51 protein-coding genes (1 of these 51 running past the window's edge) are annotated in these 57,671 nt (G+C 66.2%); 31 read left to right on the forward strand and 20 right to left on the reverse strand.

The genetic code is table 11. From position 1 onward, the window contains the following. Both copS and copR read right to left on the reverse strand, forming a co-directional pair. A partial coding sequence (gene copS / locus NUW87_RS05965; protein WP_269027682.1) for a two-component system sensor histidine kinase CopS occupies positions 1-1,127 on the reverse strand: 1,127 nt, incomplete at its 3' end. Then, the gene (gene copR, locus NUW87_RS05970; protein ID WP_269027683.1) at positions 1,124-1,846 is read right to left on the reverse strand and encodes a two-component system response regulator CopR; all 723 of its coding nucleotides are present in this window, start codon (positions 1,844-1,846) and stop codon (positions 1,124-1,126) included. The genes copR and copS, both read right to left, overlap by 4 nt. A gap of 402 nt (positions 1,847-2,248) precedes the next feature. Between copR and NUW87_RS05975 the strand changes: the two genes are divergently transcribed. Both NUW87_RS05975 and NUW87_RS05980 read left to right on the forward strand, forming a co-directional pair. Beyond that, positions 2,249-2,824 carry a CueP family metal-binding protein gene (locus tag NUW87_RS05975; RefSeq protein WP_269027684.1) on the forward strand — a complete coding sequence of 192 codons (576 nt, stop codon included), beginning with the start codon at positions 2,249-2,251 and terminating at the stop codon, positions 2,822-2,824. 71 nt (positions 2,825-2,895) lie between these two features. Further along, complete coding sequence (locus NUW87_RS05980) at positions 2,896-4,368, forward strand: multicopper oxidase domain-containing protein (RefSeq protein ID WP_269027685.1); 1,473 nt, start codon at positions 2,896-2,898, stop codon at positions 4,366-4,368. Between the two features lie 163 nt (positions 4,369-4,531). Here the strand turns inward: NUW87_RS05980 and NUW87_RS05985 are convergent, their stop codons facing one another. Both NUW87_RS05985 and NUW87_RS05990 read right to left on the reverse strand, forming a co-directional pair. Then, positions 4,532-5,848 (reverse strand): LCP family protein, encoded by a 1,317-nt coding sequence (locus NUW87_RS05985; RefSeq protein ID WP_269027686.1) that lies wholly within the window; start codon positions 5,846-5,848, stop codon positions 4,532-4,534. A 31-nt stretch (positions 5,849-5,879) separates the two neighbouring features. Continuing rightward, positions 5,880-6,578, reverse strand: a complete 699-nt coding sequence (locus NUW87_RS05990; protein WP_269027687.1) for a CPBP family intramembrane glutamic endopeptidase — start codon at positions 6,576-6,578, stop codon at positions 5,880-5,882. 17 nt (positions 6,579-6,595) lie between these two features. On the opposite strand from NUW87_RS05990, the gene NUW87_RS05995 reads away from it, so the two are divergent. From NUW87_RS05995 to NUW87_RS06010, 4 genes are read left to right on the forward strand one after another with little or no spacing between them, the layout of a single operon-like run. Continuing rightward, positions 6,596-7,510 (forward strand): DUF2891 family protein, encoded by a 915-nt coding sequence (locus NUW87_RS05995; RefSeq protein ID WP_269027688.1) that lies wholly within the window; start codon positions 6,596-6,598, stop codon positions 7,508-7,510. Positions 7,511-7,531: 21 nt separating this feature from the next. Further along, complete coding sequence (locus NUW87_RS06000; protein WP_269027689.1) at positions 7,532-8,422, forward strand: hypothetical protein; 891 nt, start codon at positions 7,532-7,534, stop codon at positions 8,420-8,422. Beyond that, a complete protein-coding gene (gene pheA / locus NUW87_RS06005) occupies positions 8,419-9,246 on the forward strand; it encodes a prephenate dehydratase (protein ID WP_269027690.1) in 828 nt (275 codons plus the stop codon). The genes NUW87_RS06000 and pheA overlap by 4 nt, the downstream gene beginning before the upstream one ends. Positions 9,247-9,285: 39 nt before the next feature. Continuing rightward, positions 9,286-9,690 (forward strand): hypothetical protein, encoded by a 405-nt coding sequence (locus tag NUW87_RS06010; RefSeq protein ID WP_269027691.1) that lies wholly within the window; start codon positions 9,286-9,288, stop codon positions 9,688-9,690. Here the strand turns inward: NUW87_RS06010 and NUW87_RS06015 are convergent. From NUW87_RS06015 to NUW87_RS06025, 3 genes are read right to left on the reverse strand one after another with little or no spacing between them, the layout of a single operon-like run. Beyond that, positions 9,687-10,034 carry a metallopeptidase family protein gene (locus tag NUW87_RS06015; protein WP_269027692.1) on the reverse strand — a complete coding sequence of 116 codons (348 nt, stop codon included), beginning with the start codon at positions 10,032-10,034 and terminating at the stop codon, positions 9,687-9,689. The two genes, NUW87_RS06010 and NUW87_RS06015, sit on opposite strands and share 4 nt — an antisense overlap. Before the next feature lie 3 nt (positions 10,035-10,037). Continuing rightward, positions 10,038-11,120: a septum formation family protein gene (locus NUW87_RS06020; RefSeq protein ID WP_269027693.1), complete on the reverse strand. Its 1,083-nt coding sequence runs from the start codon at positions 11,118-11,120 to the stop codon at positions 10,038-10,040. A 9-nt stretch (positions 11,121-11,129) separates the two neighbouring features. Further along, positions 11,130-11,858, reverse strand: coding sequence for a GntR family transcriptional regulator (locus tag NUW87_RS06025; RefSeq protein ID WP_269027694.1), 729 nt, complete (start codon positions 11,856-11,858; stop codon positions 11,130-11,132). 80 nt (positions 11,859-11,938) lie between these two features. On the opposite strand from NUW87_RS06025, the gene serS reads away from it, so the two are divergent. Genes serS through NUW87_RS06040 form a run of 3 tightly spaced genes read left to right on the forward strand, consistent with a single transcriptional unit; the run spans position 11,939 to position 14,851 of the window. Further along, positions 11,939-13,192, forward strand: a complete 1,254-nt coding sequence (gene serS / locus NUW87_RS06030) for a serine--tRNA ligase (protein WP_239217506.1) — start codon at positions 11,939-11,941, stop codon at positions 13,190-13,192. Next, positions 13,192-14,022 (forward strand): lysophospholipid acyltransferase family protein, encoded by an 831-nt coding sequence (locus tag NUW87_RS06035; protein ID WP_269027695.1) that lies wholly within the window; start codon positions 13,192-13,194, stop codon positions 14,020-14,022. Before serS ends, NUW87_RS06035 begins: the two co-directional genes overlap by 1 nt. A 4-nt stretch (positions 14,023-14,026) precedes the next feature. Further along, a complete protein-coding gene (locus tag NUW87_RS06040; protein WP_269027696.1) occupies positions 14,027-14,851 on the forward strand; it encodes an HAD family hydrolase in 825 nt (274 codons plus the stop codon). Here the strand turns inward: NUW87_RS06040 and NUW87_RS06045 are convergent. Both NUW87_RS06045 and NUW87_RS06050 read right to left on the reverse strand, forming a co-directional pair. Then, complete coding sequence (locus NUW87_RS06045; RefSeq protein ID WP_269027697.1) at positions 14,848-15,078, reverse strand: hypothetical protein; 231 nt, start codon at positions 15,076-15,078, stop codon at positions 14,848-14,850. The two genes, NUW87_RS06040 and NUW87_RS06045, sit on opposite strands and share 4 nt — an antisense overlap. Positions 15,079-15,105: 27 nt before the next feature. Next, the gene (locus NUW87_RS06050) at positions 15,106-15,693 is read right to left on the reverse strand and encodes a hypothetical protein (protein WP_269027698.1); all 588 of its coding nucleotides are present in this window, start codon (positions 15,691-15,693) and stop codon (positions 15,106-15,108) included. 404 nt (positions 15,694-16,097) lie between these two features. On the opposite strand from NUW87_RS06050, the gene glpK reads away from it, so the two are divergent. Further along, the gene (glpK, locus tag NUW87_RS06055) at positions 16,098-17,558 is read left to right on the forward strand and encodes a glycerol kinase GlpK (protein WP_269027699.1); all 1,461 of its coding nucleotides are present in this window, start codon (positions 16,098-16,100) and stop codon (positions 17,556-17,558) included. 25 nt (positions 17,559-17,583) lie between these two features. On the opposite strand, the gene NUW87_RS06060 is transcribed toward glpK, so the two are convergent. Next, positions 17,584-19,542: an N-acetylmuramoyl-L-alanine amidase gene (locus tag NUW87_RS06060; RefSeq protein ID WP_269027700.1), complete on the reverse strand. Its 1,959-nt coding sequence runs from the start codon at positions 19,540-19,542 to the stop codon at positions 17,584-17,586. A 159-nt stretch (positions 19,543-19,701) separates the two neighbouring features. Here NUW87_RS06060 and glf point away from each other — a divergent pair, with 159 nt between their 5' ends. Both glf and NUW87_RS06070 read left to right on the forward strand, forming a co-directional pair. Beyond that, positions 19,702-20,892 carry a UDP-galactopyranose mutase gene (gene glf, locus NUW87_RS06065; protein WP_269027701.1) on the forward strand — a complete coding sequence of 397 codons (1,191 nt, stop codon included), beginning with the start codon at positions 19,702-19,704 and terminating at the stop codon, positions 20,890-20,892. 8 nt (positions 20,893-20,900) lie between these two features. Next, the gene (locus NUW87_RS06070; RefSeq protein WP_083290083.1) at positions 20,901-21,152 is read left to right on the forward strand and encodes a hypothetical protein; all 252 of its coding nucleotides are present in this window, start codon (positions 20,901-20,903) and stop codon (positions 21,150-21,152) included. A gap of 7 nt (positions 21,153-21,159) precedes the next feature. Here NUW87_RS06070 and NUW87_RS06075 read toward each other — a convergent pair whose 3' ends face one another. Beyond that, positions 21,160-22,344 (reverse strand): DUF8462 domain-containing protein, encoded by a 1,185-nt coding sequence (locus tag NUW87_RS06075; protein WP_269027702.1) that lies wholly within the window; start codon positions 22,342-22,344, stop codon positions 21,160-21,162. Between the two features lie 112 nt (positions 22,345-22,456). Between NUW87_RS06075 and NUW87_RS06080 the strand changes: the two genes are divergently transcribed. The 6 genes from NUW87_RS06080 (at position 22,457) to NUW87_RS06105 (ending at position 29,162) form a co-directional block, all read left to right on the forward strand. Next, positions 22,457-24,046: a cation:proton antiporter gene (locus NUW87_RS06080; protein ID WP_269027703.1), complete on the forward strand. Its 1,590-nt coding sequence runs from the start codon at positions 22,457-22,459 to the stop codon at positions 24,044-24,046. Between the two features lie 154 nt (positions 24,047-24,200). Then, positions 24,201-25,397, forward strand: coding sequence for an ATP-binding protein (locus NUW87_RS06085; protein ID WP_269027704.1), 1,197 nt, complete (start codon positions 24,201-24,203; stop codon positions 25,395-25,397). 74 nt (positions 25,398-25,471) lie between these two features. Beyond that, entirely contained in the window at positions 25,472-26,374 is a 903-nt protein-coding gene (locus tag NUW87_RS11765; RefSeq protein WP_269027705.1) for a siderophore-interacting protein, read from the forward strand. Positions 26,375-26,380: 6 nt separating this feature from the next. Further along, positions 26,381-27,400, forward strand: coding sequence for a FecCD family ABC transporter permease (locus NUW87_RS06095; RefSeq protein ID WP_269027706.1), 1,020 nt, complete (start codon positions 26,381-26,383; stop codon positions 27,398-27,400). Further along, the gene (locus tag NUW87_RS06100) at positions 27,397-28,395 is read left to right on the forward strand and encodes a FecCD family ABC transporter permease (protein WP_269027707.1); all 999 of its coding nucleotides are present in this window, start codon (positions 27,397-27,399) and stop codon (positions 28,393-28,395) included. Before NUW87_RS06095 ends, NUW87_RS06100 begins: the two co-directional genes overlap by 4 nt. Beyond that, complete coding sequence (locus tag NUW87_RS06105; protein ID WP_269027708.1) at positions 28,395-29,162, forward strand: ABC transporter ATP-binding protein; 768 nt, start codon at positions 28,395-28,397, stop codon at positions 29,160-29,162. The genes NUW87_RS06100 and NUW87_RS06105 overlap by 1 nt, the downstream gene beginning before the upstream one ends. A gap of 6 nt (positions 29,163-29,168) precedes the next feature. On the opposite strand, the gene NUW87_RS06110 is transcribed toward NUW87_RS06105, so the two are convergent. The 4 genes from NUW87_RS06110 to NUW87_RS06125 all read right to left on the reverse strand — a co-directional run bounded on the left by NUW87_RS06110 (position 29,169) and on the right by NUW87_RS06125 (position 32,949). Beyond that, positions 29,169-30,116: an ABC transporter substrate-binding protein gene (locus NUW87_RS06110; RefSeq protein ID WP_269027709.1), complete on the reverse strand. Its 948-nt coding sequence runs from the start codon at positions 30,114-30,116 to the stop codon at positions 29,169-29,171. A 113-nt stretch (positions 30,117-30,229) separates the two neighbouring features. Next, positions 30,230-30,568, reverse strand: a complete 339-nt coding sequence (locus NUW87_RS06115) for a hypothetical protein (RefSeq protein WP_239217490.1) — start codon at positions 30,566-30,568, stop codon at positions 30,230-30,232. A gap of 30 nt (positions 30,569-30,598) precedes the next feature. Next, positions 30,599-32,134 (reverse strand): SulP family inorganic anion transporter, encoded by a 1,536-nt coding sequence (locus tag NUW87_RS06120; protein ID WP_269027710.1) that lies wholly within the window; start codon positions 32,132-32,134, stop codon positions 30,599-30,601. Between the two features lie 125 nt (positions 32,135-32,259). Continuing rightward, positions 32,260-32,949 carry a GAP family protein gene (locus NUW87_RS06125; protein WP_269027711.1) on the reverse strand — a complete coding sequence of 230 codons (690 nt, stop codon included), beginning with the start codon at positions 32,947-32,949 and terminating at the stop codon, positions 32,260-32,262. A 73-nt stretch (positions 32,950-33,022) separates the two neighbouring features. On the opposite strand from NUW87_RS06125, the gene NUW87_RS06130 reads away from it, so the two are divergent. The 12 genes from NUW87_RS06130 to NUW87_RS06185 all read left to right on the forward strand — a co-directional run bounded on the left by NUW87_RS06130 (position 33,023) and on the right by NUW87_RS06185 (position 51,853). Further along, complete coding sequence (locus tag NUW87_RS06130) at positions 33,023-33,595, forward strand: TetR/AcrR family transcriptional regulator (protein WP_070844394.1); 573 nt, start codon at positions 33,023-33,025, stop codon at positions 33,593-33,595. A gap of 88 nt (positions 33,596-33,683) precedes the next feature. After that, positions 33,684-35,633, forward strand: a complete 1,950-nt coding sequence (locus tag NUW87_RS06135; protein WP_269027712.1) for a glycosyltransferase — start codon at positions 33,684-33,686, stop codon at positions 35,631-35,633. Further along, positions 35,623-36,123, forward strand: a complete 501-nt coding sequence (locus NUW87_RS06140) for a phosphatase PAP2 family protein (RefSeq protein WP_269027713.1) — start codon at positions 35,623-35,625, stop codon at positions 36,121-36,123. The genes NUW87_RS06135 and NUW87_RS06140 overlap by 11 nt, the downstream gene beginning before the upstream one ends. Continuing rightward, the gene (locus NUW87_RS06145; protein WP_269027714.1) at positions 36,123-37,118 is read left to right on the forward strand and encodes a decaprenyl-phosphate phosphoribosyltransferase; all 996 of its coding nucleotides are present in this window, start codon (positions 36,123-36,125) and stop codon (positions 37,116-37,118) included. Before NUW87_RS06140 ends, NUW87_RS06145 begins: the two co-directional genes overlap by 1 nt. 25 nt (positions 37,119-37,143) lie before the next feature. Beyond that, positions 37,144-38,955, forward strand: coding sequence for an arabinofuranosyltransferase AftB family protein (locus NUW87_RS06150; protein WP_269027715.1), 1,812 nt, complete (start codon positions 37,144-37,146; stop codon positions 38,953-38,955). Between the two features lie 66 nt (positions 38,956-39,021). Further along, positions 39,022-40,035: an alpha/beta hydrolase gene (locus NUW87_RS06155; RefSeq protein ID WP_035000231.1), complete on the forward strand. Its 1,014-nt coding sequence runs from the start codon at positions 39,022-39,024 to the stop codon at positions 40,033-40,035. Positions 40,036-40,306: 271 nt separating this feature from the next. Then, positions 40,307-42,262, forward strand: a complete 1,956-nt coding sequence (locus tag NUW87_RS06160; RefSeq protein WP_269027716.1) for an alpha/beta hydrolase-fold protein — start codon at positions 40,307-40,309, stop codon at positions 42,260-42,262. Next, entirely contained in the window at positions 42,262-42,735 is a 474-nt protein-coding gene (locus NUW87_RS11770; protein ID WP_269027717.1) for a DUF732 domain-containing protein, read from the forward strand. The genes NUW87_RS06160 and NUW87_RS11770 overlap by 1 nt, the downstream gene beginning before the upstream one ends. Before the next feature lie 24 nt (positions 42,736-42,759). Further along, on the forward strand, positions 42,760-43,716 hold the full coding sequence (locus NUW87_RS06170; RefSeq protein WP_126857819.1) for a cutinase family protein: 957 nt from the start codon (positions 42,760-42,762) through the stop codon (positions 43,714-43,716). 36 nt (positions 43,717-43,752) lie between these two features. Next, positions 43,753-45,570, forward strand: a complete 1,818-nt coding sequence (locus NUW87_RS06175) for a FadD32-like long-chain-fatty-acid--AMP ligase (protein WP_269027718.1) — start codon at positions 43,753-43,755, stop codon at positions 45,568-45,570. Between the two features lie 35 nt (positions 45,571-45,605). Continuing rightward, the gene (gene pks13 / locus NUW87_RS06180) at positions 45,606-50,315 is read left to right on the forward strand and encodes a polyketide synthase Pks13 (RefSeq protein WP_269027719.1); all 4,710 of its coding nucleotides are present in this window, start codon (positions 45,606-45,608) and stop codon (positions 50,313-50,315) included. After that, positions 50,312-51,853: an acyl-CoA carboxylase subunit beta gene (locus NUW87_RS06185; RefSeq protein WP_269027720.1), complete on the forward strand. Its 1,542-nt coding sequence runs from the start codon at positions 50,312-50,314 to the stop codon at positions 51,851-51,853. The genes pks13 and NUW87_RS06185 overlap by 4 nt, the downstream gene beginning before the upstream one ends. 121 nt (positions 51,854-51,974) lie before the next feature. Here the strand turns inward: NUW87_RS06185 and NUW87_RS06190 are convergent, their stop codons facing one another. From NUW87_RS06190 to trmB, 5 genes are read right to left on the reverse strand one after another with little or no spacing between them, the layout of a single operon-like run. Then, the gene (locus tag NUW87_RS06190) at positions 51,975-52,325 is read right to left on the reverse strand and encodes a DUF3054 domain-containing protein (protein WP_269027721.1); all 351 of its coding nucleotides are present in this window, start codon (positions 52,323-52,325) and stop codon (positions 51,975-51,977) included. A 48-nt stretch (positions 52,326-52,373) separates the two neighbouring features. Further along, a complete protein-coding gene (locus tag NUW87_RS06195) occupies positions 52,374-53,360 on the reverse strand; it encodes a lysylphosphatidylglycerol synthase transmembrane domain-containing protein (protein WP_269027722.1) in 987 nt (328 codons plus the stop codon). Then, positions 53,350-55,653 (reverse strand): MMPL family transporter, encoded by a 2,304-nt coding sequence (locus tag NUW87_RS06200; protein ID WP_269027723.1) that lies wholly within the window; start codon positions 55,651-55,653, stop codon positions 53,350-53,352. The genes NUW87_RS06195 and NUW87_RS06200 overlap by 11 nt, the downstream gene beginning before the upstream one ends. Positions 55,654-55,663: 10 nt before the next feature. Further along, positions 55,664-56,338 (reverse strand): NYN domain-containing protein, encoded by a 675-nt coding sequence (locus NUW87_RS06205; RefSeq protein WP_269027724.1) that lies wholly within the window; start codon positions 56,336-56,338, stop codon positions 55,664-55,666. Between the two features lie 2 nt (positions 56,339-56,340). After that, entirely contained in the window at positions 56,341-57,111 is a 771-nt protein-coding gene (gene trmB / locus NUW87_RS06210) for a tRNA (guanosine(46)-N7)-methyltransferase TrmB (RefSeq protein WP_269027725.1), read from the reverse strand. A gap of 273 nt (positions 57,112-57,384) precedes the next feature. Here trmB and NUW87_RS06215 point away from each other — a divergent pair, with 273 nt between their 5' ends. Further along, positions 57,385-57,671, forward strand: the beginning of a protein-coding gene (locus NUW87_RS06215) for a phosphoenolpyruvate carboxykinase (GTP) (RefSeq protein ID WP_269027726.1). 1,540 nt of this gene lie beyond the right edge of the window; only the first 287 of its 1,827 coding nucleotides appear in the window; the start codon lies at positions 57,385-57,387; the stop codon falls past the right edge of the window.

Consider the following 57,671-nt stretch of genomic DNA (forward strand, 5'->3'; position numbering starts at 1 on the left):
CACCGAGCAGCCTCCTCGCTGTCGGGAGGGGACAGTGGGAGGCGGAGGGCAAACACCGCTCCGCGACCGGGTCCGGGGGAGGTGGCGGTGAGAGTGCCGCCGTGGGCCTCGATCAATGCCTTGGAGATGGTCAGACCGATACCGGCCCCGCCGTTGTCCCGGCTGCGGGCGGCATCCCCCCGGTAGAAGCGTTCGAAGATGTGTCCGAGCTGGCCAGGTGGGATGCCCTCGCCGTCATCGGCGACGTGGATGAGCGCGGTGGACGCCCCCTGTCGGTGGACGCTGATCCGGACCTGCCCGCCGGCCGGGGTGTGCCGTAGCGCGTTCGACAGGAGATTGCTCATCACCTGGCCGAAGCGTTGCCGGTCCACGAGCACCCGGGCGGTGTCCGTAATGGTCTCGACCTGTAAATCGACGCCTTTGTCAGCATAAGCTTCCCCCGCGGCAGCAGCGGCGGTATGGAGCAGATCCCCGAGACCTTCCTCCGCCAGGTCCAAATCGATCCGGTGTTCCTGGGCCCGGGAGACATCGTCGATGTCTTCCATCAATCGGGTCAGGCGGGTGAGTTGGTCAGCCATGATCGTGTGGGTGGCATTATTCCAGTCCACGGCCCCGTCCTGGAGACTATCGAGGTAGACCGTGAGCACCGATAAGGGGGTGCCCATTTCGTGGGCCAGATCAGAGAGCATCTGGCGGCGGACCTGCTCGGTGTGTTCCAGCCGGTCGGCCATGGTGTTGAAGGCATGCGCCAGGGTGGTGACCTCGGGGCCTGCTTCTCCGGCGGGCACGCGGACACGGTAGTTGCCGGCCGCCAGGCTGGTAGCGGCGCGGGTGAGATCCTGCAGGGGGGTGCGCAGGCGACGCGATAACCACAGGCTGGCCAGCAGGGCGCTGATCAAGGCGGTGGGCAGGGCGACGGCCAGGGTGATCAGGTTGGCGTCCCGGTAGGCCTGCTCGGCATGGAACAGCTCCAGCGAGGGGTACTCCCGGCCGGTCATCAACATATGATCCTGGAACAGGGTCGGGCCCACCATCGTGGCCACGGTCGCGGCCACCAGCAGGCTAATCACCACGACCAACACCTGGGCGGCCAGGAAGCGAAAGGTCAGGCCGGGTCCGTGATTCATGGTTGCCCCACCCGGTAGCCCACGCCACGCACGGTGTCGATAAACCCCCGGCCCCGGGTGTCGGTGCCGAGCTTGCGACGCAAGTTGCCGATGTGGACATCGACGATGCGTTCATCACCGACCCAGGTGGTGTCCCAGACCTCGGCGACCAGGTCGTGGCGGGTCAGCACCTGGCCGGGGCGCAGGGCCAGGGCAACCAGCAGCTCGAACTCCGTGCGGGTGAGCTCCACGGTCGTCTCTCCCACCCGCACCTGATGGGCGACGGGGTCAAGGATGAGGTCACCAACGATCAAGGGGGCGGTCACCTGCGGTGGGGTGGTGCTGGTGCGCGGGCGGCGCAGCACCGCATGCACCCGGGTCACCAGTTCCCGGATGCTAAAAGGTTTGGTGATGTAGTCATCCGCCCCCAGGGTCAAACCGCTGATCTTGTCGTCCTCGCTGCCACGCGCGGTGAGCATGAGGATGTAGCAGTCCGAGAAGGTGCGGATCCGTCGGCATACCTCCAGGCCGTCGAGTTCGGGCAGCCCCAGATCCAGCACCACAACATCGGGGGAAAAGTGACGGGCCTCGTCCACGGCCTGGGTGCCGGTGTGTGCCTGGCGGGTATCGAAGCCGGCCCGGATGAGGTAGGAGGCCACCATCTGAGCCAGGGGTTTTTCATCATCGACGACCAGCACCCGCCCCGGGGGCGTGGCGGTGGTCGGTGTGTGGTCAGCCATAGACCCCAGTATCGCTCCGGGCAGGGGGAATACCACCCTCGCTCAGTGCCCGGCGGGAAATCTTCATCAAATCTTCAAACATCACCCTTCGACCGCCGTCACCCCTGTGCCCCACCCCGGGCCGGCGGCATCGCCTTCCCTCGTCGGTTCAGCAGGCGCCACCAGGGGTTTCACTGTCTGCACCGCATACCCGGGGCGGGTGGAAGGGCATCGCCCACGGCTGTGGGGTGGTGTTCCGGTGGTGACCCAGCCCACCGAATTCACTCCCTTTTCGCCCTGCTGTAAGGCTGTGAGCAGGGTTTTTGAATTCTAGTCCGTCAGGCACCCGTGCTAGATAAAGGTATGGCATCGACCTTGAGGCGGTGTCTTCTCATGGCCCTACCACGATCCAAGGAGATTGACGTGAAACGAGCAGCGATCGCAGCCGCCGCCCTTGCCCTCGCCCTCACGGGGTGTTCGGCCGCCGACCCGGAACCCACCGCCGATGGGACGGTGTCCCAGGACACATTCCTGACTACCCATGGCCTGGCCACCATGGACGCGGTGGAGATCATTGATCACCTCGACCGGCAGAAGGTCACTGAGCGTCCCACGGATCTGATCGCCTCAGTGCGTAACGATGAACTGCTGCTCTCGAGCGATGACCAGGAAGTCGCGCTCGATCTTCCCGACAATCAGACGTATGTCTCGATCGCACCCTATCTCACCTCCACCCACGACTGCTTCTACCACAGCCTCACGACCTGCCAGGGGGAACTCGACAATGAGGATATCCAGGTCACGATCACCGATGAGGCGACCGGTGAGGTGCTGGTGGACGAGGCGACAACCACCTTCGACAACGGGTTTATTGGCTTCTGGCTTCCCGATGATGTCACCGGCCTGATTGAGGTCAGCTACCAGGGGCGTACCGGCACCACGGAGTTTTCCACCACCGACGACGGTGCCACCTGTGTCACAGACCTGCGCCTGACGTGATGGCTCAGCAGGATCCTCACCTGCGCCTGTCTCCCGTGCCACTGAAATCTTGCACCAAGGAAGGTTAAATCATGACGAACGCGTTTTCCCGACGACAGTTTCTGCTCGGCGGGCTCGTCCTCGCCGGCACCGGGGCCGTGGCCGCCTGCACCAGCGACCCTGGACCCGCTGCCCCGGCACCAGGTCCCTCCCTTCGCCCCACTCCCACCCCCACTGCGCTCGGTGAGCCGACGGTGCGCCGGACACTGACCGCCCGGCCCCTCTCCCTGGATATCGGCGGTATCGAAGCCAAGACGTGGGGATACGTCTCTGACACCGGGGATGCGGCCATTGAGGCCACCGCCGGAGACGTCCTCCAGGTCGATATCACCAATGAACTGCCTGAGAGCACCTCCATCCACTGGCATGGCATCGCACTCCACAACGCAGCCGACGGTGTGCCCGGCATGACCCAGGACCCCATTGAACCTGGTGAGTCTTTCTCCTATGTTTTTGAAGTCCCCCACGGTGGCACCTACTTCTACCATTCCCACACCGGCCTGCAGCTTGATCGCGGCCTCCACGCCCCACTGATCATCCGCGATCCGGACGACACTGAGGACCAGGACGTCGAGTGGACCATCGTGCTCGACGACTGGGTCGATGGCATTCAGGGCACTCCCGACGATGAGCTCGACAAGCTCACCGGAATGGGTTCGGGCGACCATAACGGAATGGGAGGTCACGGCCAGATGATGCACGGCACCCCGGACCGGGTACTGGGCGGGGATGCCGGCGATGTGATGTATCCGCACTACCTCATCAACGGACGTATCCCTCGTGCTCACCGGACCTTCGAGGCTCGCCCGGGTGACAAGGCCCGCCTGCGGTTTATCAACGCGGGCGGTGACACCATCTTCAAGGTGGCCCTCGGTGGTCACCGCATGACCGTCACCCACACCGACGGCTTCCCTGTCCAGCCCCGGGAGACCGAATCGATCTACCTGTCGATGGGCGAGCGTGTCGACGTCGAGGTCATCCTCGGCGACGGCATCTTCCCGCTCACGGCTTTGGCGGTGGGTAAGGACGACCGCGCCTTCGCCGTCATCCGCACCGCCGGCGGCCAGGCCCCCAGCCCCGATGTCGACTTCCCCGAGTTGTCGTCCACCGGACTGCTTCTGTCCTCCCTGAAGCCAGCAGACCGTGCACTCCTGCCCGAGGGCACACCAGACCGAGAAGTCAGTATCGACCTGGGCGGGCAGATGATGCCGTATGAATGGAGCATTCTCACCGACGGCCAATCCTCCTCCGCGACCGTGGAGGAGGGCCAGCGCCTGCGGATGGTCATGCGCAACAGGACCATGATGCCCCATCCCATGCACATCCACGGCCACACGTGGGCGCTACCCGGCAGCGACGGGCTACGCAAGGACACTGTCCTTCTCCGCCACGGTGAAACCATGATCGCCGACCTGATCGCCGACAACCCCGGTGAGTGGGCATTTCACTGCCACAACGCTTATCACCAGGAAACCGGGATGATGAGTTCCCTGCGGTACGCCTAACCCCACAGCATGGTCGGTCGCTGGGGTGAGCTGGGTCGCTGCAGACCACCCACCAGGCCGCACGATGACCTTCTCGGTGTTGTGGTCTTCCGGGACAACCAGAACACCGTCTTCTTCCCCACGGCCCCGGAAAACCGAGATTATCTACGCAGAGGACGCGCCCTTACCGCAGGGACGCGAACAGCGCTTCGGCCTCGGTGTCGTCCCAGAGCACCACGTTGCCCACCTCGGTGTCGGTGAACCCGCCGATGGGCACGGTCTCGGTTTCCAGGCCGCCGCGCAGGGCGATGACGATGCGGGCGAGGTTCCAGGCATGGTCGTCGGAGTTGACCGTCAGCAGCGTCGGGGTGACCCACATAAGCCGCGCCATGCGGAACGGGTTGAGGTACACGGACGGGGACAGCACGCGCGTGACCAGGGTGGTCATGAACTCGCGCTGGCGTGCCACGCGGTCCAGGTCGCCCTGGGCGGTGGCGCGGGTGCGCACGTAGCCCAGCGCGGTAGGGCCGTCCATCTCCTGGCAGCCGGGTTGGAGGTTGATGTTGGCCAACGGGTCGTCGATTGGCTCGGCGACGCAAATCTCCACGCCGCCAGCCGCGTCGACCACGCCGGCGAGGCCACCCATGCCGATCTCCGCGTAGCGGTCCACGTGTAGCCCGGTGTTTTGCTCCACGGTTTCCACCAGCAGCTGCGGGCCGCCGATAGAGAACGCGGCGTTGACCTTGTCGTAGCCGTACCCGGGCACGGGCACATACGAGTCGCGCGGGATGGACACCAGCGTCGGTTTCCCGCGCAGCGGCAGGTGCATGAGCATGATCGTGTCGGTGCGCACGGTGCCCAGGTCGCCGCCGGTGCCGAGGCGTTCGACGTCCTTATCGCTTAAGCCCGTGCGCGAGTCGGAGCCCACGAGCAGCCAGTTGGTCCCCGAGGTGCCGGAGATCTGTTGGTCGGGCATGGCGGCAGTGCGGTTGAGGCGCGCGTCCGCGATCAGCACCGAGCCGATCAGCAAGGCGATGACCAGGGCAAGTATTGCCCCGCAGCCGGGGAGCTTTACTTTGCGACGTTCCTTCGGTCCCTTCCGCCTCCGCTTCGACACCTGCAGCGGGACTTCCTCCGGGGCGGGGCGCTGCTGCGCCTGCCGCTGCTGCGCCTGACGCGGCGCCTGCCGTTGCTGCGCTGGCCGGCGGCGCGGGTGCTCCGGCGCGCGGCGCGGCTCGTACGCGGTCGGGGGTTCGTAGACGGTGTGGCCCGGCTCAACCCTCGGCGAAACCCGCTGCGGGCCCGGCGACGGAACCCTGCGCGCGCGGGGTTCTACGCGCGTGAACTCGTCGGGGTGGCGGGCGACGGGATCGCGTCGAGAAGCAGTTGTGCGACGGCGAATGGGCCGGCCGTAGCGGTCCACGAGCGGCTTGCCGTCTTTGCCCAGCACGAACTCGCCCGCGTTATCGCGGGGGTCGTTGGAATGGGGCGTAGTAGACATGCGCTTAGTGTAACCAGTGTGACGGAAGTGCTTAGATTCCGAGCCACGACAGATCCAGCAGCGGATAGGCGATAAACGCCACGGCATCGATGAAAAAGTGCGCCAGGATCAGCGGCCACACCCGGCCAGTTTTATGGAAATACCAGGCGAAGATTACGCCCATGACAATGTTGCCGAAGCCTGCGGAGACCCCCTGGTACAGGTGGTAGGACCCGCGCAGCACCGCCGAGGCCGCGATGAACTGCCACGGTTTCCACCCCAGCTGCTTCAAGCGCGTGACCAGGTACATCACCACCACGATCTCCTCGCCGAAGCCGTTGGCGAAGGACCACAGCAGCGACGTCGGAATCTGCACCGCGGCGGTGGTCGGCACCACCACCTTGGACAGGCCCAGGTGCACCGCGGCGACGTAGAACGCCAGGCCGGGCAGCCCGATCAGCGCCGCAAACCCCGCCCCGCGCGCGGCGTCGGACCAGCGGGGCCAACGCCAGCGCTGGTCAAGCAGGAACCATGCCAGCCCGCCCCACGTGAGAAGCGTCAGCGCGGAGGTCGCCTGCAGCGCCAGGTCCAGCCAGGGAATCGTCGAGGCCGCGTCGTGGATGGTGGTGCTCTGCTGGTTCAGTGGGGCTTGCAACAGCGAGTCCACAAGCCGAAGCGCCGCACGCAGCCCCGCGGTGCCGAAGGTAACCGCGAGGACGAGCACGATTTCGAGCTTCAGGCGCCGAGTCATGCGCTAACTTTAACGTCATGCAGGATTCGTGGGCGCGCACTATCGAGCAGGTTGTCGGCCAGGAGTACCCCGCCGCCATGCACCATGAGCAGGCAGGCCCCGGCCACCCCGACCCGCGGACGCTGCACCCGGCGTTTTGGGGCTCCTATGACTGGCACTCGTGCGTGCACATGCTCTGCACCGCGGTGAAGATGCATTTGCGTATCGACGACCACAGGCTCGCCGACCTCCTCGACGAGCGCCTGACGGAAGAGAACATCGCCGCCGAGGCCGAGTACCTGCGCACGCATCCCGTCTACGAGCGGCCGTACGGCTGGGCGTGGGCGATGCAGCTGGTCAAGGAGTGCCGCGGCACCCGGTGGGAGGGTGCGCTCGCGCCGCTTGAGGCCCAGCTAGAGCGCAACATCGCCGCGTGGCTGGGCACGCAGCAGTGTCCGGTGCGCCACGGCGTGCACTCGAACTCGGCGCTAGCGCTGCTGCTCATCCACGACGCCGCGCCTGCGCTGCGCGAGTTGGTGGAACGCACCGCCGAAGCTTGGTTCGGCGACGACCGCGCCTACCCGCACGCGTGGGAGGTTTCGGGCCACGATTTCGTCTCCAACGGCCTGGCCGAAGCCGCGCTGATGCGCCGCGTGCTGCCGGCCGCCGAGTACGCCGCCTGGCTGGACTGCTTCCTCGCACCCGAGGCGTTCGAGTTCTACACCGCGCCGATCCAGGTCGCGGACCCGGAGGACGGCCAGCAGGCCCACCTCATCGGGCTCATGCTCACCCGCGCCTGGTTGCTGCGCGAAATTGGTAGGCCGGAAGGAACACAGGTGCTTATCGACGCAGCCGCGCCCCACCTGACCGGCGACAACTTCATGGCGACGCACTGGCTGATCACCTACGCGCTGCTCGCCGAGGATGCGGCGGAGGACGAGCCAACAAGCTGACATTCGTGTACAAACGTGCCTATGGCAGCTGGTGAGAACCCCGGGGCGGGCAGCCCGAGAGAGCCGTATCAACAGTTAGTGCGCACCATCGTCGCGGAGATCTCCGACCGCCTCCCGCTGGAGGCGTTCTACTCCGTAGTGATCGCGCACGAGGGCAAAACCTTCGTCGCCGCGATGGTGCAGCTGGAAGGCCAGCCGCCGCAGACCGCGACGATCGACTACGAGGACGAGCACCGCACGCTTTTCTACGAGGTGTTCTGGCAAGAGGTTGCCCTGACCGGCCAGGGCGGACCCACCCAGCTGTACGCGGCTAGCTTCGCGCCCAAGTCCAACTCGTTTGTCTACCACGGCAGCCACCCGTACGACCCAGCCGAGGGCATGCCGGATGCGGCGGCGCTGCAGCGCTTCGCGCAGCGACTTCAAATGGCGCACGCGGCCGCGATGGTGAACGCGCACCTCTACCACCGCTCGGCCATGAAGCCTGCGTTTCGTCCCTCTGGCGCCCACCTGACCGAGGAGCTGTTTACCATACTCGGCTGGGAGATCCACCAGCAGGCGCAGTACTTCGGCGCGGATTGGGCAGCACTGAACGTTTTTTTCGCGATGACTTCCGGCCCGGAAGGCACGCAGCTTGAGCAGGTGGACGCGATTTTTTACATGGAGAACCTCTCCTACATCTACGGCGTGTTCTCCCGCGCCGCGCTCGAGCCCTTCGCCACCGCCTACGCCGACGCGCTAGCGGACGGAAAGCCGTTCCACCACGCGCAGGTGCAGATCACCATGGACAAGCAGATCGATGAAGTCACCAGCGGCGCGTCGTGGGACGAGTGGGCCGAGCGCATCCGCACCACCGCGGAGAATTGGAGAGACGTGGCTAACGACACCCACCCGCTGCTGCAGAGGCAGCCGTGACGAGGGTCGCCTACCTGGGCCCGGCCGGCACGTTCACGGAGGAAGCAGCCCGCAGCTTTCGCATCGACGGCGCGCAGTACGTGCCCGTCGAGTCGCCGGCCGCAGCGCTCGCCGCCCTGGACGCCGGTGACGTCGACTACGCGGTATGCGCGATCGAGAACTCCATCGACGGCGCGGTGACTACCACCATGGACGCGCTCGCCGCCGCTGAAAACGCGCGCATCGTGGGGGAGACCGAGCTTGCCATCGCGTTCGCAGTGATGACCAGGCAGGGGCACACGCTTAGCGACGCCCTCCGGCTCGCCACCCACCCCGTCGCCCACCAACAAGTCAAGCGCTGGATCGGACAGCGTGCACCGAAAGCGCAGTTCATCCCCGCCCCCTCTAACGCCGCGGCGGCGAAGATGGTGGCCGACGGCGACGCCGACGTGGCCGTCGCCCCCGAACGTGCGGCGGCGCTGCACGGGCTGGAAGTGCACGCCCGCGGCGTCGCTGACGCGGAGACGGCGCGGACCAGGTTCGTGCTCGTCGCAAAGCAACCTGCCCTGCCGGAACCCACCGGAAACGACCGCACCGCGATTGTCTTCCGCACGAAGAACGAACCCGGCGCCCTGGTGCGCGTGCTGCAGGAATTCGCCGCACGCGGGGTGGACATGACGCGCATCGAGTCGCGGCCCACGCGCGAGGAGCCGAACACCTACGACTTTTTCGTGGACCTGGCAGGCCACGCCAGCGACGCGGCGGTGGCGGAGGCGTTAGAAGCCTGCGCCGCGCACACCACCGCGATGCGGCAGCTGGGCACTTGGCCGCGCGCGGCGCGCTAGCCGCAAAGTTCATGTACAACAGTGCATATGGTCTTTACCATGCCAACGGACAGGTACCCATGGGCGGGCGACGCGGTTGAGCGCTTCGAGTACGAAGTGCGAAGCCAGATGCACTACGTGCAGGAGAAGTTCCCGCTGAGCTTATTTATAGGGCACACCCAGCGGCGGCAAGCGTTCTTCTTCGTCCTCCGGGAAATCGAGGGGCGCGTGGGGCTGGTGGACCTCAAGTTCGAGGAGCAGCTGTACCGCCTCATGTACGAGGTGCTGCTTAAGCGTCGCCCGGCCGAGGACCCGTGCTGGGGGCTTGCGGTGCACTACGACCCAGCCGCCGACGAGATCCAATACCGGGGCCTTGACGGCCTGGGCGCCATGGAGGATGAAGAGCGCGCGCTAGAAGTGCAGCGGGTGGCTCGGGAAATGGGCGGGCTCTCACCCGAGAACTAGCCCCAGCCGAGGGCGTGGAGCTCGTCCTCTTCCAGCCCGAAGTAGTGGCCCACCTCGTGCAGCACGGTCACCTTCACCTCGTGGCGCAGCTGCTCCTCATCCACGCAGATCGCCTCGAGGGCGTTTTTGTACACGAACACCGCGTCCGGCAAGAACCCGGAGTGGTTCGAGTGCTGCTCCGTCAGCGGCACGCCCTCGAACAGGCCCAGCAGGGTCGGATTGTCCGGGTTGTAATCCCGCGCCAGGATCACCATGTTTGTCATGTGCTGGGCGAAACTATCGGGGATGGTGTCCAACGCGTCGTTGATCATCTCCTCGAACGCCTCGTCGCTGACCGGGAGCATGGGCTACTGCACCGGTGCCTGCGCCGGATCCTGGGCTGCGCCGGCTGCAGGGTCCTGCGCGTCTGCGTCGGGCGCGGGCGCGGTCGGGGCCTGCTCTTCCCGCAAGGGGCGGCGCGGGGGGCGCTCGGGGGGCGGAGCGTCGTCGATAAGCAAATGCTCACGGCCCTGCGTTGCGGAACCGGCGAGGTTGGCGAAACCGCCCTCCGGGCGCGAGAACATCAACGCGCAATTCACGCTGCGGGAGCCGCCCTCCCAGGCTGCGGGGGTCTGCGTGGTCCAGAACGGGCGCAGCGCGATCTGGTAGAGGTTCTCCTCGCTGCCCATGTAGTCTTGCGCGGCCTCGGTGCATACGTCCTGGAGGTGCTTGTCCTGCTCCTCAACGGCCGGGGTGTGATCCGGGAAAACCTTCTCCAGCGAGACCTGGTTGGTGATCTCCAGCTGGTGCGGGTCCGCGCACTTCACCGCGGTGAGCGTGTTGGATGCGTCGATGGCCACGCACTGGCCCGCCTCGAACACGCGGGCCTGGTCCTGGTCCGCCACGCGCCCCGAGGTCAGGATCGGTTCGCCGGCGCGGTTGGTCTCCTGCAGCCCGCACAGCATCGTGCGGTCCCCGCGGGCCCACGCGTCCGCAGGCGGCAGGATCGGGGCGATGGAGTAGCGGCCGTTCGGGTCGTACTTGCCGCCTAAGTACCGGAACGTGCCGGCGCCACACAGCTCCTCGCGCAGCTGGGCCTGGCGCGTCGGGTTCGGCATCGGCGCCTCCGGGCCGAACTCGGAGGTGGGGTAGGTGGCCAGATTCTGGCGCAGGGACACCTCGAAGCGGTGCTCTCCCTCGCAGTCCGCCTGCTCGAAGCCGGTGATCGTGCCGTCTTCGGCCACCTGCCAGGTCAGGCAGGCCCCCGCGTCGGCGGTTGTGAACGTCGTGGCCTGATCTGGCGAGACGGTGGAACTGGCGGTGGTGGAGGAGGCCTGCGCGCCGGGCTCAGTCTCCGAAGTGCCGGCGGCGAGCGTGTACGTGCCCGCGCCGACGGCACCCGCCAGTGCGGCGATGATGAAGGAACGCAGCGCGCTCTGTTTCGAAGCCATGGCGGCCCATTATTCCACTTCTCGCGCTACTCGAGTAGTTAGCCGGTAGCGGTCCGTGCGGTACACCGAGGAACAAAACTCCACGTTGTGTGGTCCTGACCGGGCAAAACGCACGATATGCAGCAGGGCTGCGTCCGGCTCAACGTCCAGCAGCGGGGCGTTGTCCGGCCCGGCCGTGACCGCGGTGACAGTCTGCTCCGCCTCGGTGACCCCGAGGCCGTAGTGCTTGTCCAGCAACGTGTACACGGAGTGGTAGACGTCGTTTTCCAAAAGGTCCGGCACGAGCGTGGCGTTGTACCAGGCGTCGTCGACGGCGTACGGTTCGCCGTCGCCAAGCCTCAGCCTGCGCAAACGGATGTGCGTGTCGGTGGCGGCGGTGCCGAAAAACTGCGCGACCTCCTCCGGCGGGGCGGTGCGCTCGCACAGCAGGATGCGTGACGACGCCTCCACGCGCTGCGCCCGCATCTCATCCGAGAAACTCGCCAGGTGCAGACGCGACACCAACGGCGCCGGGGCAACGAACGTGCCCTTGCCGCGCACACGGCGCAGCCGGCCCGCCGCCACCAGATCTCCGATCGCACGGCGCACCGTGATGCGGGAGACGCCGTACTCGTCCTCCAGCGCGCGCTCGCCCGGGAGCGGGTCGCCGGGGGAGAACTCCTCGGCAATGCGGGACTCCAAAAGCGAGCGGAGCTGCTCGTGCTTGGGCACAGGGCCGTCTGCGATCGGAAGGGTCATACGCCCACCATAGCCCACTGGTTATGACCGGATGTTGTTGTGCCGTTGCGGCGTCGGCAGACAATGTAAGGTGAACAAGCGTGATTGATCTGAAGCGTGTGCGCGAAAACCCCGAGGCCGTCCGCGAGTCCCAGCGAGCCCGCGGCGAAGACCCTGCGCTTGTGGACGAGCTGCTGGCCGCCGACGAAGCCCGCCGCTCCGCCATCCAGAAGGCGGACGAGCTGCGCTCCGAGCAGAAGGCGTTTGGCAAGAAGATCGGCCAGGCCGCCCCCGAGGACCGTCCGGCGCTGCTGGAGGGCTCCAACGAGCTCAAGGCCCGCGTCAAGGAGGCTGAAGCGGAGGAGGCTGCGGCGCAGGAGAAGCTGGAGAAGCTGCAGTACTCCATCGCCAACATCATCGAAGGCGCTCCGGCCGGCGGCGAGGAGGACTTCGTCGTCCTCGAGCACGTCGGCGAGGTGCCCGAATTTGACTTCGAGGTCAAAGACCACCTGGATTTGGCCGAGCCGCTCGGCATCATCGACATGAAGCGCGGCACCAAGGTCGGCGGCGCACGCTTCTACTACCTGGCGGGCGACGGCGCCTGGCTGCAGCTGGGCATGCTCATGCTCGCCGCGCAGAAGGCACGCGAGGCCGGGTTCAAGCTCATGGTCCCGCCGGTGCTGGTGCGCCCGGACGTCATGCAGGGCACCGGCTTCTTGGACGCTCACGACGAGGAGATCTACTACCTCGAGCGCGACGACATGTACCTGGTGGGCACCTCCGAGGTGGCCCTGGCTGGCCTGCACCAGGACGAGATCATCGACCTGTCCGACGGCCCGCTGCTCTACGCCGGTTGGTCCTCCTGCTTCCGCCGCGAGGCCGGCTCCTACGGCAAGGACACCAAGGGCATCCTGCGCGTCCACCAGTTCGACAAACTGGAAATGTTCGCCTACTGCAAGCCGGAAGACGCCGAGGAGATGCACCAGAAGCTGCTCGGCCTGGAGCGCGACATGCTCGCCGCCGTGGAGGTGCCCTACCGCATCATCGACGTCGCGGCCGGCGACCTCGGCTCTTCCGCCGCCCGCAAGTTCGACACGGAGGCGTGGGTGCCGTCGCAAGGCACGTACCGCGAGCTGACCTCCACCTCCAACTGCACCACCTTCCAGGCGCGCCGCCTGCACACCCGCTACCGCGACGCGGACGGCAAGACCCAGACCGCCGCCACCCTCAACGGCACCCTGGCCACCACCCGCTGGCTGGTAGCCATCCTGGAAAACAACCAGCAGGCGGACGGTTCCGTGCGCGTTCCTGAGGCGCTGCGCCCGTGGGTGGGCAAGGAAGTGCTCACGCCGTAATGGATACGCGCCGATACCGCGGGTTCACGGTCCCGCGACTCTACGAAGGCATCGCCGCCAACCGCGACGAAGCAGTGGAGAAGTTCTACCAGGGCCTCGTCGGCTTCGCCCGCCGCCTCATGCGCGCGGCGAACATCGAGGTCACGGTCATCGGCGCCGAAAACATCCCGGCGGAAAGCGGCGCGTTACTCGCTGGCAACCACACCGGCTACGCCGACTTCATCCTGATGGGCACCGGGCCCTACCTGCACGGCGAGCGGCTCGTGCGGTTCATGGCCAAAAAGTCCGTCTTCGACGTACCCGTGTTGGGCTGGCTGCTCAAGCTGATGAAGCACGTGCCGGTGGACCGCGCCCGCGGCGGCGCCTCCATCGCGCCGGCGGTGCAGATGCTGCGCGAGGGCAACCTCGTCGGCATCTTCCCCGAGGCCACCATCTCGCGGTCGTTCGAGCTGGCCAACTTCAAAACCGGCGCCGCGCGAATCGCCCACCAGGCCGGGGTGCCGCTCGTGCCCTGCGTGATTTGGGGCTCGCAGCGCATCTGGACCAAGGACCTGCCCAAACACTTCCGCGACGTGCCAGTCATCGTGCGCTACGGCGAGCCCGTCCACCTCACCGGCGACGCCGAGGCAGACACCGCCGAGCTCAAACGCCAGATGCAGTTGCTTCTCGACGCCTCACGGTCCGAATACGCCTCCCTCTACACCGACGGCGCGGGCGAAGCATGGATGCCGGTGGCGCTCGGTGGCACCGCGCCCACGCCCGAGGAGGCCGAGGAGCTCTACGCGAAGGAACGCGTTGAGCGCGCGGCAAAGAAGCAGCGCAGGAAGTGACAACATGAACGCCGCCCCGCGCCTGATCATCTCCGACATCGACGGCACCTTCATCACCTCCGCCGGACGAGTCACCGACCGGCTGCGCACAGTGATCGTGCGCGCCGTCGAATCCGGCGCGCACTTCGGCCTGGCTACGGGCCGTCCGCACCGCTGGCTGATTCCCGTGCTGGAGCAGCTGCCGATCGCGCCGGTGTGCGTGTGCGCAAACGGGGCCGTGGTCTACGACCCGGCTTCGGACCGGGTGCTGCACGCCTACGAACTCGCACCGGCCGCGATGGCCGAGGTCGTCGAGGTGGCGGAGCGCGTCCTCGCCGGTGTGCCGCACGGTTACGGCGTGGAACGCGTCGGCTCGTCCGCGCTCGACCCGGAAGAAGAGTGCTTCATCATCACCCCCGAGTACAACCGGGACGCCTGGGACAGCCAATTCGGCGTCACTGACACCCAAACGCTGATCAGCCAACCCGCCGCGAAACTGCTGGTGCGTTGCTCATCCATGACCTCGGCGCAGATGTTCGAGCTCATCGCCCCCGAGGTGGACCCGGAGCTCGCTCACGTGACCTACTCCATGGACGAGGGCCTGATCGAAGTGTCCTGCCCCGGCGTGGACAAGGCCGCCGGCGCGCGCTACCTGGCTGAGCGCTACGGCGTCACCGCCGCCGACGCCATCGCATTCGGCGACATGCCCAACGACCTCGAGCTTCTGCGCTGGGCCGGCCGCGGGGTGGCCATGGCCAACGCCGCGCCCATGCTTCACGACGCCGCCGACCACGTCACCGCCACCAACGACGAAAACGGCGTCGCGCAAATGCTCGAGCGCTGGTTCTAGCTCGCCTTTTTCGCTAGCTCGGCCAGCCAGACCCGGTAGGGAGTGTCCAGCCGGTTCGCCAGCTGGTGCACACCCGGGCGCTGGTCAATGGCGTTCTGGATCTGCGCGATGAACTCCCCGGTGCCCGCCCTGTCCCACCCGACCCTGCGCACCACGGCGCCTTGATTCTGGAGTTGGGTTTCGCGGTGGCGTTCACGTCGTAAAGCTTCTGCTGCATCCCCGAACACCCCGCTGTTCTTCTCCAGCCCGTCCGCCTAGGCGACGGTGGGCCACCCATCTGCCTCAGTGATGCGGAACCCCACCTGGAACTCGATGGTCTCCACCCCCGTGAGGCGGCCCTGCGCGATCGCGCGCAAAATCGCATAGCGCACGATTGTCTCCAACGCGCTCGCGGACGTGTCGGCGGAGTAGCAGATCAGTTCACGGAACGCCCTGATGCCGCGGGCGCGGGTGAGCGTTTCGGTCTTTTCCAGCAGGTAGTCCGTGGTGAGGTGCTCGTGCTTGAAGCGCGCGGACTCGATCTGCACCAGCGCCTCGATCGGGCCGTAGTAGCGGAACGAGTCAAACATGGCTCGTATCGCTGTCGCGGTGCGGATGCCGTTGTGCTCCACGAACTCGGCCGCGCGGAGGAGGCCGCCGTGATACACCTTGCGCGGATCCTTGTCACCCCAGGTCCGTGAGTTGCCGGGCAAGGCGAGATCCACCTTTGTTACCCAAGTCTTTGTGGAAAGGTCAAGCCACCGTGCAGCGGCCGGGCCAGTGATAACTGCTGTCTTGCACCGCGAAGCGATGTCCTTGATCAGCTGGATTTCTGCGTCTCGTTTCTGCTGTAGATCCCCCATGCGCCCACTATGCCTTTCGTGGTCGGGCGGGTGAAGGTGGATCTTGTCGATTTCAGTGGGCAGTGGTGTCTACACACTTTTTGGACACGGAGTCTGGTGACTTTTTGGACATGTCTGTGTGGGGGTCCCCGCTGGTGGTGGTGTGAATCTGCTAGTTGCGCTGATCTGCTAGTTGGCCGGGAGACGCAACTAGCAGATCAACTGTCCAAGTTTGTGTTTTCCCAGGTGTTATTGAATTCCGTTGTCGGTAAGGGCATGATCTGCTAGTTCGGGGTCAGGCTGATGCGGGGGCAACTAGCAGATCAGCGACAACTAGCAGATCTGCACGCTCGGCCCTGTCCACGACCCCGCAAGCTCCCGGCCACCGGACAGGCACCCCCGCCCCCGCCCGTAGAATCACGCGCATGGCTTTGATTGCGGCGATTGACCAGGGTACAACGTCGACACGCGTGTGCATCACAGGCACCGACGGCAAGGTCGTCGCTCAGTCGCAGTTCGAGCACGCCCAGCACATGCCGCAAAAAGGCTGGGTGGAGCACGACCCGATGGAGATCTGGCGCAACACGCGCCGGGCGTTGAGCGAGGCGCTCGCGGGCGAGGACATCAGCGAGCAGGACATCGACGCGCTCGGCTTGACCAACCAGCGCGAAACGGCCGTGATCTGGGAAAAGGAGACCGGTAAGCCGATCTATAACGCCATCGTGTGGCAGGACACCCGCACGAACCACGACGGTGACGCGGAGAAGTTCCTGCGTAAGACGGGGCTGTTGCACAACTCGTACCCGGCGGCGCCGAAGTGGGCGTGGATCCTGGATAACGTGCCCGGCGCCCGCGAGCGAGCGGAAAAGGGCGAGCTGCTCGCGGGGACGATCGACACTTGGCTGATCTGGAACCTCACCGGCGGCGCGAAGGACCTGGATCGCGCGCTGCACCTGACGGATGTGACTAACGCGTCGCGCACCCTGCTCATGGATTTGGAGACGCTCCAGTGGGACATGCAGCTTTGCGACGAGCTCCGCATCCCGCCGCAAATCCTCCCCGAGATCCGCCCGTCGGTGGGCAACTTCGGCAAGATCCGCCCCCGCGGCCCGCTGGCGGGCGTGCCCATCACCGGCGTGCTGGGCGACCAGCAGGCCGCGCTGTTCGGTCAGGGCGGGATTCGCGAAAACGACGCGAAGATGACCTACGGCACGGGCCTGTTCATGCTGCTCAACACGGGTGGCACGCCGAGGTTCAGCGACCGCGGCCTGCTCACCACCGTGGCGTACCAGATCCAGGGCCAGCCGCCGGTGTATGCGCAGGAAGGCTCGGTGGCGGTGGGCGGTTCGCTGATTCAGTGGCTGCGCGACCAGCTGGGCATCCTCGCCACCGCCGCGGAGTCCGAGACGTTAGCCAGCCAGGTCGAGGACAGTGGGGGAGTGGTGATCGTGCCGGCGTTTTCGGGGCTGTTCGCGCCGCGGTGGCGCCCCGATGCGCGTGGGGTGATCGTGGGGTTGACCCGGTTCGTCGATAGGCGGCATATCGCCCGGGCGGCGCTCGAGGCGACCTGTTTGCAGGCACGCGAGGTGGTGTGCGCGATGGGCGGGGAGCCGCAGGCGCTCAAGGTCGACGGCGGGATGACCACGAACGACCTGCTCATGCAGATGCAGGCCGACATCCTGGGCCTGACAGTGGAGCGCCCCGCGAACACGGAGACCACGGTGATGGGTGCGGCGTCGGCGGCGGGCATGGGCATTTCGCTTATCGACGAACCGCTGACGCTCGGCCCCTCAACTACCTGGGAAAACGAAATGGCCGGCCCCGAAAGGGACCGGCTTGTCGCCGCCTGGGAGGACGCGGTGTCGCGCTGCCTCAATTTGGCATAACCGCTAGGCCCGAGCTTGCGAGGGCCTAGTTGGTGTTGATGTCCACCGTGTTGGCGGACGGGTTGTAGGTGATGAAGCCGCCTTCGAAGTCCACGCGGACGGTGTCGGCGGTGGGGTTGAACTGCTGCGTTACCGGCATGCCCAGCGGGCCGGCGTCGAGGCCCTGCTGCAGCCAGGCCTCGGCGATCTTGCCTACCAGGGCGATGATTTCGCCTTCGTTGTTGCGGGCGCCGATGCCGTTGGAGTACAGCGCCACGGCCGGGTCGGTGGGGCCGCCGACGCCGGCGACGAGCTTGCCCAAGGTGGGCTCGAGTGCGGTCCAGACCTGGGCGGCGTCGCTGGAGCCGAAGGCGTTGAGGGTAGGTGCCACGGCCGGGCTGATCTGCTTGGCTAAACCGGCTGCTTGTGCCAGCGTCAAACCTTCGAAGACCTGGGTGTCGCCGGCGGTGGAGACGGTGGGTAGCTTGTCCTGGGCTGCCAGGAACAGCAGCACCAGGCCGATGGCGGTGCCAGCCACGGTGGCGATGGCGTTCGGGTCGCCGGAGGACAGCGCGGCCAGGGTGCCGTCGGGGGTGCCGTTGCTCGGGCTGCCCTGGCGCGTCGGCGTTGGCGTCGGCGCGGTTTCGGTGGCGCGGGAGTTCGGATTTGCCGGGGCAGCATCCGTCGCGGTCGTGGTCGCCGTCGCGGTCGTGGTCGCCGTGGTGGACGTGCTGTCGTTGCCGCTCAAGCGGTCCAGGATGGAGCCGAGGCCGGAGCGGCTTCCGCCCAAGGAGCGGTACTTCGTGGCCGCAGTTGCGCGGATCACGGGCAGCTTGGAGTACAGGTTATCGCCCGGGCAGGTGTTGTAGTGGAAGTCGCGGTGGGCGTTGATGTTGCTGAACATCGCGCCCTGTCCGGCTGCGTACTTGGAGCCGCGGAAGTTGCCCTCGGCGACGTGGTAGCTGGAGCCGGTGGGGTCGAAGCCCGCGACGGCGGCCTTCCAGCCGATGATCTCGCCCATGGCGCGAAGGGCGGCCGAGGTGGGCTCGGCGGTCTGGTAGTCGCCAAGCATGGACACGCCCCAGGTGTTTTGGTTGAAGGAGCCGACGTGGGCGCCCTGCGGGCCGCGGTCCATGCCGCCGGCGCGGCCTTCGTAGATGTTGCCGTACTTATCGACGAGCGCGTGGTAGCCGATGTCTCCCCAGCCCAGGTTGTTGGTGTGGTAGTTCCAGATGCCGCGCACGATGCCCGGTGCCTCGGCCTCGGAGTAGTTGTTGGAACCGGCCGTGTGGTGCACGGTGGCGGCGGTGGTGGGCTCGGAGTAGTACGGGGTGCTGCTGCGGCCGGCGCCCCACTGCGCGCGGGTGACTACCTCGGGCATGCCGCGGGTGTAGGAATCGGCAACCGGTTGGATGCCGCCTTGCACGGTGCCGGTGCCGCCGTCCAGGAACACGGCTTCGATGTCGTTGGCGGTGGTGGGGGCGTCGGAGACGGCGCGGCCGCCTTCAAGCAGGTCCACGTTGCCGGTGGAGACCTGGATGCGCTTAGTGCGGCCGACGTAGATCGGCTCGGTGCCGAACTTGTCGGAGCCCGCCTGCGGGTCTGCCGGATCCATCTCGAACCACTCGGACCAGGTGCCGTCGGCCTTCTGGGAACGCACGTAGGCGGCCACGTCGCGTTCGCCGGTCCAGGTCAGGCCTACGATGGAGAACTCGCGGTCGTTGGAGAATTCCTTGACCACGCGGCGCACGTGATTTCCTTCGCCGCCCTGGGTGCGGATGGCGGCGTCGTCGACGGTGATGTTGTCGCCGGCCGCGAGCGACGAGGTGGTGGTGTAGACCTCCGGGGTGCCTGCACCGAGGGACTGCACCTGCAGGATGCGGTTGCCGCTGAATGCGTTGGCGGCAACGAGTGCTGTGACGAGGAGGACGGACACGATCACGGGCATGATCGCGGCCCGGGCGGGTCGGGCCGCGCCGCCCTGAATGCTGCGACGTTGCTGCACAGTAATACTCCTGAGATTCTATGGGGTCACTGCGAAAGCAGTGGCAAATGTGACAGAAACGAAGTGTAGTGCAAGTTCAAGTCTCAAGAAAGACTTGAGACTTCTGGGGCGTGTCGCGGCGGAGCTCCGTCGATAGGCAACTGTGCGAAAATAGGCCGCATGGCATACGACCTCATTGTTGTTGGATCGGGTTTCTTCGGCCTCACCGTGGCCGAACAGGCGGCGAGTGAGCTGGGCAAACGCGTGCTGGTGGTGGAAAAACGCAGCCACATTGGCGGCAACGCGTACAGCGAAAACGAGCCGGAAACCGGCATTGAGGTGCACAAGTACGGTGCGCACCTGTTCCACACCTCCAACGAGCGGGTGTGGGAATACGTCAACCGCTTCACCGACTTCACGGATTACCAGCACCGCGTCTTCGCGATGCACGACGGTACCGCCTACCAGTTCCCCATGGGGCTCGGCCTGATCAACCAGTTCTTCGGCCGCTACTACTCGCCGGAAGAGGCGAAAAAGCTCATCGAGGAGCAGCGCGAAGGCCTCGACCCCGCGGCCGCGACGAACCTGGAGGAGCGTGGCATCGCGCTTATTGGCAAGCCGCTCTACGACGCGTTTGTGAAGCACTACACCGCCAAGCAGTGGCAGACCGACCCCACCGACCTGCCGCCGGAGATCATCTCGCGCCTGCCGGTGCGTTACACCTTCAACAACCGCTACTTCAACGACACCTACGAGGGCCTGCCCGTCGACGGCTACGCCGCGTGGCTGGAAAAGATGGCGGAGCATGAGCTTATCGACGTCCGCACGGACACCGACTGGTTCACCGTCGCTTCTGAGGTTCGCGCCGAGAGCCCGGACGCGCCTGTGGTCTACACCGGGCCGCTGGACCAGTACTTCGACTACGCCGAGGGCCGCCTAGGCTGGCGCACCCTCGACTTCGAGCAGGAAGTGCTCGAGGTCGGCGACTTCCAGGGCACCCCGGTGATGAACTACAACGACGCCGATGTGCCGTACACCCGCATCCACGAGTTCCGCCACTTCCACCCGGAGCGCGCCGAGTACCCCACCGACAAGACCGTGATTGTGAAGGAGTACTCCCGCTTCGCGGAGGACGACGACGAGGTGTACTACCCGATCAACACCCCGGAGGACCGCGAGAAGCTCGAAGCTTATCGACGCCTCGCGGCCGAAGAATCCGAGCGGAACAACGTCCTGTTCGGCGGCCGGTTGGGCACCTACCAGTACCTGGACATGCACATGGCCATCGCCGCCGCGCTGACCCTGTTCGACAACCAGCTGCGCCCGTTCTTCGAGTCCGGCGAGCCTTTGTCGCAGCCCCGCGGGCACTAGGGGGCGGCATGGCAATTCAAGAGATTTTCGTTCACCCCGACTGTCCGGACTGCGCGGGCATCATCGTCGAGTACAACGACAACCCGAACAGCTTCGGCGACGCGGAGCTTGTCGACGTCACCGAGCTCGGCAGTCTGAAGCGTTTCCTGCACTACCGTGACCGGCTGTCCGGTTACGCCGCCGCTCGGGACGCCGGCAAGATCGGGGTGCCCTCGAAGGTGCTCGACGGCACCACGGTGGAGTTCTTCGACGCGGTGTAGCTTCGGGTCACTCCGGCCATATTCTAAATTGCTCCATGGCCTCGGTGGCGGGGTGTGAGCGCAGATACTCGCGCATGTAGGGAAGTTCGTAGTCGACAAACCCGTGCGAGGTTGGCCGGATCATTTCGGCGTCGATTAGCCGCTTTCGGTATTTGCCGGCGTACTGCGAATCCACGCCCATCCGTGTTGCGATTTCAGACATGCGGGAAGGTCCGTCGTCGGCAGACATTGCGGTGAGGAATGTCCGGTCCACTTCAGATAGGTCTGCGAGTGAAGGCTCATGTACCAGCTGTCCAAGTTTGCGACGAGCATCGGCGATACCGCTGGTTACTGCGTCCACATCGATCACATCGCCATGCAGGTTGCGGAACGCGTGCTGCCCAACCAGCTGAATCATGAAGGGATACCCGCCGGTTGCGGCAGCAGCGAGGTCTAGCGCATTTTCCGTCCACATGACTCCAATCTGTGACGTGGTTCGATCTAGTGCGTCGCGTACGTCTGCAATAGGGACCATCCCAGTTTCAATACGGTTTGCTCTCCGGAGAAACGTCACGGGATTTCGGCCTTCATCCGCGGCGAGAAGCGGTTTTACCGCGCCGGGAATACCTGCCATTGCCACGGCGATTTCCCGATCTTCTCTCACGAGATGCTGGATCGTCGTACCAAACTCGACGATCTCGTTCATGTGGGCGTAATGCAGTTCGTCGAGGGTGATAAGAAGCCCAACTGGGTCTTGGCCCAGGCGTTCATCTTGGGCCGCCTGGTGATCGAAGAACTCCTCGAGCACGGTACGCAGACTCGGGATCGGTGAATACGTTGAGGTCGATTCAGTTGTGAACCCCAAGTTCAGCGGTCCGGTCACACCGCTAAGTCGGCGTTTGGGTTCTCCCGCTTCGTCCTGAAGGAGGCGGTAGGCGCGATCGCGAATGCGTTCAGTGAATCCCCTTGTCGTTGTTTCGGAGATGACGTGCCAAGAGTGGGCCTTTGCGACGCCTTCGAACTCGTTGAGGAGGACGGTCTTTCCCACGCCCCTGGGCCCAGTCACTATGGAAATGCGTTCGTGACTGCCCGGTCCGTCCCAGATTGCGGAGTCGAAGTCGTGAAGGAAGTGCTCACGGCCTGCGAGGACGGGTGGAGTCTTTCCTACCGTCGCGGTAAACGGGTTTCGTCGACGGGGCGGAATTGACGGCATAGCTTCCTCCTTACAACCTCTTACTATTTTTACTATTTTTACTATTTGACGTCTAGGGGGAGATGGACGACAACTCCGCCTGCTACTTCACCGCCCCGTACACTGACCCACCGTGGGAACTTTCATAGCACTAATCGGCCTACTGCTGGCCACCGTCCTTGTCGCCGCGGTGGGTGAGCGCACCGGCCTGCCGTGGCCGGCGCTTCTGACTGTGGTGGTCGCGCCGGTGATCTTCATTCCCGGCATCGATACGGTGTCCATCGATCCGCACTTGATCTTGCCGATCTTCCTGCCGCCACTGCTGTGGTCGCTGGCCCGGCGCACGAGTTGGGGGCAGATCGGCTCCCAACTCAACGTGGTGCTGACCATGTCGATCATCCTGGTGTTCCTCACCATCGCCGCGCTGACCGCCACGGCGATGTGGATGCTGCCGGGGCTCAGCCTGGCCACCGCGATGGTGCTCGCCGCCGCGATTGCCCCGCCGGACCCGGTGGCGGTGGATGCGGTGGCCGGCCCGGCCGGTATCCCAAAGCGCATCACCGGCACGCTGCAGACGGAGGGGCTGTTCAACGACGCCGCCTCCATCGTGACCTTCAACGTCGCGATGTCAGCCGCGGTCGCGCACGGCGAGGTCGACTTCGGTAAGGGCGTGTTGCAGTTCCTCTACGCCGCCATCGCCGCGGTGCTGATCGGCCTGGTTGTGGGCAGGCTGGCCGCTGTCTTTGCCAACTCCGTGCCTGATTCCGTGATCCGCACGGCGTTTACCTGGGTGCTCCCGTTCGCCATCTACGCAGGCTGCGAGGCCATCGAAGCCTCCGGTGTCATCGCGATCGTCATCGCCGCGGTGGAGATGTCCTCGCGTTCCGCCATGACCGCAGAAGACCGCCTGACCGGCCACTCCTTCTGGGAGACGGTGGAGCTGCTGTTTACCGGCGTGGCGTTCGGCCTGATCGGCATGAGCGTGCGCGACGCGCTGGACACCGCGGGCACGCACATCTGGCAGGCGGTGCAAGTGGGCGTTGTGCTGTCCGTCGTCGCGTTCGCGGTGCGCTTCGTGTGGATGTGGGTGCTGTACAAGCTCAACGAGAAAAAGCACCGCACGGACGTCTCTCCGCTGCGGCTGCAGGAGGTCCTGCTCATGGCGTGGGCGGGCATGCGCGGGCTGGTCACGCTGGCGCTCGTGCTGGCAATCCCGGCATCGGCGACGAGCTACCACCACGAACTCTCAGTCATCGCGTTGACTGTGCTCACCTGCACGATGGTGGTGCCGGGGTTGTTGCTCCCTTGGCTCGTGGACAAGCTTGACCTGCAAAACGGGCCTGGCGCCGACAAGGCGCTCGAGGAACTGAACCAGCGGGCGTACGCGGCTGCGCGCAAGGCGGTGCGCGAGCACGGCGAGGAGCACCAGCCCGAGGCCTACGCGATGGTGCAGGAGTGGCTGAATTCGTTTGCGGAGAAGCGCTTGCAGGATCCCGAGGGCTCCGAGGAGCGCAAGGAGGCGTTTCTGCGCGCCCGCGCGGGTGCGGTGCAGATGCAGGATGTGGCATTGCGCGCCGCCAGCCGCGAGCTGCAGCGAGCGCGGCGCGAGCGCCGGTACAACCCGTCCGATGTCGACGCGGTGCTCGCTGACTTGGACCGCCTCATTCTCGCGCGCGACCGCAAGGCCCTCACCGGCCCGAGTAGCTTGTGGGAGCCGAAGTAAGGGGCTTTTGCCTATCGACGAGCCCCGGCCCGCCCCGTTTTCAAAACGCCAAGCGGATCGCTTTCAAAACGCCAACCAAGTCGTTTTCAAAACGCCAACCTAGATTGTTTAGCTGGTAATATGCAGTGGTATGGAAAATGGGTATATTCCAAGGTTGGCAGATGCTGAATTGGAACGATCGCTCCGCAGGCAGGGCGGTGTCCTTATTCAGGGGCCGAAAGGCTGCGGGAAAACTGAAACGGCAAAACAGCAAGCTGCGAGTTTTCTTAACGTAGAAACGGACCCTGGCGTCACTCTCGCTATGGATAATGACCCGCGGCTGCTGCTCGAAGGTGCCACGCCGCGGCTTATCGACGAATGGCAGCTGCAGCCGAGGTTGTGGGATTTCGCACGGCACGCCATTGACGAGCGTCAGGCGAAGGGGCAGTTCATCTTCACCGGTTCCACGGCCCCCGGGGCGAACGCAACGAGCCACTCGGGTGCCGGCCGGTTCGCACGAATGACGATGTCGACGATGACCCTTTTTGAAACCGGAGAATCGGATGGGTCGGTTTCGCTTGCCGCGGCAGTTGCAGGGGACCCGTTGCCGTTTTCGGCACCAGCGTTAACACTGCCGCAGCTGGCGGAACGAGTGTGCCGGGGCGGCCTTCCTTACAACGTTGGTCTCCCGTTTGAAGATGCGCTTGAAAACGTCCGAGACTACGTACAAACCGTTGCGGCCGTGGATGTCCACGCCCCTGGCAGAGTGAATCGTGATTCGGGGCGGGTGAGGCGGATGATCCGTTCGTTAGCTCGTGGCGTGGGTACCGAGCTGGAGCTGCAAACCATCGCGACCGATGCCGATACCTCGCGGGAAACAACCCGGGACTATCTCGATGCCCTGGCGAGCATCTTCGTCTCTGTGGACCAGCCTGCGTGGTTCACGCACCTGCGCTCTAAAGCGACGTTGAGGAAAGCGCCGAAGCGCCATCTCGTTGACCCCTCCTTTGCTATGGCGGCGCTGGATCGTGGGCCGGAGCATCTCCTTCGAGATCCGGCGTACTTCGGCCAACTTTTTGAGTCACTTGTGGTTCACGAACTACGTGCGTTCACGGGCAGAACGGTGTATCACGCCCGGCTTAATACGAAGCTGGAGGTCGACGCGGTCGCGAACGTCGGCGGCCGGGATGTGCTGGTCGAGGTAAAACTGGGCTACACCCCAGAGGTGATTGAGCATGCGGCCGACACACTCAAGAGGTTCGCAGGGCACCTTGATGACGACCCAGCCTTGGTGGTGATCACCTCGGGAGGACCCGCACTCCGCCGGAACGACGGGGTTGCAGTAATTCCTATTGGGGCTTTGGGGCCGTAGTTAAAGTTGGCGCTTTTGCTGATCGACAAGCCCCGCACTTTTGTTAAGTTAGGCAATCCTATATAGTTCGTGCGGTGAGTTTCCGGCCCTTCCTTGCAACAGTCGTTCGCAGCGAGCGCATCGCACCGAATTTTCAACGTGTGACGTTCACTGGTGTCGACGCAATGGGTCCCGCTGTGCCCATCATGGATCTGCGGATCAAGCTCATCATCCCGTCGGCGGCAGGGCTTGTTGATTTGCCGGCCGAGGGGTGGTGGGACCTCTGGCGCGCCATGCCGGAACACACGCGCGGGCATCTCCGCACCTACTCCATTCGCGCCCTCCGGCGTAACGACGGTGACCCAGACGAACTCGATGTGGATTTCGTGCTGCACGGCCACAACGCTGGGCCGGCCTCCGCGTGGGCAGAAAGCGCGCTGCCTGGGCAGGCGCTGTGGATCATCGGGCCGACCCGCGATGACGCGTCCGGCGTCGGCATCGAATTCGCTCCCGGCGCTGCCGCGGCTGCTCGACTGTACGGCGATGAAACTGCTCTTCCGGCGATCTCCCGAGTGCTGGAGGACTGGCCCGAAGACCTCGCCGGTTCCGCTGACATTGAGGTGCCGGCGGGCAACAGCCTTCAAATCGATGCGCCTGCCCACGTTGATGTTCGCTGGCACTTCCGCACCGAGCCCGAAGCCGGGCATGGGGACATGCTCTACGCGCAGCTTAAACAGGACATTGAGCCGCTGCGGGGCCCAGCAGCTCCCACCACCGATGAGCCCGATAACGACGGTGAGGTACAGCGAGACAATGTCTGGGAAACCCCGACGTATTCGGGAAGCGGGGAACCCATCAACGGTGGGGCGGGTGCGTCCGGACACACCTACTACTGGATCGCCGGCAAGAACACTTCGGTGAAAGCGATGCGCCGCCTGTTGGTTAAGGAGGCGGGGTTGCCGCGCGAGCACATCTCGTTCATGGGGTATTGGCGGTGACAGGCCATGAGTGCGACTAGACACGCGGGATTCGCCATTGCGCTCGGGATTTCGGCTGTCGCCGCGGTGTTGCTCTCGCTCGCCGTCGGCGCGCGGCAGATGAGCGTGGCAGAAAGCGTCAGCGCTGTGCGTGACGGGCTTGCCCTCGCGTTCCACACCGAATCTGGGCAGGTCAGCGAGGAGGCGCAAGTGGTTGCCCAACTGCGGGTTCCACGCACGCTGCTCGGACTGCTCGCCGGCTCGGCGCTAGGCACAGCGGGAGCTCTGCTCCAGGGGTACACACGCAACCCGCTGGCTGACACAAACCTGCTGGGCATCGCCCCGGGGGCGGCGCTTGCGGTGGCTGCAGCAACCGCCGTGTTCGGCTCGCTGCCGGTGCTGGTCGCGGTGGGGGTAGGTTTTCTCGGCGCGACAATGGCGGTAGTGCTCGTCTTCGCACTGAGCGCGCGAAGCCGCGGATCCACCCCGATCACGGTAGTGCTCGGCGGGTCCGCGCTCGGGGCGGTGTGTTCCGCGCTGACCAGCGGCATCGTGCTCACCAACACGAAAAGCCTCAATGACATGCGGTTTTGGACGGCGGGCTCCGTCGCGGGCCGGGACATGCACATTGTCGCCGCCGTCGCCCCGGTCATACTGGTCGGCCTGGTGGCTGCGTTCGCCACGGCGAACCGGGTGAACATGGTGAACCTGGGCGATGACGTCGCGCACTCCCTCGGCGTCAACGTCGCAGCTGCACGCGCGGTGGGGATCCTGCTGGTCGCCCTGCTTGCTGGTGCAGCTGTGGCGGGGGCGGGCCCGATCGGGTTTGTCGGCTTGGTCGTGCCGCATATCGTCCGCTCCCTGACTGGGCCGGATTACCGGCTGGTGCTGCCATGCTCCGCGGTTGCCGGTGCGACGCTGCTGCTCCTCGCGGATGTCGCCGGCCGGGTCATCGCCCGCCCCGGTGAGCTGCAAGTTGGCATCACCCTCGCATTCGTCGGCGCCCCGTTCGCCCTGTACCTGCTGCGGAAGGGGGCGAAGCTGTGACCCGCACGTTTGCAGTCAATGTCGTGCTCGCGGCGTGCGGGCTCGCTGTCGCGCTCGGTGGCATCATGGTGGGGGAATTCGGGCTTGGGCTTCACGACGTCCTCGCCGCCCTTACCGGACAGTCCACCGGCATGGCCCGTACCGTGGTCGTCGAGTGGCGCCTGCCGCGTGTTGCCACGGCGCTGGCGGTGGGGGCCGCGCTCGGATTCGCGGGCGCGATCTTTCAGACGATCACTCGTAACCCGCTGGCCAGCCCAGACATCCTGGGCGTTGTTTCAGGTGCGTCGGCGTTCGCACTTACCGCGCTGCTCGCGGGTGGCGGTACCGGGGCGCTGCTCAGCGCGCTCGGAGTGCCGCTGAGCGCGTTTGTCGGCGGGATAGCGGTCTCCTTGGCGATGTGGTGGCTCAGCCGCGCCGGCGGGCTGGGTTCGTTTCAGCTCATCTTCGCCGGCATCATCCTCAACGCCCTGGCGGTGGCGTACAACTCCTTCCTCCTCGTCCGCGCCGACTACCGCGATGTGGGCAAAGCCCAGGCGTGGGTGACCGGCTCGGTCGGATCCTCAGGTTGGGGTGACGCCGCCGCTGTGTTGGTGGCGCTTGCGCTGGTTGTGCCGCTTCTGCGCTGGGCGTCATTCCAGCTCGAAGCCCTCTCTCTCGGGGACGACACGGCTGCGGGGCTGGGCGTCGATCCGCGGCGCACCCAGCTTGCGCTCATGGTGCTTGCCGTGGCGTTGACATCGACGGCGGTGGCGGCGTCAGGCCCGATTGCTTTTGTGGCGTTTGTGGCGCCGCACGTGGGCCGTCGATTAGCGCATGCCCCCACGCCCCCACTTGGCACCGCCATGATTGCTGGCGCGCTGATCGTCGCCGGTGCGGACCTCGCGGTGCGCACGGTTGTGCCGGGAGACTTGCCGGTCGGCGTGGCCACGTCGGCGTTCGGCGGGGCGGCCTTGCTCTACGCGCTGATGCGCGCGACCAGAAAGGTGACCTTGTAATGCTTCACGTGCGTGATCTCACCGTCAGCTACGGTGCGGCAACGATTATCGACGGGCTCGCCCTCGATGTCCCACGCGGCGGCGTCACAACCATCGTCGGGCCGAACGGCTGCGGTAAATCAACGTTATTGCGCGCGGTTGCTGGCCTGATTCCGCGTGAGCGCGGCGAGGTTGTCCTGGACGGCCGAAACACCGCGGAGATGAAACGCCGAGAGATCGCCCGCACGCTCGCTGTGCTGCCGCAAACCCCCGTAGCGCCGGACGGGCTGACGGTGCGTGACCTGGTCGGGCGCGGGCGCCACCCGCATCAGACGTGGCTGCGCCAGGCCTCGGAGAAAGACAGCGCGATGGTGGACGAGGTGATGGAGCTGACTCAGGTGTCCGAGTTCGCGGAGCGCCCGCTCGAGCGGCTCTCGGGCGGGCAGCGGCAGCGTGCGTGGATCGCGATGGTGCTCGCCCAAGACACCCCGCTCGTGCTTTTGGACGAGCCGACCACGTATCTGGACCTTTCCCACTCCGTCGAGTTACTTGCGCTTATTCGCCGTCTCGCCGATGACATGGGGCGCACCGTGGTCATGGTGCTGCACGATTTGAACCTCGCGGCGCGTTTTTCCGACCAGTTGGTCGTGATGAAAGGCGGCGAGGTGCAAGCGGCGGGCACGCCCGCCGAGGTTGTGTCGGAGCAGTTGCTTGCAGACGTATTCTCGCTGCCCGCCGTGGTCGCCGAGGACCCGGTGGCAGGAGGGCCGCTGATCGTGCCCCGCTAGCGCGCTCTAGAGCTCCTGGCCAATCTGTGTGATCGCGTACGGGATGGTCAGCGGGTTGGGCATGCTCATCGCGTTGGCGGTGTCGGTGTCGAGCCAGTGCACGCCCCCGCGCGTGTTGACGTCGAGGTTCGCAAACGAGGCATCGTTTTTCAGCGCGTCGATCGCGCCGTAGTAGTCCAGGATGAACACGTAGTCCACGTCGTTGAGATCGGAGTAGTTCTCTGGGGACCAATCGATGAAGAAGCTGGATCCGTCACCGTTGAACTTGTCCGGAATGGTGAACCCGAGCTTTTCAATGAAGGAGCCGCGGCCGTCGCTTGCCGTGTACACGCCGAGCTTGCCGTCGTAAGGCATCCCGATGACCGCGGTCTTGCCCTGCAGCTCCGGATGCGCCTGCCGGAAGTCCGCGAAAGCCTGCTCGGATTCCGCGATGAGCTTGTCGCCCTCCGCTTCCTGCCCCAACGCCGCCGCGATCTCCTTAATCTGCTCGTCCCACGGCACCTGCCAGTCTTCGTGTTGGTCGGAATGGAAGGTCGCCGGCGCAATCTGCTGCAACAGTGCCTGCTTGTCGCTGTCGAAACCGCTGTTAACGGCGATGATCTTGGTCGGATCGAGCGCTGCGACCTGCTCAGCGGTGTCGGTGCTGAACTCGGTGGTGGTGTTGCGGATCGGGTTCGGCTCGGCGGTGAGCTTGTCTTTCGCCCACGGTCCGAGGCCGGACGGATCGCCCGTGCCCTCTGCCTCCCATGTGGCGTAGCCGACTGGTTGCTCCCCTAATGCGAGGACGGTGTCCACGTCGCCCAGCCCCAGCGCGACAATGCGGTCGTTCGACCCCGCCGCGTCGGTGTGCTGGCCGGAGTCTGCGGACTCGCTGGAACAGCCGGTGAGCAGCAGCGCAGCTGTAGCGAAGGTAGCGGTCAGCCGCTGAAGTGACAGTGGGGAAGTGCGTTTCAAGGTTCGCCCTTTCGGTCGGAAACAAAAAGCACCCTGGGTTAGGTGTGCCTAAGCTAACGTGATTATTTTAGGGTACGCCGTCGCCACCGGGCAACACCTAGGTGGCCCGGGCTTTAGCGGTGCTGGCCGTCGCCGAACTCGCGGCGGAAGTTGCCGTCCCAGTCGTAGTCCGCGCCCGGGTCCTGGGTGCCGAAGTTTCCCTGCTCGAAGGTGTCCGGCTGCTGGTCGCCGCTGCCCTGGATCCCCATCACCAGAAACACCGCACCGGTCACCGCGCCCGCGATGCCGATGAACACGGCGGTGGAGCCGGTGAGGAACGCGAACGAGAGCACGGCCACCACGATGCAGGCTGCGCCGATGGCGTAGTTGCGCGCCGGCGAACCGGAGCTGTTGCGTTGTCCACCTGCGGGGTCGTGGGGGAGGCCGTCTGCGTTGTATCCCTGGAACTGCATGACCCGCAGCCTACGGGAGAATTGCCGTTACTAGCCGTCGAGCTTGCCGGACAGGCGGTCCAGGCGGTCCTTGCTCGGTCCGTCGAGGCCGACGATGGTGACAGTCTTGCCTCGTTCCTCGAACTTGCGGGTGACGGAGTCCAACGTGGCCACGGTGGAGGCGTCCCACACCTCGGCCGCGCTCAAGTCGAGGACGATGTTTTCTGCCGGGTCGGTGTAGTCGAACGCGTAGACCAGGTCGTTGCTGGAGGCCCAGAACAGCTGGCCGTGGATGCGGTAGGTGCGGGTGTCCACCTGGCCGTCGTTGGTGGTGTCCTCGGCGGAAACCTGCTCGACGGAGGCGAGGTGCGCGACGCGGCGGGCGAAGGTGATCATCGCGGTGATCACGCCGAGCACGACGCCGACGGCGAGGTTGCTGGTGGCAAGCGTTGCTACGACGGTCACGAGCATCACCACGGTCTCCGACAGTGGCATGAATTTCAGGGTGCGCGGGTGCACCGAGTGCCAGTCGATGGTGCCCACCGACACCATGATCATGATGGCCACGAGTGCCGCCATCGGGATCTGGCCCACCACGTCGCCGAGCAGCAGGATGAAGGCGAGGAGGAATACGCCGGCAAGAAGCGTCGATAGGCGGGTGCGCGCCCCGGATTCGCGGACGTTGATCATGGTCTGCCCAATCATGGCGCAACCGCCCATGCCCCCGAACATTCCGGAGACGATGTTGGCTACACCTTGCCCCCAGGATTCGCGGGTTTTGTCGGAGTGGGTGTCGGTGATGTCGTCTACAAGCTTGGCCGTCATCAACGACTCCAGCAGGCCCACGATTGCCATAGCCAGGGAATACGGCGCGATAATCTGCAGCGTCTCTAGCGTCAGCGGCACGTCCGGGACGAACAGGCGCGGCAGGGAATCCGGCAGCTGACCCATATCCGACACAGTGGGGACGCGGAATCCGGCAAACCCCACGACAGCGCTGATGACGATGATGGTGATCAACGGGGCGGGGATGGCGCCCGTAAGCTTCGGCCACCCGATCATGATCGCGATGCCAGCTGCGACGAGCACGTAGACGACCTTTGGGACGTCGATAAGATGCTCCAGCTGCGCGGTGAAGATCAAAATACCCAGCGCGTTGACGAACCCGGTCATCACAGAGCGGGGGATGAAGCGCTGCAGCTTGGCCACTCCGAGGGCCGCGAGCACGATCTGCAGCACGCCCGCCAGCAAGACGGTTGCGATGAAGTAGTCCACCCCATACTCGCGGGCCACCGGGGCGATGACCAGGGCGACCGCACCAGTGGCAGCCGAGATCATCGCGGGACGGCCGCCGGTGAACGCGATGGTGATGGCCATGATCACCGAGGCGAACAGCCCGAGCGCCGGATCAACGCCGGCGAGGATGGAAAACGCGATGGCCTCGGGGATAAGCGCCAGCCCGACGGTCAGGCCCGCCAGCACCTCCTTGCGCAGCCGAGTAGGCGACGAAAATGCGTAGCGGAAGGACTCCACAACCCCCGTCGGAGCGGGCGGTTCGTGAGATATCTCGGTGTGAGCGAAAGCCATAGAATTTACCGTTCTGAATGCGCGGGAAACTGCGCCCTCGGGCAGGTGAGGGCGTGAAAACGTAGCTACCGTATCGGTCCTGCGCATCAAGCGCCAATGCAGCCGCCGCGCGAAAACGGCCCTCGTTACGAGGCGGGGAGGTCGCCGCGGATCGTCGCAAAGCTGTACGCCACCATGTAGATGCCGACGATGGCGGCGATCCAGAGAAGCGTCACTTTCGCCTCGTACTCGAGGCGGGGGATAAGGCGTTCGAGCCGCGGGAAGAACCTCTGGCCAAAAAGCAGTGCCACGGTGGCGAGGATGGCTGTCGGCAAGATCATGACGAGGCAGTAGATGCCCACGGCCCCGGATTTGGCCGCGGAGGGGATATCCCAGCTGCCGATGATGCCCATCGCTGCGATGTACGGCAGCATTGTCGCCGCCTCGGTGAGAGATGCGCCGAGGCCTAAGGCGACCATGCTCGGCACACTGCTTGTGGCTCCGGCTGCGCGTTTCGGCAACTGCCCGGGTTCGGGCTTCTTGGGGTTGGGGCCGAAGATGCCAAAAAGCGCGAGGACCGCGCCCAGTGTCAACGTGATCCATGGGAAGACGTCGGTCTGCGTGATCCGTTCGGCGACCGAGCCCAAGCCAGCGAACCCGAGGAGTATCCCGAGCCCGAGGAGGAAGTAGACCGCCGCGACGGTGATCAAGTACGCGGTCAGCGCTGGAACGCGGACGGCGCGCCAGTGGACTATCAGCGCAAGGGGGATGACAAGGGTGCCCAAGCTCAGGCTGTCGAGCAGCGCCAAGCCAACAACGGCGATGACTGAACCCATGCGACGCTCCGATTCTCTCGTACGAACGTATTATGTCTTACAAACGTACGAGAAAGTAGGCTGGTGCGCAACCATGAATGACTTTTCCCTGGACCATCAGTTTTCAGAATCGGCCGCGACCATTGCCGACGCGACCATCCGCATCATTGCGACGCGCGGCCTTGATGCCGTGAGCGTGAGGGAGGTGGCGAAGGAATCCGGGTTCGCCGCCGGCTCGGTGCAGTACCACGCTCCGAACAGGGACGCCCTGCTAGCGCACGCGTTCATCCGCTCCATCCAGCGCCAGAGCGAACGGGTAGCGGCGGTGCCTGAAAGGGAAGGCGAGCTCGAAACCTGGGTGGCGAGGCTTGCCGAGCTCCTCCCGACCGGAGGGGTGCGTTCGGAAGATGCCGCGATCTGGGTCACGTACGGCTCCGCCTCTGCAACCCGGGGCTGGATTGCGAAGCTCTACACCGAGGTGCTTGAAGACTTTCAGGGCAGCGTTGTCGCTGCGCTCGGCGGTGGGGAGGGTGCAAAGCCCAAAGCGCGCCTAGTTACCGCGCTAATCAACGGTCTCGCTCTGGATAACCTGCGGGTTCCCGAATCGGAGGCCGACCGCATCGTGTCAGACCTCCGCGAAGGTCTGCGCCTCCTCTTCTCCAGCTAGCACCGCACCGAACCGCGAGCCACACCAAGGAATCACCTTTGGAGCGATTACGCTTGGCTCCAACTGCCCGCAACAGAAAGTGAGAGCTGTGGAGACGAGCAAGACCCTCGCCGTGGACACGCTGCAGCGCGTCCTCATGCCCAAAAAGGGCGAGCCGCACGACGTGCGCATGCTGTACCTGATCGAACAGGAGCACAACAAGCAGCGTCTGCGCTGGTCCGACCGCACGAGCTTCGAGGTCCCCGCGGGCAACGAGGTCAGCTTTGAAACGTACTTCAACGCGTTTCCGGCAAGCTACTGGCGCCGCTGGTCGCAGCTGGACACGGTGGTCCTGTCCATGGAGGTCGAGGGCCGCGCGACCATCTCGGTGTACCGTTCGAAGCACGACGGCACGCGCGTCAGCGTCACCAACGTCGAGGCCACCGGCGCAGTCGAGATCCCGCTGCGCTTGAGCAACTTCGAGGACGGCGGCTGGCTGTGGTTCGACGTCACCGCCGAAGACGACACGCGCATCGCGGACGCCGCGTGGTGCTCGCCGCAGGAGCCCAAAGAGCAGGTGCTTGACGACGGCACCGTGGTCCCGCCCCAGCCCAAGCAGGTGGCCGTGGGCATCCCCACGTTCAACCGCCCCCGCGACGCCGTCAACGCGCTGCACGCCCTGGCGGAGGATCCGTACGTGGAGGCGTGCATCAGCAACGTGCTCATGCCCGATCAGGGTAACCAGCACCCGGCGGACGAGCCGGACTTCGCCGAAGCCGAGAAGAACCTGAACGGCAAGCTGGAGATTTTCCAGCAGGGCAACCTAGGCGGCTCCGGCGGCTACTCCCGCATCATGTACGAGGCGCTGAACCGCACCGATGCGCCGTTCATCCTGTACATGGACGACGACATCGCCATCGAACCGGATTCCATCGTGCGCGCCGTACAGGCAGCCCGCTACGCAGCACAGCCGATCCTGGTGGGCGGGCAGATGCTCAACCTGCAGGACCGGAGCCAGCTGCGCACCACCGGCGAGACCGTGGACCCGGAGATCTTCATGTTCTCCGCCGCCAAGCACGCCGTCTACGACCACGACTTTGCCAAGTACCCGCTGGGGTACGTGGGCACGGACGAAGAGGACCTGGACCCGAAGAAGACCACCTCGCGCCCGCTGCACCGCCGCATCGACGTGGACTACAACGGCTGGTGGATGAACCTCTTCCCGCGCGTTGTGGCGGAGAAGATGGGCCTGCCGCTGCCGCTGTTTATCAAGTGGGACGACAACGAGTACGCCCTGCGCGCCAAAGAAGCGGGCTTCCCGACGGTGACCTGGCCCGGCGTGGCCATCTGGCACATGGCGTGGGCGGACAAGGACGACGCGATTGACTGGCAGGCGTACTTCCACATGCGCAACCGCCTCATCGTGGCCAGCATCTACGGCCCGGACAACCCGGAGGCGATGCTGAAGAACATGCAAAAATCCACCGCGAAGCACTACTTCTGCATGGAGTACTCCACCATCGCCATCCAAAACGAGGCGATGCGCGACTTCCTCGCCGGCCCGGACCACCTCTTCGACATCCTTGAATCCTCGCTGCCGCGGATTCAGGGCATCCGCAAGGAGTACTCGGACGCGCAGGTGCTGCCGTCCGCGACCGACCTGCCCGCGCCGACCGGCGCGCCGGGCGTGCCCACCAGCAAGATCGGCGGGCGCCTGGCCAAGATCAAGAAGATCCCGTGGGCCGTCAAGGCGCTGATGCACCTGCGCAAGGACGAGGACCGCGCGCACTGGGACGCGCCGCAGCTCAACCTCACCGCCGACGAGGCGCGCTGGTACACGCTTGCCCGCGTGGACTCGGCGACCGTGTCGACCGCCGGCGGCACCGGCGTGGCCTTCCGCAAGCGCAACAAGAAGCTTGCCGACGACCTCGCGGCAGAGCAGAAGGAGCTGCGCGCCCAGATCAAGGAGCGCTGGCCGGAACTCAAGCGCACCTACCGCGACGCGCGCGAAGAGCTGACCAGCCACGAGAACTGGGGGAAGGTCTTCGATGCCCAGTAAAGAAACCGACCTGCTCGTCGCCATCCAGGAAGAGTTGTACACCCCGGAAACTGCGAAGGCCGCCCGGTGCTTGAGCTACTTCGGCGAGCACGACCTCGGTTGGCTGGCGGTGGCGGGGCTTGGCGGAGCCGTCGATAAGCAAAATCGCTCCAAGTGGCTCGCGCTCGGTGTGGGCACCTTCGCCGCGCACGCCGCGACCGTGGTGCTCAAGCGGATCGTGCGCCGCCCGCGTCCGAACGACCCGCGCGTGAAGATCGGCGTGAAAACGCCCTCGCAGCTGTCGTTTCCCTCATCGCACGCCGCCAATACCGGCGCCGCAGCCGCGCACCTGGCGGACATCACCGGGCGCAAGTGGCCGTGGCTGCTCGTGCCGGTGATGATGCTGTCGCGTAACGTGCTCGGCGTGCATTACCCAACCGACACCCTCGCCGGTGCTGCCCTGGGCGCGGCGACAGCGAAGGTGGCAATCGAGGCTGAGAAGAGGATCTAGTGGCAAACACCCGTGAACCCGTGGACGAGCCCCTGATCAAGTCGGAGCCGCACACCTCCGGCGTTGACCAGGTGATGAAGAAGGCGCCGCCGAAGAACCTCCCGGACGCGATGATCAAGGGCCTGCGGCCCAAGCAGTGGGTGAAAAACGTTCTCGTGCTGGCCGCGCCCCTGGCCGCCGGCGCGGATGCCTTCAACTCCCGCACCGCCGTGGACATCCTCCTGGCGTTCGTGGTGTTCTGCTTCGGCGCGTCCTCGATCTACCTGATCAACGACGCGCGCGACGTCGAATCCGATCGCCGCCACCCGACCAAGCGGTTCCGCCCGATCGCCTCCGGCATGCTGCCGATCAACCTGGCGTACGTCATGGCGGCGGTGCTCATCGCGCTCGCGCTCGGGCTTTCGCTTCTGGCTACCGACGGCACGTCGCTGGCCTGGGTCATCGGCATCTACATCGCGCTGCAGCTGGGCTACTGCTTCGGCTGGAAGCACATCCCGGTGATCGACATCGCCCTGGTGTCCTCCGGTTTCATGCTGCGCACCATGGCCGGCGGCGTGGCCGCGGGCATCGACCTGTCCCAGTGGTTCCTGCTGGTGGCGGCGTTCGGCTCCCTGTTCATGGCGTCCGGCAAGCGCTACGCCGAGCTTCTGCTGGTTAAGGAAACCGGCGCGGAGATCCGCCGCTCGCTGCAGGGCTACACCGAGACCTACCTGCGGTTCGTGTGGACGCTGTCCGCCACCGCCGTGGTCATGTCGTACGCGCTGTGGGGCTTCCAGCTGTCCAACTCCGTCGAGGGCACCGCCGCCATTTGGTACCAGGTGTCCATGGTGCCGTTCGTCATCGCGATCCTGCGCTACGCCTCCGTGGTCGACGGCGGCCAGGGCGGAGCGCCCGACGAGATCGCCCTGGAGGACCGCGTCCTGCAGCTGCTCGCCGCGGCGTGGCTGTTCTGCATCGCCATGGCCGTCTACGTTGTGCCGAACTTAGGCTGGTAGGCCTTGACCCACTAACATCGTCGCAATGACAAAGAACGCCCGCCTCTCCGCGCTCGCCGCAGCCGTAGTCGCGGGCATCTTCGCGTTCTGGGGCGGATGGACCCGCCGCTGGATGTCCGACGACGGCCTGATCGTCCTGCGCACCGTGCGCAACCTGCTGGCCGGCAACGGACCCGTGTTCAACGCCGGCGAGCGCGTCGAGGCCAACACCTCCACCCTGTGGCAGTACCTGATCACCGCGTTTGGCTGGCTCACCGGTGCTCGCCTCGAGGACGTGGCCATGTGGCTCGCCTTGATTTCGACCGTGGCGGCGGCCGCGCTGGCCACCTTCGCCGCGGGCCGGTACTGGGGCAAGGTGGGCCCCGTCGTGCCCCTGGGCATCGTGATCTACCTGGCGCTGCCGCCCGCGCGCGACTTCGCCACCTCCGGGTTGGAATGGGGCCTGTCGCTTTTGTGGATCGCCGGGTGGTGGGCCGCGCTGGTCGCCTGGGCCGAGCCTGTGCGCCGACGCGCGCCGGAGGCCGGGTACTTCCTCGCCTTCTGGTGCGGCATGTCCTGGCTGGTGCGCCCCGAGCTCGCGCTCTACGGCGGCGTGACCGGCATCCTGCTCATCTGGTTCTCCCCACGTAAAACCCTCGGCATCCTCGCCGCGGCGCTGCCCGTGCCAGCCGCCTACCAGATCTTCCGCATGGGCTACTACGGTCTGCTTACACCGCACACCGCCGTGGCCAAGTCCGCCTCCGGCGCCGAATGGGCGCGCGGGTTCGAGTACTTCGCCGACTTTGTGGGCTACTACTGGCTCTGGCTGCCCGTGCTGGCCGCCGCCGCGTTGGTGGGGTGGATGATGCGGGGGACCGGAGGACGTCGATTAGCAATTGTTTTGCTTGTCACCGGCTGCGCGCTCGCGCACATCCTCTACGTGCTGCGCGTCGGCGGCGACTTCATGCACGGGCGCATGTGGCTGCTGCCGCTGTTCGCGCTGCTGCTGCCCGCGATGGCGGTGCCGATTACGCGCGTGAGCATTGCTTTGGCGACCGCCGTGGCCGTGTGGGCGGGCGTGACCATCGTGCGCGCCCACCCCATCGACTGGGAGGCGTACCAGACCGGGGAGAAGGAACTCGGCATCGTGGACGAGCGCGAGTTCTGGACCCTTGCCGTCGGCCGCGAACTGACCGATCCGCCGCGCTACGCCGAAGACTTCCTCGGCTCCAAGCTCATGCAGAACTGGGAAGACGCGCTGGACAAGGGCATCGACGCCGACGCCGCGCAGCTCAACCTCGCCTACGTCTCCGCCGAACCGGAGATCTACAGCTGGTACTACCGCGACCGCGAGGACGGGGAGTCAGATCTGAGCAACCTGCCGCTGACGGCCTACCTGATCAACCTGGGCATGACCAGCATGAACGCGCCTCTCGACGTACGCATCCTGGACACCGTGGGCCTGGCAACCCCCATCGCCGCGCGCATGCCGCGCGACCCGGAAGGCCGCGTCGGCCACGATAAATTCCTCGACCCCGCCTGGCAGGCAGCCGACACCGACACCTACCTGGACGGGCTGCCGCCGTTTATCAGCTCCATGCGAGCGAAGCAGGCGCGTGCGGCGCTGCGCAGCCCCGAAATCTCCGAACTTCTGGCCACGTCGCGCGAACCCATGAGCTGGGAGCGGTTTTGGAAAAACGTGCGTTATTCGCTTGGCGACGGCCGCACGCTGCAGCTTTCCAGCGACCCCGGCCTCTATATCGACGCCGATACCCGCCGGGCGATCCGCCGCGGGGCCAACCCAGGGATGGACGGCGCACAGCTCGCCTGGCCAGTGAAGGCGCACACCGGGAAATAGCGGAGCACGTTTCTAATTGGTAACGTAAACGTGTCTTTTGCCTGAAAACACGTTTTGAGGGGATCTATGAACTCCAAAAATTCTGTGCGCCGTAAGCTCACCGCGCTGCTGATGGCCCTGGTCACCGGCCTGGCAGCGGTGATCGGCGCCCCGCAGGCGTCAGCGGCGCACCGTGACTGGCTGCGACCCGACTCCACCGGCCACTGCGAATGGGACCGCGTCGGGTTCTGGGTGCAGCGCTGCACCGTCTGGTCCCCCGCGATGAACCGCCACATCCCCGTCCAGATCCAGCCCGCGCAGCGCGCCGGCAACGCTGGCCTCTACATGCTCGACGGCCTGCGCGCCACCGAGATCACCAACGCCTGGGTCAACGACGTCAACGCCGCCCAGATGTTCAAAGACAACAACATCACCCTGGTGATGCCGGTTGGCGGCCAGTCCTCCTTCTACACCGACTGGAACGCCCCGGCGACCTACGACTTCAACCACCCGGTGACCTACAAGTGGGACACCTTCCTGTCCAAGGAGCTGCCGTCCTACCTGCAGACGCACTTCGGCGTCTCACCCACGAACAACTCCATCCTCGGCCTGTCCATGGGCGGCACCGCCGCGATCAACCTCGCTGCGCTGCACCCGAACCAGTTCCGTCAGGTGCTGTCCTTCTCGGGCTACCTGACCACCACCGTCCCGGGTGCGCAGACCGCGCTTCGCGCCGCGCTTCTCGACGGCGGCATGTACAACCTCAACGCCATGTGGGGCTCCTCGCTGAACCCGCGCCGCTTTGAAAACGACCCGTTTTTGAACATGGGCAACCTCCGCGGCCGCGACGTCTACGTCTCCGCAGGCTCCGGCGTGCCGGGCCCGGCCGACGAGAAGTACCTGCCGCAGCACCGCGCATCCGGCATCGCGCTGGAAAACATCGCGAACGCCACCACCCGTGCATGGTCCGCCAAGGCCACCGTGACCGGCGTGAAGCACACCGCTGTGTTCACCCCGACCGGCTTGCACAATTGGGACCAGTTCGGTGGCCAGCTCGCGGCCACCAAGCCGCGCATCCTCAACGTGATGAACGCCTGGTAGGCGCCTACCGATCACTAACCGGCTACCGCAGCGCCTGCGGTGCGCCGGTTTTGGCCTTTTCGGGGCAAATGGTGAACCGTAGATGGTGAAAATCTGCTATGGAGCGCGGATTCACCATCGAAGATTCACCATCTGCGCGGATTGGGCCCGGGGCGGGGGGAGGGGCTCGTCGTAACGCATCGCGTGTCGCACACGACTAAACCTTCAAGTGAAACTTAAGCTTTTTAGCGATACTCTTGTGACACCAGTAGCCAGACGAGGTAGGAGACTCATGCGAGACAACCGAACCACCCCCACGCGGCTCGCCGCCGCGGTGCTGCCCGCCGCCCTTGCCCTCACGCTGGCACCCGTCGCTGTCAGCCCCGCCAACGCGCAGTCGAGCCTGCCGGGTGACTTGTCCTCGCAGATGTCTTCGAACCGCGGCATCTCCGACGGCCTGCGCCCGCACGACCCGCCGAAGCGCACCCCGATCGAGGTGGAGACCAGCCCGCAGATCCCGGGCCTGCCCGAGGGCGTGAAGGTGGACCGCATCGAGTGGATCACCAACCGCCGCGTCGCCGTGTTCATCAACTCCCCGTCCATGCCGGACCACCCGATCCAGGTGCAGATCCTGCTGGCGCGCGACTGGCACTCCAACCCGACCGCGAAGTTCCCCGAGGTGTGGGCACTCGACGGTCTGCGCGCGCGTGACGACGAAAACGGCTGGACCATCGAGACGAACATCGAGCAGTTCTACGCCGACAAGAACGTCAACGTGATCCTGCCGGTGGGCGGCGAGTCCTCGTTCTACTCCGACTGGCAGCGCGAGAACAATGGCAAGCACTACAAGTGGGAGACCTTCCTGACCAAGGAGCTCGTCCCGGTGCTGGACAACGAGTTCCGCTCCAACGGCTCCCGCGCCGTGGTGGGCCTGTCCATGGGCGGCACCGCCGCGGTCAACCTGGCTGAGCGCAACCCGCACCTGTTCAAGTTCGTCGGCTCCTTCTCCGGCTACCTGGACACCACCACAACCGGCATGCCCACCGCGATCAAGGCGGCGCAGATGGACGCCGGCGGCTACAACGCGGAAGCGATGTGGGGTCCGCTGGGCTCGCAGGACTGGATCGACCACGACCCGAAGCTGGGCATCGAGAACCTGAAGGACATGACGGTCTACGTCTCCGCCGGTTCGGGCCGCGACGACTTCGGCAACCCAGAATCCGTAGCAAAGGGCCAGGCCAACCCGGCCGGCATCGGCCTGGAGGTGCTGTCCCGCCTGTCCACCCAGACGTTCGTGGACTACGCCTCGCGCACCCCGGTCAAGCCGATCGTGCGCTTCCGCCCGTCGGGTGTGCACTCTTGGGAGTACTGGCAGTTCGAGATGGCGCAGGCATGGCCGTACATCGCCAACGCGCTTGAGGTGCCGGAGGCGGACCGCGGCTCCAAGTGCACCCCGATCGGCGCGATCGCCGAGGCAACCAAGTCCGGCACGATCGGCTCCTGCGTCAACGACGAGTACGACGCGGGCAAGGATACCAAGGGTAAGGCCCAGGACTTCCGCGGCGGCACCGCCTACTGGTCGCCGGACACCGGCGCGCACGCGCTGTTCGGCGCGATCCTGGCCAAGTACAACGCGCTCGGCGGCCCGGCCGGCTGGTTGGGCTTCCCGGTCACGGGCGAGACGCCGGCGCCGGACGGCGTGGGCCGCTTCGTGCACTTCCAGCACGGTTCCGTCTACTGGACCCCGCAGACCGGCGCGTACGCCATCCCGGGCGACATGTTCAGAGCATGGGGCGAAAACGGCTACGAGGGCGGCGACCTGAAGTACCCGGTGGCCGAGGCAAACCAGGTGGGCGAGGGCTACGTGCAGAAGTTCCAGGGTGGTTTCCTCACCCGCAACCCGGACGGCAAGCACTTCATCGTTCACGGCGCGATCGCGGAGAAGTACGGCGAGATCGGCACCGCCACCTCTGAGCTGGGGTACCCGACCGGCAACGAGATCGCGGTCAAGGGCGGCTTCTTCCAGCCGTTCGAGCACGGCAATATCTACTGGTCCGCGGCCACCGGCGCGCACACCATCCTCACCGGCGACATCTTCGACGAGTGGGGCAAGCGCGGCTACGAGCAGGGTGAGCTGGGCTGGCCGGTCAAGGACATGGAGAAGATTCCGGCGGGCGGCCTGACGATCGACTTCCAGAACGGCACGATCCAGCAGGTCAACGGCCGCGTTGATGTAAGGAAGAACTAGTGCGCAAGGTTGCATTCTGCTTTGCGACGGCCGCTACCGCCGTCGCCGTGGCCGCCTGCGGGGGCGCCACCGTGGACTCGGACGACGTGACCGATACTCCGACGGTGGCCTCCGAGGCTGAAACTGAATCCGAGACGGAAACGTCGGAGGTTCCGTCGTCGTCGGCTGTGGTGTCGTCGCAAAGCAAACGCGTCGACGATCAGCCGGCCCGCGAGGTGACCGACGTGCCGCAGCAAGCCAGCGCCTTCTCCCCGCAGGAAGAGGCATACCTGGCCACCTTAAGGGAAAGCGGAGTCAACGTCGACGGGATTGAAGACCAGCTCACAGCTACCGGCGCTACGGTGTGCGCTGACAACCTGATCACCCGCGACGCGGTGGCAGGCCAGCTTGTGGAGCAACGCCGCACCGACATGGACGCGGCGGGCGTGGCGGCGCTGATCAGCGACACCGCTCGCGCCAACCTCTGCTCCTAGCAGTACAGAAGGGAGCCTGGGCTCATGCGCACATCGCGCAACGTATTTGTCGTCGCCGCAGTGATTGTGGTGCTGTCTTTAATCGGACTCGGGATCTACCAGTGGCGCTCCGGTGAGACCGGGCTGCCGTCGGCGGACGGCCCGCTGGCAACGTCCGAGGCTCCTGCCTCCCCGTCGGAGACGCAAGCGGCGGAGCCGGACTGGTGCCCCGCGGTCGAGTTCGTCTCCGTGCCCGGTACCTGGGAGTCCGCGGCGGACGATGACCCGTTTGCCCCGGCAGCGAACCCGGCGAGCTTCATGCTCTCGATCACCCAGCCGCTGCAGCAGATGTACGACATCAACCACGTGCGCGTGTTCACGGTGCCGTACACCGCGCAGTTCAGGAACATCCAGACGGCGCACGGCCGTGCCGAGATGACGTACGACGACTCGCGCGCCGAAGGTACCGCGAAGCTTTCCGGCGAGCTGCGGTTTGTGGCGGAAACATGCCCGTCGACGAAGTTCATCATCGCCGGGTTCTCCCAGGGCGCGGTGATCGTGGGCGACGTGGCGTCGAAGATCGGCAATAGTGAAGGTCCGATCGACCCGGAGCGGCTGCTGGGCGCGGTGATGATTGCGGACGGCCGGCGCGAAAACGGCGTGGGCGTCAACCCCGGCGCCGAGGTCGCAGGCGTGGGCGCGGAGATTGTGATGCAGCCGCTGCAGGCGCTGGTGGACCGGGTCACCCCGGGCGCGACCATGACCGGCCCGCGCCCCGGCGGCTTCGGTCTGGTGGAGGACCGCGCGTTTGAGATCTGCGCGCCGGACGACACGGTCTGCGACGCGCCGAAGGGCGTGGGCAATGCCATCGACCGGGCCCACGCGCTCATTGCGGCGAACGGCAATCACGCCATGTACGCGACCAATCCGGCCGTCATCCCCGGGACCACCGTGCCGGAATGGACTGTAGGTTGGGTCCAGAACGTGGTAGAAAGTTTGTAGTCCGAAATAGTTTTGTCCCGCAAAGGAGTTACGGGTATGGATCTTCAGCAGCTCATCGCGCAATTTTTTGACGACAACGGCCAAATCGCGCTCCCAGAGCACTTCACCCTCCCGCGCCTGAGTGAGACGATCTACCAGGCCCACCTTGCCGCCGGCGGCGGCGACGCTGTGAACATCCGCGACTGGGACTTCACCTCCAACCCGGAAGGCGAGGCCCGCGAGTTCACCCGCACGCAGGTCAACACCCGCATCAAGGCCGTCGCCGCGCGTCTCGCCCAGGTAGGCGAGCCGGGGGAGCGCGTGGCGATTATGGCCCCGAACTCCGCCGAGTACCTCTTCGCCTTCATGGGCGCGCTGTACGCCGGCCTGGCTCCGGTGCCGCTGTACGACCCGAACGAGCCCGGCCACGAGGCCCACCTGCGCGCCGTGCTCGACGATGCCGACGTGCGCCTCGTGGTGACCAACTCCGCCGGTGCCCCGGCCGTGCGCGCCTACTTCGCCGACCGTCCGGCAGCTCAGCGCCCCCGCATCCTCGCCGCGGACTCCCTGCCCGACACGCTCGCCGATTCCTGGCAGCCCGTCGCCCCGGTCGAGGGCGAGAACACCGCAGACGCCATCTGCTTCTTGCAGTACACCTCCGGCTCCACCCGCAACCCGGCCGGCGTGATGATCACCAACGAAGCGCTGGTCACCGACGTGCTGCAGATCAACGAGGCGCTGCGCTTCGAAGCGCCCATGCGCATCCCCACCTGGCTGCCGCAGCACCACGACATGGGCGTCATCGTCGCCGTGCTCGGCGTCGTGCTGGGCCAGGTGCTGGACATCATGAGTCCGCGCGACTTCCTGCAGAACCCGAAGCGCTGGGTGGACATGCTTTCGCGGCGCGACGACGACCCGGCGGACCTGCACCTCTACACCTGCATCCCCAACTTCGCGCTCGATCTGGCCGCCCGCTACGCGGCGCCGGAGCACCCGGACCAGTACGACTTCTCCGCCGTGGACTGCATCATCATCGGCTCCGAGTCCGTGACCAAGCCCGGCGTGGAGGCGTTCATCGGCGCGTTCGGCGACTCCGGTCTGGACCGCACCGTGCTGCGCCCCTCCTACGGCCTGGCGGAGACCACCCTGCTGGTGTCCACAGACCGCACCGAGGAGCGCCCGAAATTCGTGGAGTTCGACCGCGAAGCGCTCGCAGACGGCAAGGCCGTACCCGCCGAGGGCGGCGTGCCCATGGCGTCCAACGGCCAGCCGGTGAAGTGGATGCACTTCGCCATCGTGGACACCGAGACCAAAAACGAGCTGCCCGAAGGCGAGATCGGCGAGATCTGGGTCAACGGCAACAACGTCGCCGCCGGCTACCTGGACCGCCCGGAGGAAACCGAGGCGACCTTCCGCAACACCATCGGCGCCACCATCCAGGACGGCCTGCCCAAGGACAACTGGTGCGCCACCGGCGACTTGGGCACCGTGCTGGACAACCACCTCTTCATCACCGGCCGCGTGAAAGACCTCGTCGTCGTGGCGGGCCGCAACCACTACCCGCAGGACATCGAGGCCACCGCGATGGAGGCCTCCGACCACGTGCGCAAGGACTCCGTCGCCGCGTTCGCCGTGCCGGGCGACGACGTTGAGCGGCTGATCATCCTCGCCGAGCGCGCCGACGGCGCCACCGAGGCCGGCGACGCCGCCGCCGAGGACGCCATCCGCTCCGCCATCACCACCAACCACGGCATCTCGCCGGAGGTCGTGGAGTTCCGCGCGCCGGGCGGGGTGGCCCGCTCCACCGCAGGCAAGATCGCCCGCCGCGTCAACGCGAAGCAGTTCACCGAGCGCGAACACGCTGCTGCAGAGTAACGAAAAGCCCGGACGGGCCGATACTCTGAACTGTTATGAACGAGCATCAACTGATCCAGTGGCTCACCAGTTGGGTCGAGGGCGCCACCGGCGTCGACTCGGTGGACCCGACCACGCCGCTCGAAACCTACGGCCTCGCATCCCGCGATGCGGTGATCCTCTCCGGCGAGCTGGAAAAGCTGCTCGGCCGCCGGGTCGACCCCACCGTCGCCTACCAGTACCCGACCATCACGGCGCTGGCGCAGGCGCTTCTCGAGCAGAGGCAGGAAGCGCCGAAGGTTGAACGTCGAGAAGCAACGAGCTCCCACGACATCGCGATCGTGGGTTCCGCGGGGCGTTTCCCGGGCGCGAAAAACAACGACGAGTTCTGGCAGATGCTTATCGACGGCCGCTCCGCCACCGGCCCGCTTCCCCCGCTCCGCTGGGACGAGTACCTGGGTGACCCTGTGGTGCGCACCAAGATGGCGGAGGAGAACACCGACGGCGGGTACATGGACGGCATCGCGTCCTTCGACCACGAGTTCTTCGGCATCTCCCCGCTCGAGGCGCAGAACATGGACCCGCAGCAGCGCATCATGCTCGAGGTGGCGTGGGAAGCGCTCGAGGACGCCGGCCTGGCGCCCAGCGAGCTGCGCGGCGAGCCCGTGGGCGTGTTCGTGGGCTCGTCCAACAACGACTACGGCATGCTCATCGCCGCCGACCCGAACGAGGCGCACCCGTACGCGCTGACCGGCGCGTCCTCCGCCGTGATCCCGAACCGCATCTCCTACGCGTTCGACTTCCGCGGGCCCTCGATGAACGTGGACACCGCCTGCTCGTCGTCGCTGGTGTCGGTGCACCACGCGGTGCGCGCGCTTCGCGACGGCGAGGCCGACGTCGCCCTGGCCGGCGGCGTGAACATCCTGGCCAACCCGTTCGCGACGCTGGCGTTTTCGGAGCTCGGCGTGATCTCGCCGACCGGGCGCATCCACGCGTTTTCCGACGACGCCGACGGTATCGTCCGCGCCGACGCCGCAGGTTTTGTGGTGCTTAAGCGCGTCGAGGACGCCGTGCGCGACGGCGACAACGTGCTGGCCGTGATCAAAGGCTCCGCGACGAACTCCGACGGCCACTCCAACGGGCTGACCGCCCCGAACCCGGAGGCGCAGGTGGACGTGCTGCGCCGCGCCTTCGCCGACGCCGGCGTGGACCCGCACCAGGTGGACCTGGTCGAAGCCCACGGCACCGGCACCATCCTCGGCGACCCGATCGAGGCCACCGCGCTGGGCGAGGTGCTCGGCCGCGGACGCGAGGCTTACCAGCCGCTGCTGCTGGGCTCGGCGAAGTCCAACATCGGACACTCCGAATCCGCCGCCGGCGTGGTGGCGCTGATCAAGGTGCTGCAAGCCTTGAAGCACGACACGATCCCGGAGTCCATCAACTTCGCTGGCCCGAACCACTACGTCGACTTCGACGCCGAGCGCATCGAGGTCGTGCAGGACCCGCGCGAGTGGCCGCGCTACTCCGGCCGCCGCGTCGCCGGTGTGTCCGGCTTCGGCTTCGGCGGCACCAACGCGCACGTGGTCGTGGCCGACTTCGACCCGGCCGACTACGACTTCGACGTGGTCGAGGATGAGCCCGCGTTCGAGGGCGTTTCCGTGGCGGCGCTGCCGGTGTCGGGGCTGTTGCCGTCGCGGCGCAAGGAAGCCGCCGGTGTGCTCGCGGACTTCCTCGAGGGCCGCGCCGATGCCGACCTGATCCCGGTCGCGCGCTCGCTGGCCAAGCGCAACCACGGCCGCTCCGCCGCCGTCGTGCAGGCATCTAGCGTCGAGGAGGCCGTCAAGCGCCTGCGCCAGGTCGCCGATGGAAAGATCGGCCCCGGCATCGCCGCCGCCGACGCCCCCACCCCGATGGGCCCCGTCTTCGTCTACTCCGGCTTCGGCTCCCAGCACCGCAAGATGGCCAAGGAACTCATTGCGCGCTCGCCGCTGTTCGCGCGCCGCATGCGCGAGTTGGACGAGATGGTGCAGTTCCAGGCCGGTTGGTCCATGCTCGAGATAATCGAGAACGACGAGCTGACCTACGACACCGAAAACGGCCAGGTCACCATCACCGCCATCCAGATCGCGCAGACCGACCTGCTGGCCGCCGCCGGCATTACCCCGGCCGCCACGATGGGCATGTCCATGGGCGAGATCGCCGCGGCCTACGGCGCCGGCGGCCTGTCCGCCGAGGAGTGCATCCTCGTCGCCACCGCGCGCGCCCGACTCATGGGCGAGGGCGAAGCCATGATTGCTGGCACGGAGCAGGAAGGCGCCATGGCGGTGGTGGAGCTCTCCCGCGAGGAGTTGGCGGAGTTCGTCGATAAGCATGAGCAGGCGGCCGGTGTGGAGCCCGCCGTGTACGCGGGGCCCGGCATGACCACCGTCGGCGGGCCGGGCAAGGCCGTCGACTACGTAGTGGCCGCGCTCGAAGCCGAGGAGAAGTTCGCGCGCAAGCTCAACGTGCGCGGCGCCGGCCACACCAGCGCCCTCGACCCGATCATGGGCGACCTCGCCGGCGAAATCGCCGGCCTGAACGCGCGGCCTTTGCGCGTGCCGCTGTTTTCCTCCGTGGACCGCGGCGAGGTGTACCAGCCCGGCCAAATCGTCCACGACGATGAGTACTTCCTGCGCATGACCCGCCAGCCGGTGTACTTCCAGGACGCGACCGAAGCCGCGTTTAACGCCGGCCACACCACGCTCGTGGAAATCACCCCGAACCCGGTGGCGCTGATGGGCATGATGAACACCGCGTTCGCCGCCGGCAAGCCGGACGCGCAGCTGCTGTACACCACCAAGCGCAAGGTGGACGAGCTGGAATCACTGCTGGACCTCGCCGCGAAACTGTACGTGAACGGCATGGGCGTGGACTTCGGCGCGTTCTACGGCGCGGGTGAAGTGGTGCAGGCGCCGAAGACCATGTTCAGGCAGGTGGACCACTGGACGCCGGCGCGCCCGTCGTCCTCGCGCGCGTCGCTTTTGGGCTCGCGCGTGCGCCTACCGGGCGGCGAAGTGGCGTTTTCCACCGCCGCCGACCAGATCTTCAGCCCGCACCAGCTCATCGAGTCCGCCGCCGCCGAGGTCTCGCCGAACGCGCGCGTGGTGGCTACCGAGGAGCACGGCTACCTGCCCGCGGACGGCGAGGTGACCACCATCGTCGCCTCCTCGCTCGGCGGGGTGTCCATCAAGGTCTTCGACGGCGCGACCTTGCTCGCGGAGGGGTTCGCCTCCACCATCGACCGCGCACCGGTGCAGGGCGTGATGGAACGACCGCTTGACGACGAACCTTCGGTAGACAACGCCCCCGAGGAAGACCCCGAGGCAGATGCCGTGCGCTGGGACCCCGACTCCGGCGAGTCGGTGGCGGACCGCCTGCGCGACATCGTCTCCGAGTCCATGGGCTACGATGCCGCGGACCTGCCCGACGAGCTGCCGCTGATCGACCTCGGCCTCGACTCCCTGATGGGCATGCGCATCAAAAACCGGGTGGAGAACGACTTCCAGATTCCGCCACTGCAGGTGCAGACGCTTCGCGACGCCTCCGTCGCCGACGTGATCCGCATCGTCGAAGACGCCGTCGCCGGCAAGACGGACGCGCCGCAGCCGATGGCCGCGAACGACGAGGTGCGCGACCCGGCCGCGGCCGCCGAGAAGACCCAGGGCGTGGGCGTGGCCCCGCGCGACGCCTCCGAGCGCATGGTCTTCGGCGCATGGGCCAAGTACGCGGGTGCGGCGGCGGCCGGTGTGACGTCGGAGTTGCCGTCGATTAGCAAGGAGCAGGCGAGCGAGGTCGCCGCGCACCTGACCGAACGCTCCGGCATCGAGGTCACCGCGGACGACGTGCTCGGCGCTGAGACGCTCGAGCCGCTGGCGAACCTCGTGCGCGAGGGGCTGGAAACACCTGTGGACGGCAACATCCGCGTCTTCCGCGACGGCGACGCCGAGGTTTCCCCGGTGTTCGTGTTCCACCCGGCCGGCGGGTCGTCGTCGGTGTACGCGCCGCTCGCGCGGAGGCTTGGCGACGACGTGCCGGTCTACGGCGTCGAGAGGCTTGAGGGCTCCCTGGAGGAGCGCGCCGCGGAGTACGTCAAGGACATCGAGCGCATCGCCGACGGGCGCAAGGTCGTGCTCGCCGGCTGGTCCTTCGGCGGCGCGCTGGCCTACGAGGTGGCGCACCAGCTGGGCAACGACAAGATCGACTACATCGCGCTTCTGGACACCACCCAGCCGTCCGAGCCGATCCCCGACACGCTCGAGGAGACGAAGGCGCGGTGGGGCCGCTACGCCGCGTTTGCTAAGGAGACCTACGGCCTCGAGTTCGACGTGCCCTACGAGCTGCTCGAAACTGCAGGCGAGGACGCGCTGCTGCAGATGCTCACCGAGTTCCTGGCCACCACCGACGCCTCCGAGCACGGCCTCGCCGCCGGTGTGCTGGAGCACCAGCGCGCGAGCTTTGTGGACAACCAGATCCTCAACCACCTCGACTTCACCCGCTGGGCGGATGTGCAGGTGCCGGTGCTGCTGTTCCGTGCCGAGCGCATGCACGACGGCGCGATCCAGCTCGAGCCGAACTACGCGCACATCGACGAGGACGGCGGCTGGGGCGCTATCGTGGACGACCTGACCATCGTCCACCTGCCCGGCGACCACCTCGCGGTGGTGGACGAGCCGGCGGTGGGGATCGTCGGAAAGCACATGAACGCATGGATTGAGGGGAAGCGATGACAACCGCCGAGAAGCTCCAAGACCTGCGCGAGCGCCTGGACAAGGCGCAGGACCCGGGCTCCGAGCGCTCCCGGAAGCGCCGCGATGACGCCGGGCGCACCACCCCGCGCCAGCGCATCGACGCGCTGCTGGACGAAGGCTCCTTCGTAGAAATCGGCGCGCTGGCCCGCACCCCCGGCGACCCGGACGCCGTCTACTCCGACGGCGTGGTCACCGGCTACGGGCGCATCGACGGCCGCCCCGTCGCCGTGTACGCCCACGACAAGACCGTCTACGGCGGGTCTGTCGGCGTGACGTTCGGGCGCAAGGTCACCGAGGTCATGGAGTTCGCCATCAAGATCTCCTGCCCCGTGATCGGCATCCAGGACTCCGGCGGCGCCCGCATCCAGGACGCGGTGACGTCGCTGGCCATGTACTCCGAGATTGCGAAGCGCCAGCTGCCCCTGTCGGGCCGCGTGCCGCAGATCTCCATCATGCTGGGCAAGTCCGCCGGCGGCGCCGTCTACGCGCCCGTGACCACGGACTTCGTGGTCGCGGTGGACGGAGAGTCCGAGATGTACGTCACCGGCCCGAACGTCATCCGAGAGGTCACCGGCGAGGACATCACCTCCGCCGAGCTCGGCGGCGCGCGCGTGCAGGAGCAAGCCGGCAACATCCAGGCAGTGGTGGCCACGGAAGAGGACGCCTTCGACTACGTCAAGGACCTGCTCGCACACCTGCCGACGTCCACGTTCGACGCCGCGCCCGTCGTCGCCGCGCAGCCCGACGAGGAGCTCGACGACACCGCGCTAGACACCTTCATGCCCGACGACACCAACGCCGGCTACGACATGATGGACCTGCTGGTGCAGCTCGGCGACGACGAGGACCTCGTCGAGGTCCAGTCCGGGTACGCCGAGAACCTCATCTGCGCATTCGGGCGTATCGACGGCCGCGCCGTCGGCTTCGTCGCCAACAACCCGATGTACGCCGCCGGCTGCATCGACGCGGACGCCGCCGACAAGGGCGCGCGCTTCATCCGCACCTGCGACGCCTACAACATCCCCATCGTCTACGTCGTGGACACTCCCGGCTACCTGCCGGGCGTGGAGCAGGAGCGCGAAGGCCTGATCCACCGTGGCGCGAAGTTCGCGTTCGCGGGCGTGGAGGCCACGGTGCCGAAGGTCACGCTAGTGGTGCGCAAGGCCTACGGCGGCGCGTACGCGGTGATGGGGTCGAAGAACCTCAACGGCGACATCAACCTGGCGTGGCCCACCGCCCAGATCGCGGTGATGGGTTCGGCGGCGGCGGTGGTGATGCTGCAGGGCAAGCAGCTCGCCGCCATCGAGGATCCGGCGCAGCGCGAGGCCATGAAGAAGATGTTCATGGACTTCTACGACCAGGAGATGACCTCGCCGTACGTCGCGGCGGAGCGCGGCTACATCGACCAGATGATTGAACCTAACCAGACCCGCGCCGCTTTACGGCGAGCCCTGCGGCAGCTAGCCTCCAAGCAGGAATTCGACCTGCCTAAGAAGCACACCATTAGTCCCCTCTAGTAAGGTTTCACCCCATGCTTTCTTCCACTCTTGACATCGTCGGCGACCTGATCAGCATGCTGGTCTGGTTTATCAATGGTATCCAGACCGGAAATCCGGCCTGGAACTTCGGCATCGGCTTCTAGGACTTCTTCACCAGCTTGGCCACGCCGCGCCAGCCGAGCATCAGCAGTGCAGACATCACCGTGGCCACGATGATGAAGGACCAGTGGGGGATGTCCTGGTTGCGGATGCCCCAGATGACCAGGCCGGTGACGACGGTGACGATCCAGATGATGCCGCCGTTGTTCTTGCGCGTGATCAGCCAGCCCAACGTCACACCCAGGGCGAAAGGCCACAGGGTGGACAGCCAGCCGGTGAAGTTGAACGGCATCTCGTCGGTCTGATGGGCGGCGCGTGCGAGCAGGGCGAACACGGCGATAGCGACGTAGTCGGCCGCGATCGCGGTGGGGCGGGAAATGCGTTGATTCATACACGCAGATGGTAGCGCTCGAACATCCTGTCCATGAGTCCGCGGTTGTCACTGGGCGGCGGAAGCGGTACGCAGAGGGGTTTGACCTGCGTACACCGCGGCGTAGACCACCCACCCGATCGCGGTGATGAGCACAAACGACACCGCCCGGTACACCACCGTCGCCGCCGTGGCGTGGGCCAGCGGCAACCCCGCGGCGACGAGCATGCCCACCGCCACGGGCTCCACCGTGCCGAGCCCGCCCGGGGTGACCTGGGTCGAGCCGGCCAGCTTGGTCATGATGAACGCCAAGCACACCCCCGCAAGTGGCGTGCCCTGGCCGGCCACGGCCCACACGGCGAAGACCATCGTGGCCAGGTCCAAAAGCCGGTTCGCCAGCGAGAGCCCCGCCGCCGCGAAAAACGAAGGCGCGGAGATGCGGATCGCGGAGACCTGGTCGATCACGTCCACGACCCGCCCGCGCACCTTCTCGGGCAAGAACCGCACCCAGCGTTTTAGCACCGCCGGGTTGAGCGTGGCCCAGAACACCGCGCCGATCGTCGCTAGCGCTGCCGCCAGCGAGCCGACCAGCGACCACACGGACAGCTCCGCGCCCAGCAGCGCCACGGCGACGACGCCGATGAGCACCATCCACACCGTCGACAGCGCGCCGGAGACTACGAAAAACCAGCCGCACAGCCCCACCGAAGCGCCCCAGGACCGGTGCACTCGAAATGTCAGCCACGCCGACAGCGCCGGCCCGCCCGGCACCGTGGTGGACCAGGCGTTGGAGGCGAACACGATCGCGTTCGTGCGCGCCACCCCCGTGATGCGGCCTTCCACGTTGAGCAGGATCTGCATCACCCCGGACATTGCCGCCAGAGACAGCACCGCCGTGGCCACCGCAGCCAGCAGCGGGCCTGTCGACGCCGCGCCAACGGCCCGCCACGCCTCCCCGAAAAACGGCATGTGGTCGCGCAGCACCACCAGCACGACTACCAAAATGGCCACGGGTGCGAGCCAGCGCAGCCACTGCCGCCACGTGTTAGCGCTCAAGTTCCTTCTTCTTCAACTGCTCTAACGCCTGGCGTGCACGGCGTTCCTCCAGGTCGCGCATGAGTTGGGCGAACGGCACCAGGGAGGCGTCCTCGGACACCGACACTCCCGCGCGGCCGGGTTGGGTGTCGGGCACCATTTCGGTGATGGGGGTTTCGGTGCGCGGTGGCGTCGATAGGCTTGAGCCCTCCCCGAACGCACCGGCCAAGCGCTTCACCCAGCGCGGCGCCCACCAGCTGTCCTCGCGCAGCATGTGCATCACCGCGGGCACGAACAGCAGGCGGATCAGGGTGGCATCGAGGGCGAGCGAGAAGATCATGCCGTAGGCGATGTACTTCATCATCACGATCTCGCTGAGCGCGAAGGCGGCGGCGACCACGATCATGATGGCAGCCGCGGCGGTGATGATGCCGCCGGTGTGTGCAGTGCCGCGCTTGATCGCCTCGTCGGTGCTCAGCCCGTTCTGGCGGGCCTCCACCATGCGGGAGACCAGGAAGACCTCGTAGTCCGTGGACAGGCCGTAGAGGATGGAGATGATCAGCACCAGAATCGGGCTCATCAGCGGGCCCGGGGTGAAGTTCAGCGCGCCGGCGCCGAGGCCGTCGACGAACACGGCGGTGAGGAACCCGAGCGTGGCGCCGATGCCGAGCACGTTCATGATCACGGCCTTCGCCGGCAGGATCACGGAGCCGAACACCAGCGCCATCAGCAGGAACGTGGCGATGACCATGTACAGCGCCATCCACGGCAGGCGCTTCAGCAGCGCCTCGATGGACTCGGTTTCCATTGCCGGGGTGCCGGCGACGTAGGTCTCAACGCCTTCGGGCGCGTCGATGTTTCGCAATTGCTTCACGACGTCCGCGCCCCCGGCCCTATCCGCAAGCGGCGCCGAGAGCACCGTGGTGCCGTCCTGCGTGGCGTGCGCGGGCTTCAGCGGCGCGGCCAGGCCCTCGACCTGGCGGGCCTGCAGCACGACGTCTACTAGCTGCTGGTTGTCCGCGCCGGTGACCACGAGCTTGACCGGGTCGGTGCGGAAGGCGGGGAACTCCTCGTTGAACTCGTCCTGGGCCTGGCGGGTGGCCTGGCTCGGCGGCAGGTAGGACTCGTTGATGCCGCCAAAGGTGATGCCCACGATCGGCACGGTGAGCAGGAGCAACAGCGCCGCGCAGCCGACCACGACTGCCTTGGTGTGACGCATCGCCCACGCCGGGATCTTGTACCAGATGGTGTCTTCGAGGCGGCGTGAACGTCGAGAAGCTTTGCGCACCGACCACATGTCGATCCTGGGGCCCAGCATGCCGAACAGCGCCGGCAGCACCGCCACGGAGATCACCGCGGCGAGCAGCACCGCGCTCATCGCGCCGTAGGCCACGGATTTGAGGAACGCCTGCGGGAACATCAGCAGCCCGGACAAGGCCACGCCCACCATGAGCGCGGAGAAGAACACGGTCTTGCCGGCAGTGTTGGTGGTCACCGCAACCGCCTCCTCGACCTCGGCGCCGCGGTCCAGCTCCTCGCGGAAACGCGAGACCATGAACAGGCCGTAGTCGATGGCCAGGCCCAGCCCCAGCAGCGTGATGATGGACTGGGAGAAGATGTTGACCTGCTGGTACTGCGCCAGCACCGCGAGCAGCGACAGCGAGCCGATGATGGACAAAATGCCCACGATCAGTGGCATCGCGGCCGCGACCACGCCGCCGAAAACGAACAGCAGGATGACGGCCACGAACACCAGGCCGACCTTCTCGGCGCGGGCGATGTCGGCGGCCATGCCCTCGTCCAGCGCGTCGGCCACCGCGGTCGCGCCGGCGACCTGCACGGTCGCGCCCGGCAGCTCCATCGCCTCGAGCGCGGGCTTGATGGTGCGGAAATCCTTCAGCGTCTGCTCGCCGTCGCCGTTGAGCCCGATCGCCGCGAACGCCTTGGTGTGCTCGCCGTTGACCAGCTGCGGGTTGGGGCGCTCGAAGTAGCTGGTGACGTGGGCGATTTCGTTGGGGAACTGCTCGCGCAGGGAGGTCAGCTGGGCGTTGGCCGCCTCCGTCAGCTGCGAGTCGTCGATGTTGTCCGCGCTGACCAAAACGATCACATCGCCCGAGTTGTCGCGGCCGAACGTCTCCTGCTCAATCACCGCGGCCGTGGTCGAGTCCGCTCCCGGATCCTCCCAACCTTCCTGGGAGAGGCGTTCGCCCAGCTTCGAGCCGAACAGTACCTGCATGGCCAGGATGAGCACGATGACCACCAGCGGGATGATCCGGCGGTGGCGGAACGCAAAACGGCCCCACTTGTAAAACATCTCCGGCCTCCTAGTCGCGGGTGTTGTGCAGCAGGGAGCGCAGCGGGCGGAACGGTTGCAGCCACGCGCCGCCGTCCGGCAGCCGGTCCAGGTTCACGCGCGGCAGCGGGTTCTGGAACACGCCCGGGATGTCCTCCAAGTCCACGAATTCCACGTCCGGGGAGTTCACCGCCCAGGAAGCGTGCTCGTGGAAGCCGAGGACGGTCACGGGGATGCCGGCGTCGACGAGCTCGAGCAGCGGCTCCTGGAAGTTCTGCCCATCCGCCGAGGCGACCACGACACCCTGGAGCACGCCCTCCTCGCGGCGGCGCTCGATGTGGGCCAGCATGTCCTGGTCCACGTCCGAATCCTCGTCGCTCTTCGGCTTGGCAAACACGGCGAAACCGACGTTGCGCAGCGCCTCCACCCATGGACGGATGGAGTCAGCGCCGCCCGCCGAGACGTTGGTGAACACCGTCGCCTCCGGCTCAATGTCGCGGCCGAGGTCGTCGGCGCGGGCCTCGGCTTCGTCGATGAGCCAGCGCCCGATCGCGTCGAAGCGGGGGCGGTGCGCCGCAGTCGGGCGCCCGCCCAGGATCGCGCCGAGGCCCATGTCCAGGTTCGGCGCGTCCCACACCAGCAACAGGCTCTCCGGGCCGGCGGGCGCGCCTGGGGTGTACGGGTGCGACAGCGCTTGCAGATCCATGGTTACTTCTTCTCCCACAGGTACTCGCGGATCACGTGATCCTTGTCCAGACCTTTGCCTTCGAACTTAGTAATCACCTGCCGGTCCGTGAGCAGCGGCGCATCCTCCCACGGCCACCCCTTGTACTCCAGCATCGGTTCCACGTTCACCAGCTCGTCGATCCACTCCGCGTAATCCGCGTGGTCCGTGGCCACGTGCAGCACACCGCCCGACTTCAGGCGTGTGGCGATCAGGTTCAGGGTGCCGGACTGGATGATGCGGCGCTTGTGGTGGCGCGCCTTCGGCCACGGGTCCGGGAAGAAGATGCGCACGCCGTCGAGGGACTCCTCGCCGAACATCCGGGCCAGCACTTCCACGCCGTCGCCGCGCACCATGCGGATGTTGTCGATGCCGCCGCGCACCACCGAGCCGAGCAGTTTGGCCAGGCCCGGCTTGTACAGCTCAACAGCGATGACGTTCGTGTCAGCCTCCAGCGGCGCCATCGCGGCGGTGGAGGTGCCGGTACCGGAGCCGATCTCCACAATCGTGGGGTGGCCGGAACGGCCGAACCACTCGTCGACGTCGATGCGCTCGTCCGAGCCTTCCGCCAGCACACGTCCGAGGCGCGGCCAGTGCTCGTCGAACAGGGCTTCCTGGTTGTCGGTGAGGGTGCCGCGGCGGAAGGTCACCGACCCCAGGCGCGGGTAGTCCAGGCCGGTGTCGAACTCGGTTTGCAGCGGGCGGCCCGCCGGCAATTCGCCCGTTCCCGGGCGCAAATTTTCAGTATTATTCATCACGTTTATTGTCCACATGAACAGGGCAAACGCAAGCTCCACGGGTCACCCCCGGAGGCGTCGTAAAGCAAATGCCCGAGAACGAGTGACGGGGGTAGAGCTCCACCCCCGCTTCCGGTAAAGGTCGTGCTCGTGCCAGCTGGTTATATCCAGTACGAGTGAATTGATCGGAACTTTTGGCCAGATGAACGCCCGTTTCGATACTCTTGGGGCGCAACAACGATGAATTTCGCACGCGCACTGGCCATAACCAGTTACACAAGGAGTACGTAAATGACCGCCGAAATCAAGCGCCTGGAGGGGACCAACCCCACCGACAACGACAAGCTCATCGCTTGGATCAACGAGGCGGTCGAACTTTTCCAACCTGAAAAGGTCGTCTTCGCGGACGGCTCCCAGGAAGAGTGGAACCGCCTCACCGCCGAACTTGTCGACGCAGGCACCCTGATCAAACTCAACGAGGAAAAGCGCCCCAACTCCTTCCTCGCCCGCTCCAACCCGTCCGACGTGGCACGCGTGGAGTCCCGCACCTTCATCTCCACCGAGAACGAAGAAGACGC

This window comes from Corynebacterium pilbarense (genome assembly GCF_026930265.1).
In the GTDB taxonomy this organism is placed as follows: Bacteria; Actinomycetota; Actinomycetes; order Mycobacteriales; family Mycobacteriaceae; genus Corynebacterium; species Corynebacterium pilbarense.

Bases quoted from the DNA above. Each gene is read 5' to 3' on its own strand.
- glf (WP_269027701.1), top strand. From the start codon at position 19,702: ATGGCATACGACCTCATTGTTGTTGGATCGGGTTTCTTCGGCCTCACC.
- NUW87_RS06200 (WP_269027723.1), bottom strand. From the start codon at position 55,653: ATGTTTTACAAGTGGGGCCGTTTTGCGTTCCGCCACCGCCGGATCATC.
- NUW87_RS06160 (WP_269027716.1), top strand. From the start codon at position 40,307: ATGCGAGACAACCGAACCACCCCCACGCGGCTCGCCGCCGCGGTGCTG.
- NUW87_RS06050 (WP_269027698.1), bottom strand. From the start codon at position 15,693: ATGGGGGATCTACAGCAGAAACGAGACGCAGAAATCCAGCTGATCAAG.
- NUW87_RS06035 (WP_269027695.1), top strand. From the start codon at position 13,192: ATGGATACGCGCCGATACCGCGGGTTCACGGTCCCGCGACTCTACGAA.
- NUW87_RS06040 (WP_269027696.1), top strand. From the start codon at position 14,027: ATGAACGCCGCCCCGCGCCTGATCATCTCCGACATCGACGGCACCTTC.
- NUW87_RS06125 (WP_269027711.1), bottom strand. From the start codon at position 32,949: ATGGGTTCAGTCATCGCCGTTGTTGGCTTGGCGCTGCTCGACAGCCTG.
- NUW87_RS06120 (WP_269027710.1), bottom strand. From the start codon at position 32,134: ATGGCTTTCGCTCACACCGAGATATCTCACGAACCGCCCGCTCCGACG.
- NUW87_RS06010 (WP_269027691.1), top strand. From the start codon at position 9,286: ATGCCAACGGACAGGTACCCATGGGCGGGCGACGCGGTTGAGCGCTTC.
- NUW87_RS06105 (WP_269027708.1), top strand. From the start codon at position 28,395: ATGCTTCACGTGCGTGATCTCACCGTCAGCTACGGTGCGGCAACGATT.
- NUW87_RS06175 (WP_269027718.1), top strand. From the start codon at position 43,753: ATGGATCTTCAGCAGCTCATCGCGCAATTTTTTGACGACAACGGCCAA.
- NUW87_RS06170 (WP_126857819.1), top strand. From the start codon at position 42,760: ATGCGCACATCGCGCAACGTATTTGTCGTCGCCGCAGTGATTGTGGTG.
- NUW87_RS06140 (WP_269027713.1), top strand. From the start codon at position 35,623: ATGCCCAGTAAAGAAACCGACCTGCTCGTCGCCATCCAGGAAGAGTTG.
- NUW87_RS06025 (WP_269027694.1), bottom strand. From the start codon at position 11,858: ATGACCCTTCCGATCGCAGACGGCCCTGTGCCCAAGCACGAGCAGCTC.
- copR (WP_269027683.1), bottom strand. From the start codon at position 1,846: ATGGCTGACCACACACCGACCACCGCCACGCCCCCGGGGCGGGTGCTG.
- NUW87_RS06155 (WP_035000231.1), top strand. From the start codon at position 39,022: ATGAACTCCAAAAATTCTGTGCGCCGTAAGCTCACCGCGCTGCTGATG.
- NUW87_RS05995 (WP_269027688.1), top strand. From the start codon at position 6,596: ATGCAGGATTCGTGGGCGCGCACTATCGAGCAGGTTGTCGGCCAGGAG.
- NUW87_RS06000 (WP_269027689.1), top strand. From the start codon at position 7,532: ATGGCAGCTGGTGAGAACCCCGGGGCGGGCAGCCCGAGAGAGCCGTAT.
- NUW87_RS05990 (WP_269027687.1), bottom strand. From the start codon at position 6,578: ATGACTCGGCGCCTGAAGCTCGAAATCGTGCTCGTCCTCGCGGTTACC.
- NUW87_RS06185 (WP_269027720.1), top strand. From the start codon at position 50,312: ATGACAACCGCCGAGAAGCTCCAAGACCTGCGCGAGCGCCTGGACAAG.
- NUW87_RS06020 (WP_269027693.1), bottom strand. From the start codon at position 11,120: ATGGCTTCGAAACAGAGCGCGCTGCGTTCCTTCATCATCGCCGCACTG.
- NUW87_RS06130 (WP_070844394.1), top strand. From the start codon at position 33,023: ATGAATGACTTTTCCCTGGACCATCAGTTTTCAGAATCGGCCGCGACC.
- NUW87_RS06115 (WP_239217490.1), bottom strand. From the start codon at position 30,568: ATGCAGTTCCAGGGATACAACGCAGACGGCCTCCCCCACGACCCCGCA.
- NUW87_RS05980 (WP_269027685.1), top strand. From the start codon at position 2,896: ATGACGAACGCGTTTTCCCGACGACAGTTTCTGCTCGGCGGGCTCGTC.
- NUW87_RS06150 (WP_269027715.1), top strand. From the start codon at position 37,144: ATGACAAAGAACGCCCGCCTCTCCGCGCTCGCCGCAGCCGTAGTCGCG.
- NUW87_RS06070 (WP_083290083.1), top strand. From the start codon at position 20,901: ATGGCAATTCAAGAGATTTTCGTTCACCCCGACTGTCCGGACTGCGCG.
- NUW87_RS06015 (WP_269027692.1), bottom strand. From the start codon at position 10,034: ATGCTCCCGGTCAGCGACGAGGCGTTCGAGGAGATGATCAACGACGCG.
- NUW87_RS06205 (WP_269027724.1), bottom strand. From the start codon at position 56,338: ATGGATCTGCAAGCGCTGTCGCACCCGTACACCCCAGGCGCGCCCGCC.
- pks13 (WP_269027719.1), top strand. From the start codon at position 45,606: ATGAACGAGCATCAACTGATCCAGTGGCTCACCAGTTGGGTCGAGGGC.
- NUW87_RS05985 (WP_269027686.1), bottom strand. From the start codon at position 5,848: ATGTCTACTACGCCCCATTCCAACGACCCCCGCGATAACGCGGGCGAG.
- glpK (WP_269027699.1), top strand. From the start codon at position 16,098: ATGGCTTTGATTGCGGCGATTGACCAGGGTACAACGTCGACACGCGTG.
- NUW87_RS06095 (WP_269027706.1), top strand. From the start codon at position 26,381: ATGAGTGCGACTAGACACGCGGGATTCGCCATTGCGCTCGGGATTTCG.
- NUW87_RS06075 (WP_269027702.1), bottom strand. From the start codon at position 22,344: ATGCCGTCAATTCCGCCCCGTCGACGAAACCCGTTTACCGCGACGGTA.
- trmB (WP_269027725.1), bottom strand. From the start codon at position 57,111: ATGAATAATACTGAAAATTTGCGCCCGGGAACGGGCGAATTGCCGGCG.
- NUW87_RS06190 (WP_269027721.1), bottom strand. From the start codon at position 52,325: ATGAATCAACGCATTTCCCGCCCCACCGCGATCGCGGCCGACTACGTC.